The organism is Acinetobacter sp. CY81 (assembly GCF_059515925.1).
In genome coordinates this window covers 1-57,671 of record NZ_JCAKNC010000006.1, presented here as the reverse complement: position 1 = coordinate 57,671, position 57,671 = coordinate 1, and the positions used below count along the sequence as shown (strand labels likewise).

Below are 57,671 nucleotides of genomic sequence, written 5' to 3'. Positions count from 1 at the left end.
TGATAATGGGAATACACGAATACTTTCGCCTTTGTTCACTTTACCGTTGTAAAGATTCCAAAGTTCTGGACGTTGGTTTTTCGGATCCCAACGGTGCTTATCATCACGGAATGAATACACACGCTCTTTCGCACGTGATTTCTCTTCATCACGGCGCGCACCACCAAAAGCAGCATCGAAACCATATTTATCAAGTGCTTGTTTTAAGCCTTGAGTTTTCATGATGTCGGTATATTTTGAACTACCATGATCGAATGGATTGATTCCTGCGTCTTTCCCTTCTTTGTTTTGATGAACGATCAAATCAAAACCATGCTTTTTCGCCATGTTGTCACGGAACGAAATCATGTCTTTAAATTTCCAACCTGTGTCGACATGCAACAGTGGGAATGGAAGTTTTGCAGGGTAAAAAGCTTTCAGCGCTAGGTGTAACATCACTGCTGAATCTTTACCAATGGAGTAAAGCATAACCGGATTTTCAAACTCGGCTGCGACTTCGCGGATAATATGAATACTCTCAGCTTCAAGCTGCTTTAGATGAGTAAGTCTTTCCTCATTTAACGACATGGACAACACCAGCTTAGAAAAACGTGTACTTATGACACTTTTGAAAATTTATATTCATTATAGTGATTTAGCCAACTTTTCTTTAGCATGTTTTTTTATATTGATATATCTAAACATCATATAAAAACATGATAAATACAAAATTAGTATTATAAAATCAGGGCTTAGCTATAATTTCTTAGCCTTATTCATATAACTGCTAAACCTTAGCTGAAATATAAAACAATAATTTCTTTGTTTTCTGCTCTCACACCGTATTTTAAACATTTCTATCGCTTACAACATGAATAAAAATGACATTAGAATGCGATTTATATGATTAGCAATGCTCAATGTAAAACTCAACTGATCAATAGTTCAACAGATTCTAAGTCTTAGCTCATATAAAATTCAATCATTAGACCTTTCCAAAAGCTTTTCTCCCATGCTTAGCCTAGAACACATTAAAGAATCTCTTGAAAACGCCCAGTTCGCTGGAAATATTTATCAGCACAATGACAATATTCTGGTCTTGCAAGAGCCCTATACTGAAGATGGCGCAGCTTTTAATATTTTTGTGCAACATGAACATACTTCAGACCAACTTGGACTTCAGTTTGCAATCAAACTCGAAAATCAAAAATTAAAATATTTAATTGGCGTGACACATAGCAACCAAGACAAGCGCTACGAAATTGCGATTAATAATCTGAAAGGTGATCAAAAGGCTTTTAATCTTTGTTATGCCTTTTATAACTATCCAAAAAAATTCTATTTAATCGAAACAGATTTATACGTCAACTCAGAACAATTTAGCCAATGTATTGAACAGCAACTGTTTAATCTGCCTGAATTAAACTTTTTAGAAAGTGCCACTAAAATCAATCCTATGGGGCAGTCTTATCATTGGATGAAGCACTATATTTTACAATCGAGTTTGGATATGAAAGTACGAATTCAGACCTGCCTATTATAATAAGCGGTCATCTTCAAAGTAGTCTCTAAAGTTTTGGATATTTGCGCCATAAAAAAGTCCCATAAATGGGACTTTTTTATTTCTGATTGTTTAAAATCCAAACATCGCTTTCTCAAGCGGCAATTCAACACCCAGTGATAGTCCTGCATCATTACCATTAAGGTCTGAGTCAGCCACCCAACCGTTAATCTTCAATGGAATGCTTGGCTTAATATAATGCGTCCAGGTCAAGTCCAAAGCTTTAATTTTATCATTTTCAGGAAATGCAAAATTTGTTAAACGCCCTGACTGATTCACTTTGGAATACAGTGCACGACCAGATAATCGATTCATGGGATCAAAACGAATATCCCCACCGACAGAAACCATTTCACCATCTCCACCGATTGCATGTGCAAGTGGGTAACCATGTTGGTAATAACCATCTGTATAAATATGGTGATTATAAGAAATGCCTTCTGCATTACCATTGGTCGTAGTATCTGCCCACTCTGCATAAACTTGGTAGGGCATATTTTTGTAATTTGCTGAGTAATCAATACCCGCCAAATACATTTTTTTGGCTGGTAAACCACCTGCTTCATCTTCACCAACATACTGTGCATATACACTTGCAGGTACGGATAAAAGAGAATTTAAATTTAAACGCGCATCAAATCCTGCAATTTGATTGGATGCATTTCCCTCTCCCGTACAACTACTATCAGCACACTCATTATCTTTCCCAATGAATGCATTCCAGTAAGCCTTAGCTGAACCTGGTTGACCTTCACCATCAATTTGGAAAGTACGTGAAGCTCCCAATTCTAAATAAGGTAACGGTTGTGCTGTAATACGTAAACCCATCAAACGTGTATCAGGTATGGATTGATAATCATCCAGTTGACCAGCAAATGCTTGATACTGCCATGGGCCAACCCAAGACAACCACTTACTTTCAAAAGCATTTTGCTCAGCACGTTGTACTGTCACACCATAAACAGGACGACTTGCATCACCTCGGATCAGACTTCCATCATGACCAGGCCCCCAGTACGTTGGAATTTGTCCCGCAATAACCCATTGATTCCACAATTTACCCGCTAGGTATGAACCCTCGACATTGATATCCTGATCATGATCAATTTGTGGATCTTTCTCGCCTTTCACTTTTAAGCGAGCATCCCAATTTTGACTACCCGCATTTAATTCTGCACCAATCGCATATTGTGACTTTTGATCATCACCAAAGGCTTGCGGAATATTTTTAGGATCAGTCTCAGCAAAGGCTTCAACCTTTAAAAATTCATTTTCAGCATCTAAGCTCTGGCGCACTGATTGAATGACTTTTTGTTGTGTGGTGGTCGTAACATTGGCATTACTCAAAGCACGTTGAATTTCATCACCACTCAGCGGCCATGTAGACGTGCTGATTTGAATAACACCCTGCTGATTTAACCAATTCAAATCTGTACGTAAATCAGCATGATTTAAAATAATGCCTTGTGCAAAAGATTGGGATGAAGCTAAAGCAAAAAAAGGAATAATCCAATTAATTTTATATTTTTTTATCATTTTCAACAGCTTCAATATGATTGTATTTAATTATTATTTGTTTTTAATTTAATTTAATCTAGAAAGATTACATTAACTCTATTCTTAGTTTCATTAAATAACATTAACTTACACAAAGCAATATTGTGATACAATTATCATTAATGATTAATCCTAATAATTATTTTAATCAATTGATTTTTACAACTATTTTTTTAACAATCGACAATGTTTAGATAAACTCAATAAAGATAAGAACTATTAAGAAATAATCCCAAGAATAATAAAATAAAAAATCCCTAACAATGTAGGGATTTTTTATTAAACCGATTATTAGTTTTTATGACGCATATGTGGGAACAAGATTACTTCACGGATACTTGCCGCATTGGCAAATAACATGACAAGACGATCGATACCAATGCCTTGACCTGCTGTAGGCGGTAGACCGTATTCTAAGGCTTCAATGAAGTCTGCATCATAATGCATTGCTTCATCATCACCTGCTTCCATCTCATTGACTTGCGCTTGGAAACGTTCTGCTTGGTCGATTGGGTCATTTAACTCTGAGAAGCCATTTGCCAATTCACGACCACCGATAAAGAATTCAAAGCGATCTGTGATGTGTGGATTATCATCATTGCGACGTGCAAGTGGAGAAGTTTCAGCTGGGTATTCAGTAATGAATGTCGGCTGACGAAGTTTAGTTTCTACAGTTTCTTCAAACACGATGGTTTGAAGTTTACCTAAACCAAAACCAGGTTTCACTTGCTCTTTTAATTCATTTTTAACGAAGTCTGCAAGGAACTCACGGTCATTTACATTGTCAGGTGTAAAGCTTGGGTTGTTTTCCAAGATTGCATCAAACATTGAGATTTTTTTGTATGGGCCTTTGAAGCTATACACTTCTTCTCCATACGGCACATCTGTAGAACCTAAGATATCGATGGCTAATTTTTCAAGCATCTTCTCAGTCAATTCCATCAAGTCTTTATAATCGGCATAAGCTTGATAGAATTCAATCATCGTAAATTCTGGGTTGTGACGTGTCGAAACACCTTCGTTACGGAAGTTACGGTTAATTTCGAATACACGCTCAAAACCACCAACAACCAAACGTTTTAAGTAAAGCTCAGGTGCAATACGTAAGAATAAAGGCATGTCTAAAGCATTGTGATGAGTCTCGAATGGACGTGCAGAAGCACCACCCGGAATCACATGCATCATTGGAGTTTCAACTTCCATAAAGCGTTCATTCGTTAAATACGCACGAATACCTGACACCACTTGTGCACGAATTTCAAATGTTTTGCGTGTTTCTTCGTTTACGATCAAATCTAAATAACGCTTACGGTATTTAACTTCTGTATCTGTTAAACCGTGGAATTTATCTGGAAGCGGACGAAGTGACTTAGTTAAAAGTTCGAAATGTTCGATATGAACATAAAGATCACCTTTACCTGAACGACCAACATAGCCTTCAACAGCAATAATATCGCCTAAATCTAAACTTTTGATTGTTTCTAAAACTTCAGGGGCTAATTCTTTACGTGCAACATAAAGCTGGATACGACCCGTCATGTCTTGAATGACCATGAATGAACCACGGTTCAACATTACACGACCCGCAACTTTTACATAAACCTTTTCGCCTGCTTCGATGTCTTCTTTAGAGATTTCAGCAAACTGATCTTGTAAATCTTGTGCGTAGTGTTCACGTTTAAACGTATTTGGCCAAGGACTGGTATTGGTTTCCTTCGCCTTCTCTTGTATTTGTTTTAGCTTGGCATGACGCTGTGCGATTAAATCGTTTTCGGAAATGGCTTGTTCAGAAGTCGATTGAGCGTTTTGTTGCGTCATCTCTGCCTCGTATATTGAATTGAAAAATCGGAAGTTGCATAGCATATCAGATCTAAGTGCTATTGAGCAGTAGCATGCGATAGGCAAAATAATTATTGTTCCATCATAATCCTGAATATTTTATTGAAAAATAAATAAAAAACAAAACCACCCAAATAAATAAAAACTTAAATTTCAATACTTTATTAATAAAAACCAAATAAAAAGATTAAATCTTAGACCAAAAGCTTAGTTATTTCGCTGAAAAAAACACCTAAACTTCTCAGGATTAAATAGAAACGTCAAACCTTACTCAGCTTGCCTAAATTTCAAAATGAGTAATTTTAATAAGTGTGAATAATCAAAATGACAAGCCGCTCACATAAAGTTTTATTTTTACACGGACTCGATTCATCCAAGGAATCAACTAAGTTCGAAGCCATTGATACTGATCATAAACTTTGTATCAATGTTGACTATCGCAATCTAAATTTTAAAACCGTTGAAAAATTTTATCAGGATATTATTCAAAAAATGAAGCCTGATGTCTTAATTGGACATAGCTTAGGTGCATATTGGGCACTTAAAATGTCTAAGCTGTACCAACTGCCCGCAATCATTGCTAACCCCAATCTATCTCCTTGCTTTCGTGAAGATTATCCTGCGATTGATGAACACGATTTGGACCATGATATTCCGCAATTGGCTTATCTTGAGTTGGGTGATGAAATACTAGATATGCGCCAAACAATGGATCAACTTGAATCATTTATGGTCGTTGAAAGTATCGAAGGTGGTCATCATCGCTTAGAACATCCGGAACGAATTAATGATCTCATTCATCGTTTAAAAGAATATTTTTAAATTTTTATAATTTAATCCAATAAAAATTCGATCAATTACCACACATATAAAAAAGCCTTGCTTGAGCAAGGCTTAAATATAGTGTCAAGTCAGCAAATAACTCTGCTGATCTATATAGCATTACGCAACTTGAGCTTCTGGCATGGTTTTATCATCTAAAACGGTCCAAATATTAAAGCCTAAATCACCATGTAAATCTGGTAAATCAAGGAAAATACTTGCACCTAGGATGCTATGTTCACATTTATCCATTAACTGTTTAACAGCTTTCAATGTGCCACCTGTTGCCAAGACATCATCCACAATAATCACTTTTTGTGGTGCAATATCCGCTGACATTTCGAGGCGGTCCATACCGTATTCTAAGCTATAACCTACACCAACAACTGGTGGTGGTAATTTGCCTGCTTTACGAACCAATAATAGACCTTTGCCTGTACGCTGAGCCAACAAGCTAGCTAAAACAAAACCACGTGCTTCTACAGCTACAAAACTGTCTACTTCTGCCAATTGCTCAGCTGGGATACTTTCAATTAAAGCATCTGTTAATGGACCAATATTGCTCATAAATAATGGTGTTAAATCAAAAAAACAAATACCAGGCTTTGGAAAATTTTGGACAGTACGAATGTGAGACCACAAAGCTGTAGACGTGTTGTTCATAGGAGATTTAGGAGAAGATAAAGAATGTGCGAATTTTAACGGATTTTAGATATAAAAAACAGAGAGCTGATCTTTTTTAAATCAAACCATTAAGCTAAGTTATTGATTTTACAAAGCACATCAATAAAATAAATATTTAATATATATTTTACAGAATGGAATTATACCGTAATTTATCCAATATTTATGCTAGACCTAAGTCTAAATAGAGTATTTATCAAACAAAATAAAAGTTTTTTGTATTCAAATCCAGCTTTATTAAAGCAACCAAACATTTGAAAATATTAATTTTATTGGAATGCATAAAATCATAAAAATTGCATAATTAGCCCAAACAGCACGCGTTTTGTCCTTCTCTGCCATTCTGCTGAAAGTTTAGTAGGTTAAACTCCGTTATTTACTTTACATTCATCATAGAACTGCGTAAAAATTTGCGTGAATGCGTACAATATTAAAAATTGTCGTTTAATTGAGTCAATGTACGGTTTGGAATATTTTACTGACAACTTATCGGATCTGTCGGTTTTTGGAGAATTAGATGAAAAAATATCAATGCATCGTTTGTGGATGGATTTATGACGAAGCTGAAGGCTGGCCTCAAGATGGCATTACAGCTGGAACAAAATGGGAAGATATCCCAGATGATTGGACTTGCCCTGATTGTGGCGTTTCAAAAGCTGATTTTGAAATGGTAGAAATCTAATCATCCCCGGAAGACCATGCTACATGGTCTTTTTTAATGAACTATAAGAAACCCTTCCCTCACATTTTGGAGAGTAATATGCACCCTATCGTAATCATTGGTTCTGGCATGGCAGGTTATACACTTGCAAGAGAATATCGCAAATTAAACGCAGAGCAAGCGTTGGTGATGGTCTGTGCTGATGACGCGGTAAACTATGCAAAACCGACTCTTTCAAATGCTTTGGTTGGGAAAAAAGCACCTGAACAAATTGGTTTAGGTGATGCAGCAAAAATGTCTGCTCAACTCAATATACAAATTCAAGCACATACTTCAGTACGTAGCATTGATGTTGAAAAACATGAACTAAGCTTAGACGTTGATGGTCAAACAACAACACAACAATATTCAAAATTGATTTTAGCTGTAGGCGCACATCCTATTCGTTTAGCAATTGCAGGTGATGGCAGTGATGACATTTTAGTGGTGAACTCACTTAATGATTATCGTGCTTTCAGAGAAAATTTAGATAAGAAAAATGACAAACGCGTGGTAATTCTAGGTGCAGGTTTGATTGGTTGCGAATTTGCCAATGACTTACAAAATACAGGTCATCAAGCCACTGTTATTGATTTAGCACCACAACCTTTAGGACGCTTATTGCCAAATCACGTTGCTGAAGCGTTTAAACAAAATATGGAAGAAACCGGTATCCAGTTTGTATTGGGTACAACAGTTGAAAAAGTATCTAAACAAGCAGACGCTTACGTCGTTACACTTGCTAATGGTCAAAACTTGATAGCAGATGTGGTTCTTTCTGCGATTGGTTTACAGCCTAATATTGGCTTGGCTCAAGATGCTGGCATTAACACCAGTCGCGGTGTAATTACCAATACACTGATGGAAACCAACCAAGCTGATGTTTATGCGATTGGTGACTGTGCAGAAGTGAATGGCATGTTATTGCCTTATGTCATGCCACTGATGCAACAAGCACGTGCGCTAGCAAAAACACTCTCTGGTCAAACAACTACTGTACATTATCCTGCGATGCCAGTTGCAGTAAAAACACCTGCTGCACCTTTAACTGTACTCCCTGCTCCCGCTGGCGTAGATGTGACTTGGGAAACTGAAGAGTTTGATGACGGTATGATCGCCAAAGCAACTGATGCTGAAAATACTTTACGTGGTTTTGTACTACTCGGTGCAACAGCAGGCAAACAACGTCTGAGCCTAACAAAATTAGTCCCGGACTTGATTCCTGCGACTGTTTAAGGTTTAAATAGCGAGGATATTTTCTAATCAAAATATCCTCTTAGAGGAAAAATAAAAATGAATAGCGCCTTACAATATAGTGTTTCACCTTATGCACATTTTATGCAAGAAACCAAAGTCGACTTAGGCAATGGTATTCAACTTCACGTTGAAATTGGTGGTAACCCAGATCATCCAAGTATTTTGTTGATTATGGGCTTAGGTGCTCAAATGTTGTTTTGGCCCGATTTCTTTTGTAAATCACTCATTGACCAAGATTTTCGCGTCATTCGTTTTGATAACCGAGACATTGGTCTTTCCTCTAAAATCCGTAATAAAGGTCCGCGTTTAAATACATTTAAACTGATGGGACGCTTTGCTTTTGGATTGTCCAATCATGGTTCTGCCTATGATTTATATGACATGGCAGATGATGCAGCCTTGTTAATTGAGCGCTTAGGTCTAGAAAAAGCACATATCATTGGTGCGTCGATGGGCGGTATGATTGCTCAAATCATCGCAGCCAAGCATCCTGATAAAGTAGACAAAGTCGGATTGTTATTTACCAGTAATAACCAACCTTTTCTTGCACCACCTTTCCCTAAGCAACTATTTAGTCTAATTGGTAGACCTGCTTCTAATGATGAAGAAGGTATTATTCATCATAGTTTAAAGGTGATGCAGACTATCGGATCTCCAGGTTACCTCAATCAAATAGAGGTAATGCAGACTGCAAGAAAATTATATCAACGGAGTTACCATCCAGCGGGTGTACTTCAACAGTTTTTAGCAATATTATGTACAGGCTCTTTACTTCAGATCGATAAACAAATTGATAAGCCGACTCTTGTGGTACACGGCTCTAAAGATCGTTTACTACCATCTAGCCATGGTAGAGCAGTTTCGAAAGCCATTTCAGGCGCGAAATTTGAATTAATTGAAGGAATGGGGCATGATATTCCTGCGCATTTTATTCCACAACTCAGTGGTTTATTTGCAAAACATTTTAAATGATAAACACTAGGACACTATGGCTGCATTACCTTCCCTAAGACAGCTGTCATATTTGGTGACACTATCTGAGACGTTGCATTTTACTGAAGCAGCACGTCGCTCGTTCGTTACACAATCTACCCTTTCGGGCGGGATTATGGAACTTGAGCGTTTATTGGGTGGCGTACTGGTTGAACGTGACCGTCAAAATGTACGTTTAACTCCACTCGGCGAGCAAGTTGTTGCACGTGCCCGTGTCCTCCTTGCAGATGCTCAAGATTTAATGCGGCTCAGTCGTGAAATGAGCGAACCACTGACTGGTGATCTGCATCTAGGTATCATTCCAACAATTGCCCCATTTATCTTGTCGCAATTATTAGAAGAAGTGCACAAAGAATTACCCAAGATTCAACTTCATTTGCATGAAGCACAGAGTGAACATCTGGTTGAAAAGCTTGAACATGGCAACTTAGACATGATCATGCTTGCGCTACCATTTGATACTCGTGGTTTAAAAGTTGCTGAAATTGCGAAAGAAAGTCTGTATTTAGTATGCAATAAAGCAGATCACAAAACTGCGCAAGCAACGAGCTTAGAAGATCTTGATCTATCTCATTTGATGCTACTTGAAGAAGGTCATTGTTTACGTGATCATACTTTAAGTGTATGCCCAATTGGCGAGCGCAAAAATGATCATCGTTTAAAAGCGAGTTCATTACCTACTTTGGTTGAAATGGTCAGCTCTAATTTAGGTTTTACTTTGCTTCCTCAAATTGCGGTAAATACTCACATGTTGAAATATAATGATCAACTTGTGATTAAACCGATTGAGAATGCACCATCACGTGTTTTATCTTTAGTGACGCGTAAAAGTACACCGCTTCAAAGTGAATTTGATGTTTTACTTCAAGTCTTGCAAAAAATTACAGCCGAATTAAATTAATTCCCTGAAAGCGATACAAGCTTGGAGTAAAACCTTAAAGCCAAATATTAAAGTTAAACATCAAAAAAGGAGCCGATAGGCTCCTTTTTTTGACACTGTTTTTATTTAAAAAGTTCAAGTAAAACGTGTTGTGCATTATGAGGAGTCTCCCCCTCTTTTAACTTCACACGTTCCCAAGTGCCATCACCATTCAGTAACCAAGAACCTTGGTTGTCCTTCATATAGTTCAATAACCCTTGTTGGTAAATATGCTTTTTCAACATTGGCTCTTCAACAGGGAAACAAACCTCGACACGATTAAACAAGTTTCGATCCATCCAATCGGCACTTGAACAATACAAACGTGAGTTGCCATCATTTCCAAAGTAATACACACGTGTATGCTCTAGGAAACGGCCTACGATTGAACGCACGCGAATATTCTCAGACAGGCCGGGTAAACCTGGACGTAAACAGCAAATTGAACGAATAATCAAATCAACTTGCACCCCTGCTTGCGATGCCTCATACAATTTATTGATTAACTGCACTTCAGTCAGTGCATTCACTTTGACAATAATTTGAGCAGGTTTTCCTGCTTTAGCATGTGCGATTTCTTCATCAATGAAGGCAATCAACTGAGTGTGTAAAGTAAATGGCGCATGGAGCAGCTTTTTCAGCTTCGCCATTTTCCCCATACCTGTTAACTCTTGGAAAATACGATGCACATCTTCACACAAATCTTTTTGTGTAGTCATCAAGCCATAGTCTGTATAGATACGTGCATTACCAGCGTGATAATTACCTGTACCTAAATGTACATAACGCACCAACTTATTATTTTCACGGCGTACCACAAGAATCATTTTGGCATGCGTTTTATAACCCACAATGCCATACACAACGACAGCACCCGCTTCTTGAAGAACATTAGCCACCGCAATATTCGACTCTTCATCAAAACGTGCACGAAGTTCAATCACAGCGGTTACTTCTTTACCATTTCGCGCTGCTTCAGCCAGTACTTGTACGATTTCAGAATCAGGTCCGCTACGATATAGCGTTTGTTTGATGGCTAAAACTTGAGGATCTCTCGCCGCTTCACGCAATAAATTGATGACAGGTGAAAATGACTCAAAGGGATGGTGTAACAAAATGTCTTGTTTCTTCATCGCAGAGAAAACATTCTCCGCTTTCTTCAATACTTTGGGTATCACAGGCGTATGTGAGTCATAGCGTAAATGTGGACGCTTGAAATTGGACAATAAACGAGCCAAGTTAACTGGACCATCAACTTTATAAAGTTGTTCTTCCTCTAAATCAAACTCATCCAATAAATAATCGTAGATGTGCTTCGGACAGTTATGAGTCACTTCTAAACGAACAGCACGACCAAAACGACGTGAGTTCAACTCACCTTTGAGTGCAATTGCTAAATCCTCAACATCTTCATTCAATGCCAAATCTGCATTACGTGTCACACGGAACTGGTAACAACCCGTAGCCGTCATTCCTGGGAACAAATCAGAAACGTGCTCATGGATAATTGCTGACAACATCACATGGTGTTCTTTGCCACCGGTAAGCTCATCAGGTAAGCGTACAACACGTGGTAATGAACGTGGTGCAGGAACAACAGCTAGATCAATCTGACGACCAAAGGCATCTTTACCCTCTAGCGTCACAATGAAGTTTAGACTCTTGTTCACTAATCTTGGGAACGGATGTGCTGGATCGAGACTAATAGGTGTAAGTACTGGAGCAACCTGTTCTTGGAAATACTTTTTAACCCACTGAGACTGTGCAGGTGTCAATTCACCACGACGTAAGAAACAAATATCTTCTTTACGTAACTGTGTAAAAATTTCTTCATTTAAAATACGATATTGGCGTTCAATAGCAGCATGCGTCGTTTCAGAAATTTTATCTAACACTTGTTTTGGCGTGAGACCATCTGGACTACGACTTTCATTGCCAAGTGCAAGCTGTTCCATGACGCCTGCAACTCGAATTTCAAAAAATTCATCCATATTACGCGAGAAGATCAACAAGAAATTCATTCGCTCCAATAACGGATGCAAAGGATCAACCGCTTGTTCTAGAACACGTAAATGAAAATCAAGAATAGACAGTTCACGATTAATAAATCGATCGTTATAGGTATATTCTACTGGCACTAAAGTTTCATTTGAAACGTTGCTGTCTTGAGAAGAAGTCGTCACTGCGGTATTCATGTTCAACCTGTGTTCAATGGTTTGATCTAAGTTTAGTATGCTTCAAATTTATGACAATTTCATAAAAAAAGCCCAAATATATTGGGCTTTTAGTCATTTTCATTATTTTGGTAAATCGCTATGTCGCATATATTTTAAAATCAGACGTTTTCGATACTGCAAGGTGCGGTCATTGCGATGATTTTGATAATATTTTGGATTCGGGAGTAAGGCTGCTAAGAATGCCGCTTGTTCACGAGACATACTTCGTGAGCTAATTCCAAAATAGTGCTGACTTGCAGCTTCAACACCATAAATATTTTCACCAAATTCAACAGAGTTGATATAGACCTCAAGAATACGTTGCTTAGACCAAATACGCTCCATCATCCATGTTGCTACAGCTTCTTGCCCCTTACGTACAAATGAACGTTTATTAAATAAAAAGAGGTTCTTTGCCAATTGTTGTGAAATCGTTGATCCTCCAGCAACAACTTTGCCCTTATCTTTATTACGCTCTAATGCGAAACGCATTCCATCCCAATCAAATCCGTGATGTTGCATAAATTTGGCATCTTCTGCTGCAACAATCGCCTGTTTGAAATAGGTACTGATATTGTCATAATCACGCCATTCATGCTGAATAGGCTGCGAATAATCAGACCAATAATCAATTCGCATCATCATCGTTGAGTCAACAGGATTGGTTCGCCACCACACTAAACTTGAGAAAATCCAGAGCTGTACCAAAAGTATTACGCTTAAAATGATCAATGATGTACGTACAAGAAAAGCCTTCATGCTTCTGGTTTCCTCCTGAAAATATATATTTTCATGCTAAGCTTGGCGATAAATAATGGCGAATGCACAAAAATATCATGTCTGATTATCCTATCTCTATGCAAAATAAAAATAAAATACAAATGCAGCTCTGGTGGATCACTGCATGTCTCATCGCAATCAATGTCGGGCTTTTTGCATGGCAAGTCATTCAAGGGATGGACGTGACGCAACCGAGTTCAATGGATGCCATTCGCTGGGGTGCTGATTATGCACCGATTACATTTCTTGCGGAACCCATTCGACTTTTCACCAGCATGTTTTTTCATTTTGGTTTAATTCACCTGATGTTGAATATGTGGGCACTGTATATTTTTGGCAATGTAGCAGAGCAACTCTTTGGTCGGTTCTATTTTTTTGGTTTATATCTACTGGCAGGCTTGATGGGAAGCTTACTCAGTGGCTATATCAGCATTCAAGACACCTATGAGTTGATCAAGCTAGGCGAACCTAAACAAGATTTGTACCCAGGTGTTGGTGCAGGAGCATCAGGTGCTGTCATGGGTTTAGGTGCAGCCCTGACCATGCTCTCTATTTTACCTCAGCTTAAAAACCAGCTATTTATCTTAGATAAAAAGACATTGCTCATGGTTTTAGGGATTAACTTGGCGATGGGCTTCATGATCAGCGGTATCAATAATGCCGCACACATTGGTGGCATGATCATGGGTGCTGCATTGGCGTTGATTTGGTATATCGGTCAAAAGATCAATCAAAGTACTATATTTAATATCGCAGGACTGATCATCGGCATTGCCAGTTGTTATTTCTTTTACCAATATTGCTTAAGTTTAGTCACTTATATTGCACCACTATGGCAACAATTTAGTCAGCAAATTTTAAGTGAGCTTGCATAAAAAAAGATGAACCGACTCGGTTCATCCTTCAAAGATATATATACATAGAATAGATTTTTTATTAGGAATCTATTCTATGTGCGATAAGTTTTATTGGTTCATTTCTCTTAAACTTTGTAATGGTGGAATTTCACTGAGATAACTCAAACGATAACGTCCAATCAATGCACATAAGATAGACATGGTAATCGGCAGGATCAGCCAAATTTCAAAATGTAGCTGAATACTCAAATCCATTTTATAACTCGCAATTGCACTAATCACCTCTGCAAATAAACAAGCTACCACACCTGAAATCAGCCCAATCAAACCAATTTCAATGGTCATCATATTTTTCAACTGAGCTTTTGAACTTCCAAAAGAACGCATCAGCGCGACTTCTCTTTTTCGTTCATCCATCAATAAATTGATGCAGGCAATTAGCACTAGGAAACCGGACAAACTAACTAAGATCGCTAAAATAGTCACGATCTGAACCAGTACATTCACCAGTTTTTTAATCTCATCCAAAATCAATGACACATCGATAAAGACGGTATTGGCAAATTGTTGGATTACTTTGACCAATGAATCTTTATCCGTTGGTGGTACATAAAAACTGCCTAAATAGCTTCCTGCATTGGCATCCATCGAATTTGGAGCAAAAATAAAGAAGAAGTTTGGTGTAAAACTTTCCCACTCTACATTTCGGAGATTAATCACTTTGGCTTGTAACTCACCCTCTGGCAAGCTAAAAGTGAGCTGATCCCCGACTTTGATGCCCAACTCTGTTGCAAGATTGGCTTCGACAGATACATCACCCATATTTTTTAGGGATGCTCCACCCTCTACAATGTCATTGTTTTGAGGATATTGATCCGACTGCGTCAAGTTCAATTCACGTCTTAATGAATTATTACTTTTAACCAATTCAGGGCTAAATGCTTGACCATTATGTGCAATCAAACGTCCTTTAATGTTTGGATATAACGGCGTGCTTTCCCATTGATTGGCTTGAATTTGCGCTCTAAATTGATCCACTTCAAATGGCGGTAAACCGTACACAAACTGATTCGGCGTTCCATCTGGTAGTTGTTGTTGCCAACGATCCAACAAATCTGTTCTTAAAACAGCGAGTACCGTGATTAAGCTCAAACCCAATGCCAATGCCGTAATTTGTAATGCGGTTTCTGCTGGTGTCCGTACATAGCTTGACAGTCTATTTTTTAAAGCTTTGATGCTCTTTAAGATCAACCAGATCACACTGTATAAAATAGCACTTAAAAAAATAATCACGCCGATGACCAATGCACTGAGCATCATATTTTCAGTCAAAACCAAACTAAAAATAATCAGACTGACCACGCCCGATGCAAACATAATCATCATAGATCGTGCTGACTTTTCCTGTTGGCGTATCACACGAATCGGTGGCGTATTTAGAAGTTGCCATAAACTCGGCAGCACAAATCCAAACAGCACAATCGCACTGGTAAATATTGCAATCGGCAATGGTCCAAATAACATATCCGTAATTTTAAAACTCAATTCCAAATTCGGAATAATTTGAAGCATCAGTTGCAACAGCGCATAGCCTAGACCTAAACCTAAAATACTGCCTATGAGCATCGAAATAAGTACTATTGCACCCAACAAGCTGATGTAAGCACTCAGAATCTGCTTCTTTTCAGCCCCCATACACCGCATCAATGCAATGTAATCTTGGTTTTGATGTACATAACGTTGACTGGTTAGAGCGATCGCGATACCACACAATAAAATGGTTAAAATATTTGCCAGCTGTAAGAACGTATCTAAGTTTTCAATGGGCTTAACTAAACGAGTGTTGCCATCACTCGCAGTACGAAGCCTTAGACTTCCCTGTTCAACACCTTCATTGGAGGTATCTGCATCGAGATTATCTGATGAGTTGGTTTGCGCTGAACTGTTCTGTGAACCGCTATTTTGTGAAGCATTCGTTGTCGAAGAACCACGTTGAGAACCCTTAGTTTCAGGATCATTCAATTCATCTGAACGCCCTGTCTTTTCTTTATAAAAAGTTTCAAACGCGTTTAATTGTTGTGGTTCACCTGACATGAGGAGTCGATAATCAATTCGACTACCTGGTTGAATCGCATTAGTTTTTGCAACATCTTGCTGTGAAATGATGACCGTTGGCGAAAAGCCTGCAAAGCCCATTTCTTGATTGCTGTCTTGTTGAATAACACCAGTCACATTAAATTGAGCATCTGCGATATTGAGCACATCACCCAACTTGAGTTTTAACAACTCCAAAGCCCTTTGACTCAGCCAGACTTCACCAGATTGAATAGACGTTGCATTCGGAGCAATCACTAACTCGCCACGTAATGGGAAATTAGGCTGAATTGCTTTGACATTGACCATGACAAATTCAGCATCAGTATGTGCCATCGAGCTAAAAACGGTGACTTCTGTTTGTTTTAAATCTTGCTGAGTTGCGGCGTCTTTCCATGATGGATCAATCGGATCATTATCTGTCAGCACTAAGTCAGCTGCTTGCATTTTGGCAGCTTGAAGTGATACCGCCTGTTTAATTTGATCATTACTAAACTTCAGTGCCGTGGTTGCACTAATCGCTAGACTAATCGCAATGATGAGTAAATAAATACCTGTTGAGCCAAAACTCTGTCGAAGTAAGGGTTTAAACAATGCATTCATTACATCGTCTCAACTGTTTTAAAATGCTCAATCAAACTACCATCTTTTAATTCAAAATGACGCTGACACTGCTCTGCTAATTTAGGATCATGTGTCACTAACACCAAAGTTGTGCCAAGTTCACGATTTAGATTAAACAACAACTGTTCAATCTCATGAGCAGTATCCCCATCAAGATTTCCTGTGGGTTCATCGGCAAATATAATTTTGGGTTCACTCACCAAAGCTCGTGCTATAGCCACACGTTGTTGCTCACCACCCGAAAGAACTTTCGGTGTTTGATGAATTTGTCTTTCTAAGCCGACTCTTTTCAACAAACTTTCTGCTTTTTTCTCCGCGTCCGCATAATTAAAATGAGGTTGTAACCTTAATGGCAACATCACATTCTCAAGTGCAGTCAAAGAAGGCAATAATTGAAACGATTGGAAAACAAAACCAATATGTTTTAAACGGATCAGCGCACGTTGTTCTTCATTCAAATCATGTACAGACTCACCACTGACATATAACTGACCAGAAGATGCCTGATCTAGCGTAGCCAATATACCCAATAATGTTGATTTACCTGAGCCTGAGCGCCCTGTAATAGCAACCTGCTCTCCTGCCAAAATTTCGACATCTATATTTTCAAAAATGGTAAGCAACTTTTGCTGTAATTGAATGCTTTGTGTAAGTTTCTGTGCAGAAATAATCACTTGTGGCATGATAGATGAAGTCGAATCAGATTGAAGCATAGAAAGCCTTTATGTATTTTAAAAGTATAATGAATTTCAATATCTTAAAGAGATTTTCACATTTATTAATATGTGGATTAGTCATCACTCTGCCTGTTTCAGCATTCGCAAAGACCATCCTGATTGTCGGTGATAGTTTAAGCGCAGGTTACGGTGTCAGCACACAACAAGGTTGGGTCAATTTATTACAACAGCGCTTAGACCAACAGTATCCGAAAAAACATAAGGTGGTCAATGCCAGTGTGAGCGGTGAAACAACCAGTGGCGCTTTGGCACGTCTACCTAAGTTATTGGCAACGCATAAACCGCAGATTGTGGTGATTGAATTGGGCGGCAATGATGCCTTACGTGGACAACCACCTAAGATGATTGAACAGAATTTGGCAAGGTTGATACAACAGAGTCAGAAAACCAAAGCCACTGTATTGTTATTTGGCATGAAAATACCTCCTAACTATGGCACAGCTTATAGCAAAGCATTTGAAAATAATTACAAAGCTCTAAGCCAAACCTATAAAGTCAAACTATTGCCATTCTTTATGGAAGGTGTTGCTGGGAATAAAAGCCTCATGCAAAAAGACTTGATTCATCCCAATGCCAATGCTCAAAAAATTCTGCTAAATAACGCATACCCATATATAAAAGGCGCTTTATAAAGCGCCTTTTTTAAATTTAAGATTTAATTTTTTTCAATTAGAAATCGAAGAAGGTTACTTCACCTGTTTCAAGTGAATATTCTGCACCGACGACTTTTAATTTGCCTTTAGAGATAAAGCTTTCAAGTACAGCAGAACCATGACGTAGCTGATTTACCGATGCGAATACATTTGAACGAACCGCATGACAAGATAATTTTTTCAAATCATCTTTGAGTTCTGTTTGCATCAAGATTTCAACCGATGGTCGCACCCGATTTACAATAGACATGAGATTTGCAGATGGCGGTTGATCTGGGTTTGCCAATACTTCAATGGTTGATTCAATCGCACCACAGTGCGTATGACCCAGTACCACAACCACAGGGCATGCAAAGCTGTCGACGGCGAACTCAACACTCCCCACCTGTGATGGTGCAACGATATTTCCTGCAACACGAATCACAAATAAATCACCTAGTCCCTGATCAAAAACCATTTCAGCAGGCACACGTGAATCTGAACACCCTAAAATAATGGCAAATGGTTCTTGTGTTTCTGCCATTTGAGCACGTTCTTGATGTGACAAAAGTCGCTGATGGTTTGTTTGACCCTGTACAAAACGTTGATTACCATTTTTTAAACGTTCTAAAACTTCTTCTGCAGTCAGCATGTTTCTTCCATGGGTCTAAAGGTTCGATAATTTTAATACTGTACTTTTTCAAAGTCACTGACTAAATTTATACTCAATCACATTATTTTCGCATTGCTAAACAATACATCAATTAGAAAACACATGAGCTTTAAATTCACTAGACATCTAGAAAAACACATTTATTCACCTCGATCTGTTCGTTTAAGTTAATCATTTACTCAACAACAGATGAGCTATTTAACACTGCAAATGTCGTACAGTTCTATATGAATCGCTGAATAAAAATTGCATATAATTTGCCGATAATTTTTCGGACTTTTTTCGAATGGTATTATCTGCTTCCATGTTATCCTTAAAACGCACACTCCTTTATGCTCTTTCTTTCGCTACATTTGTTTTAGCACTTCCTAGTGTGCATGCTCAGGAAGAATTTATCGACTTCAATAAATATCAAAATGAAGAACGTCAGTGGGCAAATTTAAAGACGAAAACGTTAAAAGTAGGCGATGTCATTTGGACATATAGTGAAGCTGGTTCGCCCAATAAACCAACCTTATTATTAATCCATGGTATTGGTGCAAATCGTGATTCTTGGAATCAAATTGCACGAACCCTTAGTTTAGACTATCACTTGATCATTCCGGATCTACCAGGGAGTGGCGACACCAAAGTTGCCGACAATTTTGATCTCAGCCTGCAAAATCTAACAGATCAACTTCGTCGTTTTGTTGAAGCCTCGCATATTCAAAATCAATTACATTTGGCAGGTCATTCCGTAGGTGGCTCTATCGCTCTGATGTATGCATCGCAATACCACTATGACACCAAAAGCTTATTTATTCTGGGTGCAGGTGGCATCTTAAAAAACAATCAAACCAATTACTTAAATAACCCCATCTATTTAAAGCAGCTACTTATTCAACAACCTGGTGATTTAGACTTTGTCTCACGTAAGGTGATGTACAATCCACCTTTTGTGCCCTCAATCATTAAGAAACAATATGAACAGCATTTAATTAAAAACGCTCAGCACACTGCACGCTTAATTAATCAACTGACGGATATGAATAAGCAATATTCATTAAGCTCTTTTAAAGAAATGTTAGGACACATTACTGCACCGACCTTGATCCTTTGGGGTAAGCAAGATCAAATTGTGAATGTTGAGATTGCACAAGAACTTAAAAACTCAATTAAAAATGCACAACAACCGATTATTTTAAATCATGTTGGTCATATTCCGATGCTCGAAGCACCTGAGCGTGTCAGTCAAAGCTATGTCGCATTCTTAAATACAGTACAATGATCTAAACAGGACTTTAATCCTTAAAGGACATTTGAGAATATTTTCATGACGAAGAACCCAATCATTGAACAACTGATCGACGCTCAGCTTGAATTCTTGGATCAAGAGTTTTCAAGTGCAGATACGATTCAAAATGAATTTATTTCTTTTTATCATTGGCTTAGAAAACAACCTCTAAAGAATCTTTGGAGCTTTCCTCAGATCAATGATTTATTACAAAAACAAATCTTGGCTACGCCTGCCAGTGCTTTTTTAATTGAACAAATTGCGGATCATATTCGACTTGCCTTAGCACACAATGTAAATGACTCAACCAAGATTGAAGATGTTATTCCTGTTGCAACCATTGATAAAATTGCTCAATACGTTGCAAGTAAAAGCTCCCATCGTCAGGCTTTGATCAAAAGAGTGGTCAATAATCCTGCTTTTTCAACCACACTGACTCAACTGATTCATCACTCAATTCAAGATTATATTGATAATTCCGTGATGAATAAAAAAGTACCCGGTGTCGGTCGCTTCATGAAAATGGGCAAATCTGTTTTAGAAAGTGTGACTGACTCGAATCTGGATGATACCGTTAAACATTATCTTCAAAAAAATATCATCAAGATTAGTCAACTGAGTGAACAAGTGATCAATCAGCAGTTTGATGACAATAAACTTTATCATTTTCAAGCCAATCTATGGCATAAAATTAAGCAAGTTCCTTTATCACGTCTTCGAAACTATGTCGAAGTGTCTGATCTGACCAATACAGTCGGGATGGGGCATGAAATTTGGGATCACATTCGTCAAACAGATTATTTAAAACAACAAGTGCATGATGGTGTTTACGCTTGGTACATCCGTAATCAAGATCATAATTTCGATGCGATTTTAAATGATATTAATATCGATGAAAGTCTCATTCAAAATGAATTACAGCAACTGCTCGCACCGGTGATTCAACACATGATTTCGTCCGATCATCTGAAGCAACGTGCAAGACTTCATCTGGAAAAGTTTTATTATTCAGACCATGTCCGAAAAATTCTTAATGCAGAATAAAAAAATAGTTTGATTAAAGAAACCGCTGATTTCAGCGGTTTTTTTTATTTCTCATCGCTTTAAGTTTTATAAATCGCAGTAGCACAATTAGGCATCAAGTTGAGACTCACCCCCAGCTCTTTCATTAAATCATTAAACTGATTTATCTGATCAATATCTACCGCTGATGCTAGATCATTTACTGGATGGATATATTTTTCCTGCATCATTAAGAAAAGTGTTTCAATTATAAATAACGGATTTTGATGAAATACAGGTAAATTCAACAGTGTCTTAAAACTTGTATGTTCATGACCCATTGTTTGATTTAGCGCTTTTAATACATGCTCATTAGCATCGATTCGACCAATAGAGGTATTAAACCAGGTAATTTTTGATCTTGAAAAATCAGGTAAGAGTTTAAAATAAGTATCGTTTATGATCTTAAAGTGTTCCACATGATTAAATGGCTGTGGTTTTTTTTGAAAAATATCCACCCGTTGTTTTGCATCTCTGGCGATATCTTTTAAATACTCTTTTAAAGCAGGCTGTTGCGTATCTCTAATGAGACTTTGTAAATTCGCAGGGATACTAATGCTATCCAAGTTTTCACAGGGATTTGCACTCCCTAAATAAGTCATTTTTGTTTTTTCATAAACCATTTTATGTAAATCAACACTAAACAATGGCTTCCAATGATCCGTTAAAAACTCGTGTGCTAAATAGGTACTACTATTTTTTAGCGTATTTAAAACAGCCTCCTTTTTAGATTGATGTACAAATGCACCTGCATCATTCAAATCATTAAATAATTGCGTAGCTACACCAATACTTTCCACCGATAAGTCTGGTTGATGCTCATCCACTAAACTAAATAATTTCTGAAGTGGAATCAAATCTTTAGAACCGGGATAACACATGTAGTGTAAATAGCAGATCCCAGACTCTTTTAATGATTGATCAATAATATCAAGTATATGTTGCTGTTGTTCAGGTGATATCCAAGTAAAGGTGCCATGATTTACAATGAAATCAAATTGTTGAGTCTTTGACTTTAAAAATTCTGAAAAATCAGCATGAATAAACTCTATATTTTTTAAGCCTAATTTTTGTGCTGACTTTCGTGCTAACTCGATATGTTGCGGGTTGAAATCGACACCAATAAAAGAGCCGTGAGGGTGATTCATCGCTGCAACGAGCAAATTGACGCCTGTCGCACATGCCAGCTCTAAATATGAAAATTTCTGACGGATATTCGGTGTTTTAAACCCTAGAAACTGAACAACGGTATTCAACCAAATCGGCTGCATTTCTTTATAGAAAAATACAGGATAAGTTGTATCTACCACATAACCATCTTTTCGTTTCATAACATTCCTGACAAAAATGCAAAATAAGCACTTAAAACTAGAAATGAGGCTTTAAGCCCCATTTCTATGAGTATGGTTTAAAACTTATAGTTCAAAGCAAAACTATATCTTCTGCCATCAAGAACCCAATCGTTACCATCATCTTGAACATTTTTATTGGCAACGTTATAAATGCCAGACGAGAATTGGACTTGATCGCTATATTTGTACACTGCACCTAGATCGACAAAGGTATAAGATGGCGTTGTTTCATCTTGCGTTTTAGTATCACCACGGTAGTTAAGTTGAGTCCACACATATAATTGATCGTTAATATCCCAATCTAAACCGGCATTAAACATATGTTTAGGCATGTCATTTAATGGCTGACCTTTATTTGCTCCGGTCTTTTGTTCACTGTCTGTATAAGTATAAGAATGTCTATATTTTAAATAGTCCGTGATTTGATAATCGGTTGTCCATTCTAAACCACGGATTTGAGCTTCATCTACATTGTAGTTATAAGTGTAGCCTGTAGCATTATAAGGGAGGTCAGGATTAGCCTGATAGAAAGCACTATTCGCAAAGTAATCATCTAACTCAGCTTGAGTATAGTTATCTTTACCACCTTCAGCAGCTGTTGGAGCACGACTGCCTTCTACACGAGAAGAGCGTGTGATTTTATCTTTAAAATCAGTTTGGTAAACCATTAAACTCATGTCTACATCTGCAAAAGTAAATGCAAACCCAGTTTCATAAGTAAGTGTCGTCTCTGGTTTTAAGTTCGGGTTAGGCATAATTGCTCCACCCATCGAATTCAACATATATTGCGGTGATGAATTACGTAAGCTTGGTGCTTTGTAGCCCGAAATCACACCACCTTTTAAAATTAAATTTTCTGTAGCGTTATAAACAGCATAGGCTTTAGGACTGAAGTTGTCGCCGAAGTATTCATTTTCATCATAACGACCACTAAATGTCAGTGCGAGTTTATCAGTCACACTCCAAGTATCCTCAGCGAAAAGTGACCACTGATAACGGTCCATGGTCGTAACTTTGCCCGCCATATCCGCTTTTTGGTTGGTCGTACCATCCGCAAGTTCTTCTTTTTCATAGTTTGCCCCAACCGTAACAACATGGTCACCAGCAAAATATGTACCTTGTGAATTTACTGTGAGGGTCTCAAAATCAATACCGCCTGGATTCGTCACCCCATTTACACTACGACCAGTAATCGAATTATTGCGATCCTTATCTAATTGCACATAAGAGTTGGCAACAAATTTATCGTATTTTGCCTCGTGGCTCAGCGTGAAATTATTTTTTTCTAATTCCGAATACGTTCTATTTTGCGCTTTAGTCAAACTAATGCCTGGGTTATGAATACGCTCCTGTTGAGTATTGGTATACTCTGCAATAATCGTATTATTTTTATTTGGCGTAAGAACAAATTTACCTGTGAAATTCTTTTTATTAAATTCAGGATCACTTTCACCAGTTTCAGTCGTTGTTGTTTGATAATGACTTTCGTCAATCGTTTGTAAACCTGCTGAAGCTTGAAATGAGAGTAAATCTTTAATCAATGGTGCATTAACATACAAACTTGTATTCGTAGCGTCATTGTTTACCTTATTCGATTTTCCTGCTTTGATGTATTCAGTACGAATACTTCCTGTTAATTCATCCTGATGCTTTTTAGTAATGATGTTAATTACACCGCCCATCGCATCTGAACCATAGAGCGATGAAGATGGACCTCTAATCACTTCAATTCGTTCAATTGCTTCAATCGGTGGTAAGAAATTAACCGATGCACCTTGAACACCACCATTTGTTGTCAATAAGCTCCCATCATTCATCGGCTTACCATCGATGAGAAAGAGTGTGTACGCTGATCCCATACCGCGAATCGAAATGGTTTGGTTTGTCCCACCACCTTGCACAAATACACCGGGTACATTTTTCAAAGCATCTGTAACATCGCTATACGATTTTTTTTCTAACTCTTCCTTTGAAATCACCGAAATCGTTGCAGCTGCATCCGCAATATTCTGTTCGTAACCACCTGCTGAAGTGACAACAATCGTTTTTAATTTCAAGTTCTCTTTTTCAGCCAGTATTTGTTCTTCTGCCTGCGCATTTATCACCATTAAAGACATGACTGCAAATGATAAAGACGATTGAATCCATTTCTTGTTCATACGTATTTCCGAAAACTTTAAGGAGAGAATTAGAATTTTTCGTAGCGCATTGTAACAAACACGAATTATATTGCAATTGCTTTTAATAATTATTCTCATTACTATTTATAAAATAAAATTTACTCCCAAAAAAATAGCTTCCCTTTGGAAGCTATTTTTAATCATTTGAAAATATTCAATTTAGACTTATTTGAAGTACGCACCTTCAGCTTGTGTATGATCTGTTTGATCGACAACACGCTTTAATTCAGGAATATGCTGTTGCAACGTCGTTTCAACACCTTGCTTTAAAGTTACGTCAATCGCTGAACAACCTTGGCAACCACCACCGAACTTAAGTACAGCTGTTAAACCGTGTTCTGCATCTTCAACCACTTCAACCAATGCACAGTTACCACCGTGCCCTGCCAAACCTGGATTGATCTCTGACTGAAGAATGTAAGTAATACGCTCTTCAATTGATGCATCAGGACCTACACGTGGCACTTTAGAGTTCGGAGCACGGAAAGTTAACTGACCACCAAAACGGTCTTTATTGTAATCAATTACAGCATCTAACAAATAAGGGATAGATGGCGTATCGATATATGCAGCAAATTCTGGATAATCTTGCTTGTAATCTGTTGGTACAACTTCATCAGGTGCGCTATAAGCCATGCAACACTCTGCGCGTGGTGTACCCGCATTTTCCACAAAAACACGCACAGCGATGCCCGGAGTATTTTGCTTATTGAGCAAATCAAATAAATACTCTTGTGCAGTTGGTGTAATTAATAAATTTGGAATTTCTTCAGCAACTGCAGTGCTGGTGTTCTCAGTCGACATAACAATATTTCCTCATGCTGAAGCTTCTATTTTAACTTAAGATCGGGGGTAATATTCTAAAATCAACTAAATTTGTCGGAATTATTATCAAATTACAATATATTGATAAATGAAATAGCATTATGATCAGTAAATAGTTAAAAATAGAAAAGTTTATTTATGCTTGATTTACCTTTTAATCATACAGTTAGCATCGTCATCATTACGGTGATCATCTCCTTAATCGCATTTTCAAACCAAAATGTAATGAATCGTTTGATTTTTTGGCCGCCTGCGATGCAGAAAGGCCAATATGATCGATTTATTACCCATGGCTTTATTCATGCGGACGGTACGCATTTATTATTTAACATGATCACCTTGTTCTTTTTTGGTAGCGTGATTGAAAGCTTTTATCGTCAGTATTTTTACGACTTAGGTTTTGTCCTGTTTTACTTGGGTGGTTTAATCGTTGCAATTATCCCGAGTTATTTAAAACATAAAAATGATCATCGTTGGGCAAGTCTAGGCGCTTCGGGTGCTGTATCTGCTGTGCTTTTTGCTTATATCTTGTTTGAACCTTGGAAATTGATTTTCGTCTTCTTCATTCCCGTTCCAGCCATTATTTTTGCAGTACTCTATATTGCTTATAGCATTTGGTCTGGGAAAAAAGGCAATTCAAATGTGAACCATAGTGCGCATTTGTGGGGTGCTGCCTACGGTGTGATTATGACGATTATTATTGAACCACGATTGATTCCACATTTTTTAAGTAAGCTGACTCAGCTTCCATTTTAATAAATTTTGGACAGTTTTTATTAAGTCATTTTATTTAGTTTAAACATCAAAGGGACGTTCTTCGTCCCTTTCTATATTCTGCCATTTGATCAACTTTTGCTCGGTTTTATATACTTCTTTATTCTTTTCTGAATCATAAACTGAAGTAGTAAAACACTGAATAAAACTTTCTTTTCCTCAATATACAATCCACACAATTTTGGTAGTTAATGCCACCTGAAATTCTAATTTGGCATAGATAATGTTTACATCTGTATATGAATGATGAAATATCACGAGAGTTTTTGCATGTCTCAAGCACTAGAAGGGATTCAATTCCCGATCAATTCTACCAATAATAAACCAAGTACATCCAAAACAGGACAAGCTATTCTTTCTGAAGCGCTGTCTACTGTTGACCATAAAACTTCTCAGCAAGTTTTATCTGAAAAAAACTGGCGTAAGAAATATCCAATTTACTTTAAAGCCTTGGTTGAAAATGGCATTCGAAATCAAGAAAATCCTATTGAGATTGCTCAAGCAGGCTTAAACAAAGCACATCATAGTTTTGAGTTTTATCGTGATGGTCAAAAATGTAACTTAGCAGAAATGATGAGTTTAGAAGCTCAACCACTCTATTCAGTTAAATTACAAGGTGAAAGTGAAGCAAAGCCTGAATGGTATGTGCCCTATCATGGACAAAATCTAAGAGGACAAGCGCTGTTAGATCAAATTCAAACATGGGAAGATGCTGGCATTATTGAAAGTAGTCATGCTGAAGCACTAAGAACGGTGCATGCACATCCTGAATGGTTTGACCTGTCTGATCGTACCATGGTGCTGTTTGGTGCTGCTTCCGAAGCAGGCCCTCTAACTTGGTTATCTCAATGGAAAGCCAATATTATTGCACTCGACCTGCCTAACCCACGTGTTTGGGACAAAATACTCACCACCATCAAAAAAGGTAATGCAACGCTGATTGCTCCATGTTCAGAGCAACTGGATCAAAATACCTCAATTGAAACATTAAAAGAAAAACTGGGTGCAAATTTACTGACTCAGACACCTGAAATTGCACAATGGCTAAGTAAAAAGAATCAGGCTTTAGATTTAGCTGCCATTGCCTACCTCGATGGTGAGAAACATGTCCGTGTCTCGATGGCAATGGATAGCATCATGCAATATATTAGTGAGAAAAAAACTGATACGAGCTTGATGTATATGTGCACGCCAACAGATGTGTATGCCGTTCCGGCTGAAGTAATCAATGCATCAGCAACTAAATTTAAATCCCGCTCACAGTCTGAAAAACTCATGAGTAAAGGGATTGAAATGTTGACTTTAAAACACTTCTTTAAAAAGAACTCTCATGATCTAGCCCCTTCTGATCAAGGTAATACTTACGGTATCGCAGATTGTTTAGTCGTCGAACAAGGACCTAACTACGCACTAGCAAAACGTATTCAACAGTGGCGTGCAACCCTAGCTCGTCATCAAGGTCAACGTGTCAGTATCAATATTGCACCATCGACCACTACCCATTCAGTGACTAAAAACCCTTTACTCAAAGCGGCATTTAATGGTGCAGGTATTTTTGACGTTGAAGCTTTTGAACCATCTACAACCAATGCCATTATGGCTGCACTTTGGGTACATGATTTACGTAATCCAAAGTCAATTGCAAACCCAGAGAACCCAATGCAACACCCACTGGAACTGATGATGGAAGGTGCTAATCATGGTGGTTTATGGCGTGTTGCCTATTTAGCACGTACGGCATTACCGTTCGCTGCATTGTATGGTTTTGCAGAAGAGAAACTCCCTAAAAGCTTAATGAAAAGATTGAAGAAATGAAGAGTCAGTTAGATTTTGACTTAAGAATATTTTCAAAGCCTTACAGTTTTTAACCGAACTTTTGGATTGAAAAATAAGGCTCTTGAAAATAAAAAACACCCAATAAAAAAGCTGCCCTGAGGCAGCTTTTTTTGATCTATCAAACTTAGAATACTTTTAAGAATAACCAGAACAATGCACCTGATAAACAGATCGTTGCAGGCAAAGTAAAGATCCAAGCTGAAAGAATGGTACGAACCATCTGGAAGTTCAAACCTGATTTATTGGCAACCATCGTACCCGCTACCGCAGAGTTAAGTACGTGTGTAGTTGATACTGGCATACCAAAACCATCAGCAGCAGCAATTGTAGACATCGCAACAAGCTCAGCAGACATACCTTGACCATAAGTCATATGTTGCTTACCAATACGCTCACCTACAGTCACAACAATACGTTTCCAACCCACCATTGTTCCAAGACCGAGTGCAAGTGCTACAGCTACTTTCACCCAAGTTGGAATGTATTGTAGGAATGAATCCATGTTGTCACGGTAATCATCAACTGCTTTCGCTTGAGTTTCGTTCATTGCTGGTAAAGCTTCAGCTTTATCAAGACGCTTAAATGCTGTTGCACTTAAGTACATGTCGTTACGCAAAGAAGAAACTTCAGCTTCAGGAACATCTTTCAAAGAACCATATTGACCTACACGCTCACCTAAGTGATCAGTCATACTTGCCAACGCAGGTACAACCGCTGGTGTTAATTCTTTAGTTTGGATGTACGTCGTTAACACGTCACGCGCTTCAGTATCTGGCACATCTGCATGATTTGCATAAATCACTTGAGCAGTTTGTGAAGATAATTCACTGAACGATTGAATGTGTTGTTGATCTAAATTCTTGTTCAAAGAATAAGCCAATGGTACACAACCGATCAGGATAAGCATGATCAAGCCCATGCCTTTTTGACCATCGTTTGAACCATGTGCAAAGCTTACGCCAGTACATGTAAAGATCAAAAGTGCACGAATTAGCGGTGGTGGTGGCTTATTACCTTCAGGTGGTTGGAATAATTCCACTTGTTTTTTGAAGATTTTTTTAACCAATAAGAACAACACAGCTGCAAATGCAAAACCGATTAATGGTGAGAATAAAAGCGCTTTACCCACTTTCATTACTTGTTCCATATCTACGCCTGATGCACCACTGCTCGCGTTTAGAATGTAGTTCATGATACCTACACCCAAAATCGAACCGATCAATGTATGCGAGCTAGACGCAGGAATACCAAAGTACCACGTTCCTAAGTTCCAAGTAATTGCCGCGATCAGCATGGCAAAAACCATTGCGAAACCTGCTCCAGAACCGACATTCATGATCAGTTCTACAGGAAGTAAAGCAATAATACCGTAAGCAACTGCACCACTGGCAACCATTACGCCAAGGAAGTTACAGAAACCACACCACATCACCGCAACAGGCGCTGACAAAGCATTGGTATAAATTACGGTTGCAACCGCATTGGCTGTGTCATGGAAACCATTCACAAACTCAAAACCCAATGCAATGAACAATGCTGTTGCAAGCAAAATCACTGAGTAAAGGCTTAATGCAGGTACATGAGATAAATCAGCCACCAATTGGAAGCCAATATAAATAAGAGTGGAAATAATCAGTGTTAAGAACACCGGCATAAAAAACTTCGGTGTCGGCACGTGAACATTGGTCGACGAAACTTGCGCCGATTGTTGTGCTGAATCTGAAACTGGAGATTGATTAGAATTCATGCAAGCAAGTAAAGAGGATAAGAATATCCCCTTATTGTTCAATTTAATTATTACAATTATATGACAAACAGGTGTCATATAAAGCATCTAAATGACACTTTATTGTTGTAAAAATAATATTTTTGAAAATTTTAAATCAAATAAATATATTAATTTCAATATCTTAAACAATATCACCCTTCAAAAACCAGAGACAAATGCTGACCAAATAAGATGAAATAAATATGTAATATTTTTCATCAAATTTTCGATTTCTAATCAGAGCATTATTCTGCAATGCAAATATGACAAAGATATGAACAAAAACAAAAATTTAAATTAAATTTATCATTTTTATACAAAGCGAGTGATTTTCACACACTTTCATGGCTTTAGATGCCGATGCGTACTGAATTATCAAAAAATGTACTTTAGATCTGCTAAAATGTTGCACCTAATTAAGTCCAACATAGTGAGCGTCATTGATGTCTACCCTCGCCACCTTAAAAGAGCTTCTATCCCAACGCATTCTGATTATAGACGGCGCTATGGGTACCATGATCCAACGCCATAAATTAGAAGAAGCCGATTACCGTGGTGAGCGTTTTGCAGACTGGGCATCTGACCTAAAAGGCAACAATGACCTTTTGGTATTAACGCAACCACATATTATTCAAGGCATCCACGAAGCTTACCTAGAAGCTGGTGCTGACATTATTGAAACCAACAGCTTTAACGGCACACGCATTTCGATGTCAGATTATCACATGGAAGATTTGGTTCCAGAGATTAACCGTGAAGCTGCACGTATTGCCAAAGAAGCATGTAAAAAATATTCAACACCTGAAAAACCACGTTTTGTAGCAGGTGTACTTGGGCCGACATCACGTACTTGCTCAATTTCACCGAAAGTAAACGACCCCGCATTTCGTAACATCACTTTTGATGCCTTAAAAATCGATTATATCGAAGCGACGAAAGCTTTGATTGAAGGTGGTGCAGACATCATCCTCATCGAAACTGTATTTGATACTTTAAATGCCAAAGCTGCAATTTTTGCAGTGAAAGAAGTGTTTAAAGAACAAGGTTATGAATTACCGATCATGATCTCAGGTACGATCACTGATGCTTCAGGTCGTACATTAACAGGTCAAACCGCAGAAGCATTCTGGAACTCGGTGCGTCACGCAGATCCAATCTCGATTGGTTTTAACTGTGCCTTAGGTGCAGATGCGATGCGTCCACACGTCAAAACCGTATCTGATATTGCAGATACTTTTGTTTCAGCACACCCAAATGCAGGCTTGCCAAATGCCTTTGGTGGTTATGATGAAACACCTGCTGAAACGGCTGCATTTATCCAAGAATTTGCTGAAAGCGGTCTGATTAACATCACGGGTGGTTGTTGTGGTACAACACCAGACCATATTCGTGCCATTGCCAATGCTGTTGCAGGCATTTCACCTCGTCAAGTTCCTGAAACCAAACCTGCATGTCGTTTAAGTGGTTTAGAGCCATTTAACATCACTCAAGATTCGTTATTTGTGAACGTGGGTGAACGTACCAACGTGACAGGTTCTAAAAAGTTCCTTCGTTTAATCCGTGAAGAAAACTTTGCCGAAGCACTTGATGTGGCATTACAGCAAGTAGTTGCAGGCGCACAGGTGATCGACATCAACATGGATGAAGGGATGCTCGATTCGCAAGGTGCGATGGTGCATTTCTTAAATCTGATTGCATCTGAGCCTGATATTTCACGTGTGCCGATCATGATTGACTCATCGAAATGGGAAATCATTGAAGCAGGATTGAAATGCGTACAAGGTAAAGCGATTGTTAACTCGATTTCCTTAAAAGAAGGTTATGACGAGTTTGTCGAAAAAGCACGTTTATGCCGTCAATATGGTGCTGCTGTGATCGTGATGGCATTTGATGAAAATGGTCAGGCGGATACTGCTGCACGTAAAAAAGAAATCTGTAAGCGTTCTTATGATGTTTTAGTCAATGATGTTGGCTTCCCTGCTGAAGATATTATCTTTGACCCGAACGTGTTTGCAGTCGCAACAGGGATTGAAGAACACAATAACTATGCTGTTGATTTTATTGAAGCAACAGGTTGGATTAAACAGAATTTACCACATGCGATGATTTCAGGCGGTGTGTCTAACGTATCGTTCTCTTTCCGTGGTAACGAGCCTGTACGTGAAGCGATTCACTCGGTGTTCTTGTACCATGCCATCAAACAAGGCATGACCATGGGGATTGTAAACGCTGGTCAAATGGCGATTTACGATGACATCGATAAAGAATTAAAAGCTGCGGTTGAAGATGTGGTTCTGAACCAAAACCAAGGCGAAAGCGGCCAAGAAGCAACAGAAAAATTGCTTGATGTGGCTGAGCAATACCGTGGTCAAGGCGCTGCACAAAAGAATGTTGAAGATTTAGAATGGCGTAAACTGCCTGTCGAAAAGCGCCTTGAACATGCGCTTGTAAAAGGCATCACAGCATTTATTGATGAAGATACCGAAGAAGCTCGCTTAAAAGCCAAACGTCCACTTGATGTAATCGAAGGGCCTTTGATGGATGGCATGAACGTGGTGGGCGATTTGTTTGGCTCGGGCAAAATGTTCTTACCACAAGTGGTGAAATCTGCTCGTGTGATGAAACAAGCTGTAGCGTGGTTGAACCCGTACATCGAAGCTGAAAAAACAGGTGCGCAGTCTAAAGGTAAAGTGTTGATGGCGACCGTAAAAGGCGACGTACACGATATTGGTAAGAACATTGTAGGGGTAGTTTTAGGTTGTAACGGTTATGACATCGTTGACCTTGGCGTAATGGTCCCTGCTGAAAAAATCTTACAAACTGCAATTGATGAGAAAGTCGACATCATTGGTTTATCAGGTTTAATCACACCGTCTTTGGATGAAATGGTTTTTGTTGCCAAAGAAATGCAACGTAAAGGTTTTAACATTCCACTGATGATTGGTGGTGCAACCACATCTAAAGCTCATACAGCTGTGAAAATTGACCCACAATATTCAAATGATGCAGTGATTTACGTAGCTGATGCTTCTCGTGCTGTAGGTGTAGCAACTACACTTCTTTCACCTGAGATGAAGCCTAAGTTTGTTGAAGATACACGAGCTGAATACACTAAAGTACGTGAGCGTATTGCCAATAAACAACCAAAAGCTGCGAAGTTGTCTTATGCAGAATCAATTGAAAACGGTTTAAAAATTGATTTTGCTGCTAATCAGCCTGTTAAACCAAACTTTATTGGTAAGCAGACCTTTACCAATTATCCATTAGAAACATTGGTTGAATACTTTGACTGGACACCATTCTTTATCTCTTGGAGCTTGGCGGGTAAATTCCCTGCAATTCTGACGGATGATGTGGTGGGTGAAGCTGCGACTGACTTGTATGAACAAGCTCAGACGATGCTAAAAGACATTATTGATAACAAACGTTTTGATGCTCGTGCTGTATTCGGGATCTATCCTGCCAATCGTTCAGCAGCGGATTCTGTTGAAGTGTATGACGAAGCAAGCTCGAATGTGACGCATACTTTCCATCATATCCGCCAGCAGTCTGACAAAGTCACAGGTAAACCAAACTTATCTTTGGCGGACTTTGTTGCTTCAAAAGATGAAGCTGAAGATTACTTGGGTGGCTTTACTGTGTCGATCTTTGGTGCGGAAGAAATGGCACATGAGTACAAAGCCAAAGGTGATGATTATTCTGCGATTCTTGCACAATCTTTAGGTGACCGTTTTGCAGAAGCATTTGCTGAGCATTTACATGAGCGTATTCGTAAAGAGTTCTGGGGCAACCAAGCATCTGAAACTTTAAGCAATGAAGAGTTGATTAAGGAGAAGTATGTGGGGATTCGTCCTGCACCGGGCTACCCTGCTTGCCCTGAGCATTCTGAGAAAGCAACTTTGTTTAGTTGGTTAGATTCGACCAATGCCATTGGTACAGAATTAACTTCTAGCTTTGCAATGTGGCCACCTTCAAGTGTAAGTGGTTTCTATTATGCAAACCCTGAAAGCCAATACTTTAATGTGGGTAAAATCGCGGGCGATCAGCTTGAAGATTATGCGAAGCGTAAAGGCTGGACATTGGATGAGGCGAAACGTTGGTTAGCGCCGAATTTGGATGATTCGATTGTTTAATTGATATTAAGACTCGAATTATAGAAATAATTCGAGTCTTTTAGTATCTTTGCTTTTAAAGCAATCTAGAAATTTCAAACCTCTTAATTTCATCCAATGTATTCACAAATACAAAGAATTCTTCATTACATTGTAGCTTCCCATTACTTACACCTATATTTTTTAATTGTTTATTTTCTTTTAAAAAATTAATCAGTTGGGTACTTAAACCAACTTTGAATAAATCAATATTTTCTCTTTGCTCACTTCCATACATAAAACAATTGTACTCAATTTCTGTGACAAGTTTTATCTCGTATAAGATATTAACAAATTTAGTAAGATTAAAATTCACAAAATCTGTTTCACTCTTCAACTTAACTAACGCCAAATTAACACGTTGCTTTTTATTCTTTGTTGATAAATCCACACATGTATTATATTTATTATTAACTGAATATGGTATCTCTCCAAAACCAATACCGATATAAAACTTATTATATTTAATAGGTTTATTCTTACCCAACCACTCAAAGTATCCTAAATAATGATTAATATGTGATTTTAAAGATAAATTATGCATACGATCAATAAAGTTAGTATAGAACTTCCTAGTACCCTCATAATTAAATCTTAAGTACCTTCCTGCATTTCTTTTTAAATGATAATCAAAATCTTTGATAAAAAAATAGTAAATCTTATCTACAATATTTAGACCATTCCAATGATCAGATACTAACAATTCATCTAATTTCTCATATAAAATTTTATAAACTTCATCAAATTCACTATAAATACTATGCACATCTTGTTCAATTATGGATTTCAATAGAAAATTATCTTTTTGATCATCATAGATTAGAAAATCCTCCAAATCTCTAACAGTAATAATGTTTTCAGAAATCCCATCTTGGATAAGACTAGAACCACCATTATTATTTTTTAAATATTCACTAACTGTATTTAGCAAAGCTGGATTTTCAACACTATCCTCAAATAAACTGCTTTTTAATAATTTAATTTTATTATACATATCACGATTCTTACCATTAAAGTAATTATCGTTAACAAAATGTATACTTGGATTTAATTTAGACAAATCCATATTGTTTTGATTAAAAACTTCATTTAACCTATTAACTCTCCCAATTAAGTTAATTAATTTTTTAATATTCAAATCTGTTGTATTTAAAATAAATAACGCCTCTATTGGAAAGTTAATTCCTTCCAATACAACAGAATTAGCAACCAGATACTTAACATCAGGTTCATTTTTAAATTTAAATTCTAAAAAATCTTTTATTAAATCAGGAATACCACCATGTAAATAAATTAATCCTTTTTTAATGTAGTCAACACAATAAAAATCTTCATGTAAATTATCAGATAAGATTTTAGATAAATATGATAGTTTTTCATTTAAAATCAATTGATTACAAAGATTTTTTGAAAATTCTTCTACTTTTTTAGGTGATCGCAAATAAATAAAATTCTTACTTTTTTTATTTTCTCTGATATATTTGTATAAATTTTCACACCGTCCCAATCTATAAATCTCATCTAAGAAACGATTGTATTTAAAAAAATCACCTGATTCCTTAAATTCAAAGTAGTCTGGCTCTTTAATATTTAGCTTTATTTTACGTTCAAAAAAAACTTGATTGACCTCTAATTGTAAACTTTTAGACTCATTAATCAGTGGAGAAAAATAATAGTGTTTCGAATTACTCGATCTAAATCTATTTCTCCTAATAACTCTAGCTAATATTACAGCTCTATAGTCATTAGAAAGTAGATTATGCGCTTCATCAATTATCATTACATCAAAATATTTTTTTTTGTTTTTTGCTAAAAATCTCAATGCTCTTTCTTGAGTAAATACACTAATAAAAATATCTTCATTATCATACATATCTTCATTAAATATTATTTTTCTATCTGGAAAAATATTTTTCAAATCTATTATATTTTGGGATATCAGAGATTTACTCGGTACTATTATTGAAATTTTTTTATTTATATTTTTTCTAATTAAATCAAAAATCAATGAACTTTTACCAAATGAAGTTGGTGCGATATACACATTGTCTAAACTTTCACTTGATAAAATTTCAGTTCTATTCAAACGCTGTTGATACATCTCAATGTGTTTATCATATCTATAAGCATCAACTTCAACATCATTTTTTATACTCTCCAAACTCAAAGATTTTATTAATTTTTTTTCATAAATAAATCTATTTATCGGATAAAATCCAACATTTAGACTAAGATCAAACAAAGGTTGATATAATTTATTTATTAAAGCTACTTTCAAAATTACAAAATAAGCGAAATTAAAACAACCCACTCTTCTTTTATCTTTTTGATATTCTTGTAGAAATAAAATTGATACCGAGAGTATGAAACTTAACTCTTCGTACTCAAGTTGAATGCCTATAGTTAATTTTCTAATTATGCTTTGAAAAAGATCTATATTCTTTAATTTTTTTATTTCATCTATTCCATCCATATCGTGTTTACTTAACCTCTAAATACTGCATAAAATTACTGATATTTTCATTAGTTATTGACAGTATTTTTATTTTTTTCCCCTCTAGATTATTCAACTTCATTTTTTCCTTTAACAAGCTATCTGACCATAAGTTACTCCACTCTCCATTCAAATAAATTGTTGAACATGGAACTAAGTTAAAGTCTTGCACTTTGGAAAATTTTCCTTGCTGAAAGTCTTTTTTTAACTGCCAAATTTTATCTATTATGTTATCTTGAGCCTTAACATCTCTATGCTGAACATGATTATAAGCATTAATCCAAGGATTCCCATCTCTTCGCCCGCTTTTTCCTGTTATATATTGCTCTAGTCCACTATAAGATTCTCTAATTTTATTTAAATGTGAGATATTTTTGGTCAAATACCCACCAGATTTACTTTCTACTAGAAATATTTCATCATTTTTACTGTATACCCCATCAAATCCTTTTTTCGCACTACTATCTTCAAGATTAAAAAACAAACAATCTTGCTTGTAATTATTGTTATTCAAAAATAGATGTATAAGAAATTCAGATATAGCTCCTTGTCGACCACGTAAATCTTTCGTTTTTAAATAATCCGATAATCTATTTTTTACCTCTACAATTGTACTGCGAGAATGACCTTCACAAATTTTGACTATTTCTTCATCAATTATTTTAATATATTCACTGTCAAATTTACCGATGTGCATAATATGCAATTCTATATGTGGTGCAAGCCTCTCTTTTTTATATAACTTCATTTCAACCCCAATCAACCTTATGAACAGAAGTTTAACCAAATTAATTCACTATAATATTCACACATCTTAATTCGATCAAAAAAAAATCACAATTAATTTGAAAATTAATTTAATTTAAATCCAATATTTGCATTTCCCAAAGTCGTGATCATAAGATTTGTTCTGCTTCGGTCATGATTGCGTAAATTACATAGGGGTTGTTTTAAGTTTTTATTGTAAGGTTTCATTTTTATTCTCTTATTTTTAAATCTCCCCTAGCCCCTCTTTAAAAAAGAGGGGGACGTCACGAATCAACAACCGCAATAAAATTCATGCAAGTCCCACCCTTTATCAAAGGGAGGAGTTATACCGATTCTAGACCGCTAGCTAATTCACGGAAAGTTCCTCTTTGAAAAAGGGGGATTTAGGGCGATTATAAAACCGCTATTTTCTAACCAGCCACTCTCAAACTATCCGTTTTAACATTTTTAGTTCAGCAAAACTTTCTACTTTAAGGAATAATTAATACTTATTAATGAAATTACTAAAAGTCTGATATTTCCATGAAAAAACTCATGAACAACCCTGAAAACTTGGTTGTCGACATGTGCAAAGGCTTTGTCATTGCCCATCCTGAACTCGAGTTTACCGAATCTAATAAAATCATTTCACGAAAAGAAAAACACAATAACGTAGCTCTGATCAGTGGCGGTGGTAGCGGTCATGAACCTGCCCATGCAGGCTTTGTCGGTACAGGCATGCTCGATGCTGCCGTATGCGGTGATGTCTTTGCATCGCCTTCACAAATTCAAGTCTATAAAGCATTAACTCAAGTCGCTTCGGACAAAGGCGTACTGATGATCATCAAAAACTATTCTGGTGATATGATGAATTTTCAAAATGGCGCACAACTTGCGACAGAAGATGGCATCAAGGTCGATTACGTCAAAGTAACTGATGATATCGCTGTCAATGACAGTCTATATACAGTTGGTCGTCGCGGTGTAGCAGGTACGGTTTTTGTCCATAAAATTGCAGGTGCTGCAGCAACTCGAGGACTAGATTTACAACAAGTCAAACAAGTAGCTCAAAAAGCAGCTGATAGTGTGACCAGTTTAGGTTTTGCCTTTAACTCTTGTACTGTGCCTGCCAAAGGCACGCCAACCTTTAATCTTGCAGAAGATGAAATGGAATACGGCGTCGGGATTCATGGAGAACCAGGGATTCGTCGTGAAAAAATCCTGCCATCCAATGAACTTGCTCAAAAAATCATTGATGATTTATTGGAAGATCGTCCAAATTTAACTGAAGTTGCGGTTTTGGTGAATGGATTTGGTGCAACACCAGCTCAAGAGCTTTATGTGTTTAATTACGATGTTTGCCAATACCTTGCTCAGAAAGGCATTCAAATCTACCGCAGTTTTGTCGGCAACTATATGACCAGTATCGACATGGCAGGTGCATCAGTGTCATTGCTCGCTGTAGATGATGAACTAAAAAGTTATTTAGATGCTGAAGCCAATACCCCTGCATTGAAAATAGATGGATCGAAACCTCAAACTTTAGAGCTTTCAAATCAAACAGCCTCAACTGATGCATTATTTAGCGCTACTATCGAAACTAATCTTGAGCATGCGAGGATTGAAAATGAACAATTTACCATTGAAAACATGCGTTATGTAATTGACGCCATGAGTGCATGTATCATCAAAAATGAAGTACCTTTCTGTGACCTAGATGCACATGCAGGTGATGGTGATTTTGGGATGAGTGTCGCAAAAGGCTTTAAGCAACTAAAACGCCAATGGCCTGGATTGATGCAATTCCAACACATGGATGAGTTCTTGCTGAATTGTTCAATGATCATCATGCAACACTGTGGCGGTGCTTCAGGTCCGATCTGGGGTTCTGCATTCCGTGCGGCAAGTAAAGCGATTCAATGTAAAACAACTTTAAGCGTGGCTGACTTTGCAGAGATGATGCAAAGTGCTGTGAAAGGCATTCAAATTACAGGTGAGCGCTCATTTGGTCGTGGTGCTGTGGTGGGTGATAAGACCCTGATTGATGCTTTAGTGCCTTGTGCAGATTCATGGTCTCTAAATACCAATAAGACTTTTAAAGCAAACTTTGTACTTGGTGCACAAGCCGCAGTTCAAGGTGCCGAATCGACTAAAGATATTGTTGCGCGTATGGGTCGCGCAGGTACAGTGGGTGATCGTAGCCTCGGCTACCCTGATGCAGGTGCCTATGGACTCGGTGTGATTTTCACTGAAATCGCAGAACAAATCCAGTAAGGTTCAATAGCCTATTCATGTGCTTATAAGGTCTCATTAAATTAGCGCTTGACTCAATCCTAACTTAGAAAAAAGCACCACATTCATTGGGTGCTTTTTTATTTCAATAAATCTATGTAATTCATCTTAGGGCTACAACTACAGTTCCAAATAGTCACTGACCTGATTTCGCCCTCGCGCTTTAGATAAATACAGTGCATGATCTGCCAAATGGGAAACCTCATCTGGTGTGCGATTTTGCTCATAGTCAGCCACACCAAAGCTCGCAGTGATATTGATTGTTTGACCATTTTCAAGTGTTATTACTTGGGATTCAATCAAAGCTCTGCATCGTTAAGCGACTTGTTTGGCGGACTGTATATTTTGATCAAGCAAAATCAAAATAAATTCTTCCCCGCCTAAACGACCAATCAAGTCATGACTTCTCACCACTGATTTTAAAATCGCTGCGACTTTTTTCAGAACTTCATCACCCGCCTTATGCCCAAAGCTATCATTAATTTTCTTAAAATAATCCAAATCCAGAATAATCATGGCATAACTATGCTTTTGCTTTAAATGAATATCATGAATACAATCTGTGACATAGCGTCGATTATTCACTTTGGTTAGCCCATCGACTTGACTAAGATACTCAATACTTTTTTCTCGTCTACGCCACTGTCTCAATAGAATTTCAAAAAATAAAGCTGAAATCACTAAAATAGGTAAATACAGAATCGCCATACTCTGTATCCAAAATGAATTTTTATAATATTCACTATGGTTCAATGCATCACTAAATAAAGGTGCATAAGGCAACTGTCCCGACGCAGTCCGACTGCACAGATATAAAATGTATAAAGTAACGATCAGCATAATGCTGTAAATGGTTTTTGGTTTATAAAATACAAAGCCAATCAACAAAATATTCAGTGTTCCCCCCACTGCTGCAGGGCTATAAACCCCCACCGTCTGTGCTGAATAGATCAGTAATAAACCAAAATACAGCAGAATAAACCAACCCATAAACTTTCGAAACTGAGCATAACGGCGAAATATCAGTGAAACGACTAAAACAAAAACCGTCAGTAAAATTTGTACCCATGTAGTAAAAATACGCTCATCGTAATAATTTTCATTGAACCAAACTCTATTTTGCGAGTTGAAGTTGATCAAATACCAAAGCAAATGACCTGGTACAATCATCAGCGCAAAACTTAATAATAGAATGCCTTTATCAAAGTTTGGCCAATAGATAAAAACCTTATCCGTTTCAAATAAATGAAAGTGTATAGCTTGATTAAATTGCGCAACTTTATGTTTACATTGCTTATATATTTTCATCACTTTTCGAGTAGTTATACATTTTATAGCTTCAATATAACGCCAAACTCACTATAAAAATCAACCATTTATATTGTTTAAATCAACAATTATTTCCTATCAATTGAATGATCAATAAGTCACTCATATTTGATTAAACGTTAAAAAGCTTTTTATTTATTAAAAATTATTTTATATTTCAATCATCTATATGTTTCGCTACATTCAACATTTAAAAAGATCACTGTTGTTTGCACGATGCTTGAGTTTAATTACAGACTTTGAATTAGATATCATTCAGTAGAATACATATTTCATATTATTAAAATTAACTAATGATTGTTATAGGATTGGCTTTATAATTATTAGTGATATGATCAAATTATTATCGTGCGAAGTTTTGAAATGTTTCAGAGCACTTTAAACTTTTATAGCTTACTCATTCCCCTCATTTTAATGAGTATGGGCTTCGTTACGCTTTTATTTTACAAACTTAAATCTTTGTCTAACTACCTCGCGTTTTATGCAATCGCACTCATTTGTGTAGGTCTCAGTTTATTTTTACATAGCATTTTTATACCCTCCGTATTATTACAATTACTTCCCTTTGTCTTTGGACTGTACTTTCTATCTTGTGTATTACATGCACATGCTATTTACCTACGTTTAGGGATTCAATCGAATTGGACAATGCTGTTCATTCTTTTGAGTTTGGGGATTGTAGGTCATGCCTATTTCGCTATTTGGCATGATAGTCAAACCTTACGCATGCTTATTACAGGTGTGATCACAGCGTGTATTTATCTCAATAATCCCATCGATTTCTTTAAAATCAAGCCGCAACTGAAAATTGATCGCTATTTAAAAGTACTCACCATTACGCTTACAACAATTGCGCTTGGTCGTGCGATATTATTGAATCATCTCGTTGTTCCCACTGAGATGATCTCTACCTCCGCGATGCTTTGGGCTTCCACACAGCTTTTACTGATTGTGATTGATATTATTTTCTTAGGCATTTTTATCAGTTGTTCGATTCAAGATATTCTAGACAAACTAAAATTAGAACGTAATCGTGACCCACTCACTGGTTTACTCAATCGGCGAGCATTTAAAGAATATGTACAACAAATGCATTGGGTCGACCAGCCTGCACCAAAGGCACTGATGATTATTGATCTCGATCACTTTAAACAGGTCAATGATCACTACGGACATTTCGTTGGTGATTTAGCACTTCAACACAGTTCTAAAATTTTAAGTCAAAGTCTCAGTGAACATGATCGAATTTCACGCATTGGCGGTGAAGAGTTCGTCGTCATCTTAAATAATGCTTCTCCAGAGCATGCTTTAAATGTAGCAGATTCAATACGTCATCAGCTTTATCAGAGCCCGCTCTATTATGCTGAACATCAAGTCAAACTCAGTATTAGCATTGGCGTAAGCTTTTTTGAAGAATATCAATACTTCGATCATGCTTTTCAAGAAGCAGATGATTATTTATATCAAGCAAAAAAAATGGGTAGAAATTTGGTTCAGTCTAAATTCAGTCCTGTTTAAAACTCATTATTAAACCTTACAAAGATCTATCCATCTTAGTTTTGAGCGATTGCATTATTTTACAACGATTCAATTTCAGCAATCAGAATAAACATGCATCAAGGTCATTGCAGTGAAGTCAAATATTCATCTAAATGATTGAACTTAGGCAAATCAATACCGCGGTGAGTGGTTTGATTTTTTAATAACTGATCAGGATCAATCACAGCAACGGAATGGCCATCTTGTATCAGTCGATCCAAGCCTTCAATCAACATACGGCGTCCAACATCATGAACAAAAGATAAATTATTGAGGTCAAATACGATGGTGTTCGACGCTACAGGTTCATCCTGAACGATTCTAAGTAACATCTCAGCTTCAGCAAATTGTAATGCACCAACCAACTCATAGATCACAATCGAATCATTACCTCGAGGTGAATACCGACGCTGTACGATGGTTTGAGCCGAAGGTGTCCCTTCCATCAAATGTAAGCCCATATCTCGTGACAATTGCTCAAAAATATCAACACCTCTGACACTATTGCCATGTTCATCTAACTTCGGTGAAAAGACTGCAATGCCTACCTGTCCAGGCAATACACCAATAATTCCACCTGCTACACCACTTTTCGCAGGGATGCCTACTGTCGTTAACCAGTCCCCAGCGGCATCGTACATCCCACAGGTCATCATGACACTGAGCACCTGACGAACCACATTACGCTCAATCAGTCGTTTTCCTGTTGCTGCCTGAATACCACCATTGGCTAACACACTGGTCATTTTCGCCAAATCATTCACAGTTACTTTAATCGCACATTGCTTGATATACCCATTTACGATTTCAACAGGATCAGACTCTAAGACCCCAACTGTACGGAGCATGTAGCCGATCGATAGATTACGAAATGCGGTATCCAATTCAGATTGATACACCTGATGATCAAACTCTAGCTCTCGCCCTGCAAGCTGACTTAGAAATTGTCGCAGTTTTTCTGCACGGTCCGTTTGTGCATCAAATGGGATCAACGAATGAGTGGTAATCGCCCCTGAATTAATCATCGGATTTTTAGGCAAATTTCCACGATCTAAAGCAATCTGATTAAAAGCCTCGCCCGACGGCTCAACGCCTACTTTGGACAAAACAGCATCCAATCCATGTTCAGTCAGCGCTAGTGCATAAGCAAAAGGTTTCGACATCGATTGAATGGTAAATTCAACATCCACATCTCCACTCGAATAAATAACGCCATCGACCGTGGAAAGTGCCAAGGCTAATTTATTGGGATCAGCATTTGCAAGTTCGGGAATATAATCTGCCAATGCCCCTTCATTTTTTAAATCGCAATTGGACAGGACTTGATTCAAATAATCTGGTACTGGGGTCTTCATCTACAACCTCTTTATGTTTCTATTTTTATAACGATGGGAATAACAGATTTAAATACATTTTCATTTTGCAGATTAACCGCAATATTGATCAGTCACTTTTCAGTACATGATCACATGCGTACATAAGCATCCGTTTCTACATTCATCATCTGAAAATCATATGGTGTATTTCATGTTGAAACTCGCTCTAAATTACCCGAATCTGAACATCGTTAAAGTTGAAAAATGTATAAAATACAGCACATTTCAAATAGCGACTTCATCAATGATCTTTTCGTATAACTGCTTTTAAATCTATATTTTTAAATCGCACATTGAATTTGATTACGACCTTGCTCTTTTGCTACATACAAAGCTTGATCAGCACGTTTAATCACTTGCTCATGGGTCATACCATTTTGGTAAATCGAGATACCAAAACTTGCCGTGATTTGAATCGATAGATTGTCATTTATAACAAAATATTCTTGCTCAATCTGTTTACGACAACGCTCAGCAATTTCAATAATTTGATCTAAATAAGAGGTTTGCAAAATCATTAGAAACTCTTCACCACCAAAACGACCCACCATGTCATTGCCACGAATATTTGCATCTAGCACTTTAGCCACACGTCTTAATACATGATCACCGACATCATGACCAAAACGATCATTAATAGATTTAAAATGATCTAAATCAATCAATACAACTGCATAAGATGAATTAAGCTGATGTAATTTTTCTAGATCTCGATCAATCACTCGACGATTAAATACACCTGTGAGCGGATCTTTTTGACTAATTTCATTGACCAGATTTTCTCGATTACGCCACTGAAGTAACAAAATTTCAAAGATCACCACACTTGCGAAAAAGATCGGAATGTAAATGATCAACATGCTATACACCCAAAAGGTGTTGTAGATCAAAATAGATTGATTTAGTGCATTACTAAACAATGGTGCATAAGGAATCAATTGATATGTACTGAGAAATATCAGTGCGAGTAAAGCAATTGTCATTGGAATGAGCGCGCTATATACAATATCTCGTGTAAATAGAACCAATCCCAAGCAGATCAAATTAACATAAGCTGCAATCGTTGCAGGACTTCCTATACCTACACAATAGCCATTAAACATATAAATCGAACAAAGCGTAATGACCGCAATATAGGGCATGTATTTTTGAATAACAGATGAATCTTTAAACCGTATGCAGATCCACACCATTCCCCAAAATAGAAAGAATCCCGCAATGTTGTAGCTTAAAAAAGCAAGGTAATAATCTTGATTAATCCACTGTTGATTTTGAACATTCGCATTCGAAAAATAGATCCACAAAAACCATTTAATAAAATCATTCGCACCTAAAATTAAGATTAAAACTGACTTGCTCAGATTACTGCTATTCAGTAATGAGCTGGTCAGCATGAATCGGTGTAATGAATCCACGTGGCTTTGCCAAATCCGTTTACGCATACGCCCTACTTTAGTATTTGAATGATTTAGAATGCTTAAACTTCAATTCATGAATTCAGCACAGCTTTTCTTTGTTTCAATGGTAAGTTCTAGTTTTACCTTTTTTGACTTAGCCATTTAACGCTTATTTTTTAAGTTCTATTCTTCATGTTTTAGCGTCTTATCTTCTTTTTTAAATCCTCTAATTGATCATCCTATCTATGAAATAAAGATTATTCTAATGATGCTATTTCATGAATGGTTCTAATAATATCTCTAAATTTAGAGTAACAATTAAAACATGCCATACCATTTTTAAAATTACTGAAACATTCCGCTTTGGGTAAATTTAGATCATATTTCAAACCATAAATAAAAAACACATCACATTAATTAGACTTTGATTTAACCTTATCTCCTTAAAATATCAGTTATTTTCTCCTAAATACATATCTAATTTAACGTTTTATATTTATGATAAAAAATAGTCAGAATGTAAAAAGAATTGCCAAACAATAATGCGATTGAACAAGAACATCACTCTAGATGATGACGCAAAAAAGAGGTTGAAATAACGGCTATGATTATCGAAAACTTAAACTTTTTTAGCTTAATTATTCCTTCATTTTTGATTGTTATTGGCTTATGTGTCATCTGTTTTAATGCAATCAAAACACTGCCCAAATATATTACTTGGCATGCTGTTGCTACGGTTTGCATTGGACTATGCATTCTATTACATTCGATTTTAACGCATTCAATCATGGCTTATAGCATTGCCTTGGTGCTTGGTATATTTCTACTTGCCTCTATTTTTATCACACATGCTGTTCATCATCGACTTAACATCGAAACCCATTGGGGCAATATCATATTTGTTGCCTTAGTTGGCTTTTGCTTATTGTTTTATTTTTCCGCGATCCAAGACAATCAAGATATTCGGCATCTCATTTTAGGCGTAACCATCTCTTCGATTTTTGGTAATCGTATTTACGAGCTTTGGTCACTTAAACCACGTCTTTATGTCGATCGCGGACTTAAGTATGTGGTCTGTTTTATTGTCGTTATTGCAGTGATGCGCGGCATGATTCTCTTTATGATCATGGACAATGACAGCTTAGTTTCAGATAGTGAAAATATATGGGCAACCACTCAACTACTACTGATCCTATTGGACTTGATCTTTTTTGCTCTCTTTACAGGCTGTGCCCTCCAAGATCAAATCAGAAAATTACGCATAGAACGTAATATTGATCCGCTAACTGGTTTACTAAATCGTCGTGCTTTAAATGAAAGAATTAACGCATTAAATGACTCTAGTACGATTAAAAATGCGTTACTGCTCTGTGATTTAGATTATTTTAAGAAAATTAATGATACCTATGGTCATCCGATAGGCGATGAAGCATTGAAGCATGTCAGTGCGATCATGAGTAAATCTATTCGTCCCTATGACGAAATTTCACGCATTGGTGGTGAAGAATTTGTGATTGTGCTCAAAGACGTAAATCATGACATGGCTTTGAATATTGGTGAGCGCATTCGTAAAGCCATCGAAGCACAGCCTTTAATCATAAATGAACAAACCATTCCCATTACCGTTAGTATTGGCATGGATTTCTTTGATAATCGAATTCAATTTGATCATACGATGGAAGCTGCTGATCTATTACTTTATCAAGCCAAGAAAATGGGTCGTAACCAAATTCAATGGCAACTGATTCCCTAAAATCAAATAGGGCTCTACTAAATACCGCAATTCTGTAAGATCCGATTAGTCACTGATAACAGATGCTTTTTGTGTTTTCTCGACATGATCTACAAACAAGATTCCATTTAAATGATCAATTTCATGTTGAATGATTCTTGCGGCAAATCCTTGAAAATATTGTTCAACCCATTCACCCGTCAAGGTTTGATAACGTACATGTACAGCTTCAGACCTTAAAACAAGCCCTCGTTGATCTGGCACACTTAAACAACCTTCTTCACCCCATATATTTTCACCCCCAGCTTCCAATATGTCAGGATTGATCATAGCGATCGCATCCATTTCGGGTGCACCTGGATAACGCAAATTCGGTCGTGAAGCAACGATAATAACTCGCTTCGACACATAAATTTGTGGCGCAGCAATACCAACACCTAAACGCTCATTCATGGCGTCATGCATGTTCGATACAAGTTGGCTCAATGCTTGTGTAGCAAACTCGGCTTGTAAAATAGGTTGTGCGATCAACCTTAAAACGTCCTCACCACGTTGCGCTACTGTAGTTTTGATTGCTGTACTCATGCTCCAACCCTATGCGTTATCAACTACGCAGGAAAATAAAATCTCATTCATCATTGAGAATACTATCGGTTCATTGATCAATCTTTTATCTCAATTCAGATTCTAAAATGATCTAACCATTTATAACGCTTTTATCATTTAAGGCTAGGTCTATTTTTAGATAAGTATTGTTATATCCATGAAATAGTCATCTAGACTTTGAAGAATCCATTCAATCAAATATTGGCTTTTGATGATTATGATAAGAATTGAACCTGATTTCGCCCCTTATCCTTTGCAATATAAAGCGCCTGATCCGCCATTCGGATCACATCTTCTTTTTTAGAAGTCTCGTCACTCATCGCCACACCAAAACTTGCAGATATATTAAATTCAGTCCCATCTTCATTTCGGATCAAAGTCTCAGCAATTGATTCTCGACATCTATTGGCGATATTGATCGCTTGATCTTTATTTAGCGCTGGCAAAATCAGAATAAACTCTTCACCACCATAGCGCCCTAAACACTCCCCATCAATTGCAATATTTGAAAGTATATTTGAAACAGTGATCAGTACCTGATCACCGACATCATGCCCATAAGTATCATTAATTTTTTTAAAATAGTCTAAATCCAATAGAATCACTGCATACATTTCATTTTGATCTTCTAATTTTTTAAGAAACTCTCCGATACTGCGTCGATTTAATATGCCCGTTAATGGATCTCTACGACTAATCTCATTAATTAATAATTCACGATTACGCCACTGAATCAGTAACACTTCAAATAAAACAATACTCACGATAAATATTGGGGTATACAGAAATAACATGCTGTAAACCCAAAATGAATTTTGATATAAATTCCCAGCATCCAATTCTGTACTAAATATTGGTGCGTAAATAATTAGGTCTTTAGCACAAAGCGTAATCAATAGCAGTAAGATGATCGTACCTGGAATAAACGTGGAATAAATAATTTTACGTTCATATAAAACCAACCCCACTGTGACTACAGTAATATAACCCGCGATGGTTGCAGGATTAGAAGTCCCTATGGCAAATCCAGCGAAAAGCATCGTGATCCCAAAATATCCTACTGCAATATAAGGCATATATTTTTGGAATAATTTATTACGCTTACAACGATAGCAAATAAAAATCAGAATAAAATAAAGAACAGCAGCAAGAATATAAAAAGATAGAAAAAAAGGATAATGCGCACTATCAATCCAATGATTCAACTCAGGCGAATGATAAGAATAAATAAGCCACAGTATCCAAACTAAAAAATCCAACCCGCCCATCGCCAAGATCAGTATCGTTTTACTGATATTATCCCACTGCATAATCACACTACTATGCATAAAATTTTCAATACTTTTCTGTACTGATGCAATTTTCGGAATTTTCGACCCAATATTTAGCATAAATGGACAACTATTCTTTTAAATTGAATTTAACAAGAGAATGTCTGGATTGCATACTCATTATTTTTCTGATGATTTTCATATTTTTCCCCGATCAATCAGCATACAGAAGTTCATCCTTGAGTAAGCTGCCTTTAAATTTGTGAATCCTTTAAATAAGAAGCACATTCTTCAAATTGTTTCACTTGATTACGTCCTGACTTTTTAGCCAAATATAAAGCCTCATCAGCTTGTTTTAAAATCTGTTGTTTGGTCTGATAATGATTTCCAACCGTGATCCCAAAACTGGCAGAGATCTGGATAAATTCTTTATCATTAATTTTGATACGCGTAGTTTCGATTTCTTTTCTACATCGTTCGGCAATATCTAAAGCTTGTTGAATCGATTTATTTTGTAAAACCAAAATAAACTCTTCTCCGCCAAAGCGTCCGACCACATCTTCATCTCTTACATTTTTCGATAAAGTTAATGCCACTTGTTTCAGCACATCATCACCGACATCATGCCCATAACTGTCATTAATTTTTTTAAAATGATCAAGATCCATCAAGATAATCGTCACATCTCGATGTTCATTCTGAATTTCAGTTAAATTTTGACCTATTTTTCGACGATTATAAATTCCAGTCAGCGGATCAATTTGGCTAATATCTCTAATCTTCTTTTCTCGATTACGCCATTGAATTAATAAAACTTCAAACAATACCAATGAACAAAAGAAAATGGGAATATAGAAATACATTTGGGAGTAGACCCAAAACTCATTGCGATGAAGTACCTTTTGATTATACTCAAGCGTATAAATCGGTGCATAAGTCATTTGACCATTTAAAGTTAAAATAATCGCAGCAACCAAATATATCGTGATTGGTATAAAGACCACATACATCACTGTTCTTTTATATAGAACCATACCGACAGTAATCAAACTAATATAGGCTGCAATAGCGACAGGGCTGGTGATACCAACAGTATATCCCCCATAGACAAAGCTCATACCAAAGAAAATCACGGAGATATAGGGGAAATATTTTGCTATATAAGGTTTTTCTCCCCAAAACCATATTGGAATAATAAGAGCAAAGCAAATGATGCAAAAAACAATCATTCGAGCTAAATGAAAGACCCCATAATCATGATTAAACCAATGTGTAAAAGATGGATGTCGAGAAAAATAGAGATACCAACAAATCCATGTAATATGCGCAGATCCGCCAAGCAATAAAACTAAAATGCTTTTATTCAGATCATTCCAATTCATCAGCACACTATTATTCATGAATTGTTGAATTTTCTTAGACTGAACTATTTTATGATAGATTTTCATTTCATTTATTTTTTATATAAATCAAATCTTATTCACTCAATAAGTTTATTTGACCTAAATCCCCGTATATATTTAAAAACTACACCTAAATAACGATAAATACATCACACTTTATTATTAAAACAATAAGTATTTTTATTAATCTACGCTGTATCAAAGCTTTATACAACACTTTTCTCAAACACTTAATAATATTTAAAGGGCATTAGTTCAACTAAAGGATATTCATCTAGCCCACTTAATTCGATTTATATAGCGATTTTTAATTATTCTTTTAGATTTCTATAGGTCTTAATACAATCATCAGAATTCTGATTTAAAGCACCATATGTTGTGCAGTTATTTTTAAATTAATTATCTTGGAGACCAAAATGGAAACATTTGAATCATACAGATGGAGTAAGTATCACGCCCCCTCTATATATTTCTAGTCAAATTTTGAGAATTTATGCCTGTTTAATCAGGTGTGTTCACTATTTTAAAATCGATACGCAGAGTGTCTGTAACATCAATACTCAATCTGCGGTTCTTATAGCGGATGACAGCATAAAATTGCTCTGCACCATCGTCCAGCCCTGTACATGTCCAAGTCGTGCCTTTGGGAAAATCATCAAGCCATGCTGCATTATAAAAATCTGCAATTGAATCAAAATGAGCATAGTCTTCAGCATGATCTAAAATGCGTTGGGCCAGTACATCAAACTTTTGTAATTGAACTGCATTAAAATCAATCAGCATGACTTATCCATTTTAGTGGGTAGCTTTAAATAGATCATCTCTATGTATTTAAATCATACCCACATGTTGCTGTTGCTTTTTTACAGCATTCCATTGCTTCCAGCCCAAAATCGCAAGACCAATAAATACAGCATATAGCCCTGCAGTCAGGTATAGGCTCTTGTAAAGGAACATTCCAACATAAACAATATCAACGATAACCCACAACACCCAAGTCGCAATATATTTTTGTGTCGTCCAATACGTTGCCAACAAACTGAAGGCAGCCAATTGCGCATCTAAAATTGGTAAAGAAGCATCTGTAAAGTAATGTAATCCCAATCCAAACAGTAATCCTGCGATCGAGGCCAACACCATTTGCATCACTAATGTCGGGGCATTTGATTTTTCAATGCGTATTGTATGTTCCTCGACTTTACCTTTTCGCCAATGATAAAAACCATAGAGATTCAGAACAATGAAAATAAACTGAAGAATCGTTTCTCCATACAATTTATATTCATAAAAAATATAGGCATACAAAACGAAAGCAATAAAGTTAAAAAACCAACACCACATTTGTCTTTTTATCGTGAGTGTTACACCAATGATGCTGATGATTACTGCAATAATTTCAATCGTTGACATAAGAAATTACTTAAAATTGAATAGATCTATTATCTAATCAAACCACATAATTTCAATGTTTAGTTGCCATTAATTTCATCAAAACTCAGCCAAACATCAACCAATTCATTCTGAAAAAGTACCTCATTTAAAAATAAAGACACAAATTTGAACTCAATAGTTTTGATTAAAATTTGTTCTTTCGTTAAAACTATAGATATTCAAAACTGAGAACAACTGCAATGTCTGAGCTACATGGAAAAGTCAGCCGAGAAATACAACAACATATTTTTTTGATTGGATTAGATCGCATCGATAAACGGAATGCATTTGACAGCCATATGATTGATGACTTATCTCGTGCATTAACGGAGTATGAAGACAATGATCAACTTAGATGTGCCATTATTTTTGCACATGGAGACCATTTTACAGCTGGACTAGACTTAGCAGAACTTCAACCTAAAATGGCATCAGGAATTTTTAGTTCAGATCTCAATATTATCAACCCTTGGGGAACTTCAGGTCGTCAACGCAAAAAGCCTGTCATTGTCGCAGTTCACGGTTATTGCTACACCGCAGGCATCGAGCTCTTACTAAATGCTGATATTGCCATTGCGCAAAATAATACTCAATTTACACAAATCGAAGTATTACGAGGAATTCTTCCTTTTGGCGGTGCAACCTCACGCTTCGTAAAATCTGCAGGTTGGTCAAATGCAATGCGCTACCTACTTACAGGTGATTTATTTGATGCACAGACTGCTTTAAATCTTAATCTGATTACTGAACTGACTGCCGACCGTCCATTAAATCGTGCTATTGAACTGGCTCAGCGTATTGCTAAGGCAGCTCCTCTCGCAGTACAAGCGACTTTAGCAGCCGCAAAAGATGCAATTGAATTGAGCGAATCTAAATCTTTTGAAAATCTCAATAAACATCTAAAACCGTTACTTGCCAGCAATGATGTACAAGAAGGTGTTAAAGCTATGCTTGAAAGACGAGAACCTCTCTTTACTGGAAAATAATTCATCATCGGCAAATATCGATAGTCTCTATCTATTGAAAGCTATAACGGATCAATCTATGCAAAACTCAGTAAGAAAATTGGATACCTCTGATTGCTTAATAGAAACTGTAAAAATCCAAGCAGATGACCATTATTCACTTACAGGTATACTCTATAGTTCGAAAAATCCAATCAAAGCGAAAATCATTGTGGCAAGTGCGACAGGAGTGCCACAACTTTTTTACCGTCGTTTCTCTGAATATGCAGTTCAACAAGGATTTCAAGTTCTTACATTTGACTATCGTGGTGTAGCGCAATCAGCACCACAATCTCTTAAGGGCTTTGAAATGTCTTATTTAGATTGGGGTACTTTAGATTTATCAGCTGCCATCGACTATATGTCCGATGATGTGACTCCATTGTTCGTGGTCGGACATTCTTATGGAGGACAAGCACTTGGCTTGACCAATAATCATCATAAGGTGAAAGCGATGTATTGCTTTGGTACAGGTGCCGGTTGGGCTGGATATATGCCGTTCAAAGAGCGATTTAAAGTCCAAGTCATGTGGAATATTATTTTTCCACCTTTAGTTGCTCTCAATGGTTATTTACCATGGAGCAAGATGAATATGGGTGCAGATCTTCCGCTCGGCGTTTATCAACAATGGCGTAAATGGTGTAAGCATCCAACTTACTTTTTTGCTGATCCTGCTCAACATGAACTTAAAAATCGTTATGCACAAGTAAAATCGATTATTTATGCTGTTTCAGCTGATGATGATGATTGGGCATTACCACAGTCTAGAGAAGCCTTTATGCGGCACTATACTCATGCTGAATTGCATTTTCTAAATGTATCTGCTGAAGAATATCAATTGAAAGAAATTGGACATATGGGCTATTTTAGAAAAGGAGCCGAACCTATATGGGATGAAATGTTTAAATGTTTGGACTCAATTTAAAAACTATCTTTACTAAGATAGAAAATTTAGAACTAAACTGAATATTTCAATTCCATTTTATGTTCAACACCATTTCGATCCACATGCGTATAAAAAACTCCATATTTACTTGCATAATATTCAAGGGATTGAGCATCGTAAGTCCAAAAAATAGACCACTCTCCTAAATCAAATTGATGAATCTGGCTTCTAGCCTGTGTCGGCATTTTATTTAAAAATTCATATTGAATTTGATCTGCAAATTGTAATTCTTTATTTTTAATTTCTTTTTCAAACATGAGTTGGGCAACATCATCAAATAGCTTTATATCTTGTTCATGATCTATACCTTTTAATGTTACTTCATCATTTATTTTTTTCTCATTTAGTATCCTTTCATCTACGACATTCTGGTCTTTTTCAAATTTCATTTTTTTAATAAAATTAAATCCTTGAATACTTTTTAGTCTATCTAATCTATTCATTAAGAAAAAATGCCAAAAGCAAAATACAAAGATTATAAATATTAGGAATATGAAAAATTTCATGTGTTCCCCTTCCTGTAATTCACAGTGAATAATTACCTTTCAAAAGCTATTCAATCAGCATTATTTCAATTTAGTAATATTGTAGTTCTCTATTTAGTTTGCTTCTTATTTAAACAGTAACAAGAAATGACATTGTAATGTTCAATACTAAGAGTTCCTCTCCCATTTATTCTTTATTGAATCTTCAATTTCCGCACATAAAAAAACACCCCCTGTATGACAGGGGGTGTTTTAGGAATAATGAGCTGGCGATGACTTACTCTCACATGGGTAACCCCACACTACCATCAGCGCAAAGAGGTTTCACTTCTGAGTTCGGGAAGGGATCAGGTGGTTCACTCTTGCTATTGTCGCCAGCACAACTGTTTATGGATACTTGCTTAGGTCTTATAAAGTGCCTGAGCTTTCTACCAAATGAGTTATTAACAGATTATATCTGAGTTGAATATTGTCATACTAACGGGCTTCTGAATCAAGCTGTTTTGATGAATATCGAATCAATTGAGCTTTATACAACAACTGTTTGGGTGTTGTATAGTCAAGCCTCACGAGTAATTAGTATTGGTCAGCTTCACATATCACTATGCTTCCACATCCAACCTATCAACGTTGTAGTCTTCAACGGCTCTTTAGAGGACATATAGTCCTTGGGAAATCTTATCTTGAGGTAGGCTTCCCGCTTAGATGCTTTCAGCGGTTATCCCTTCCGAACATAGCTACCCGGCGATGCGACTGGCGTCACAACCGGTACACCAGAGGTTCGTCCACTCTGGTCCTCTCGTACTAGGAGCAGATCCTCTCAAATTTCCAACGCCCACGGTAGATAGGGACCGAACTGTCTCACGACGTTCTAAACCCAGCTCGCGTACCTCTTTAAATGGCGAACAGCCATACCCTTGGGACCTGCTTCAGCCCCAGGATGAGATGAGCCGACATCGAGGTGCCAAACACCGCCGTCGATATGAACTCTTGGGCGGTATCAGCCTGTTATCCCCAGAGTACCTTTTATCCGTTGAGCGATGGCCCTTCCATACAGAACCACCGGATCACTAAGACCTACTTTCGTACCTGCTCGACTTGTGGGTCTCGCAGTTAAGCGCGCTTTTGCCTTTATACTCTACGCGTGATTTCCGACCACGCTGAGCGCACCTTCGTACTCCTCCGTTACTCTTTAGGAGGAGACCGCCCCAGTCAAACTACCCACCAGACATGGTCCTCGCTCCAGATAATGGAGCAGAGTTAGAACCTCAATATTACCAGGGTGGTATTTCAAGATTGGCTCCACTCGAACTAGCGTCCGAGTTTCAAAGCCTCCCACCTATCCTACACAAGTAAGATCAAAGTTCAATGTCAAGCTGCAGTAAAGGTTCACGGGGTCTTTCCGTCTAGCCGCGGGTACACCGCATCTTCACGGCGAATTCGATTTCACTGAGTCTCTGCTGGAGACAGCGCCCCCATCATTATGCCATTCGTGCAGGTCGGAACTTACCCGACAAGGAATTTCGCTACCTTAGGACCGTTATAGTTACGGCCGCCGTTTACTGGGGCTTCGATCAAGAGCTTCGCTTACGCTAACCCCATCAATTAACCTTCCAGCACCGGGCAGGCATCACACCCTATACGTCCACTTTCGTGTTTGCAGAGTGCTATGTTTTTAATAAACAGTTGCAGGGGCCTGGTTTCTGTGGCTGTCAACCGCTCAGGAAGTAAATTCCATCACCGTCGACAGCGTACCTTCTCCCGAAGTTACGGTACCATTTTGCCTAGTTCCTTCAGCAGAGTTCTCTCAAGCGCTTTGGTCTACTCGACCTGACCACCTGTGTCGGTTTCGGGTACGATTCCTGTGTAACTGGAGCTTAGAGACTTTTCCTGGAAGTATGGTATCAGCCACTTCACTGCACAAGTGCAGCTTGCTATCAGTTCTCAGCATAGAGTACCCCGGATTTGCCTAAGATACATGCCTACAACCTTCCACCTGGACAACCAACGCCAGGCTGACTTAACCTTCTCCGTCCTCTCATCGCATTACACAGAAGTATTGGAATATTAACCAATTTCCCATCGACTACGCCTTTCGGCCTCGCCTTAGGGGTCGACTCACCCAGCCCCGATTAACGTTGGACTGGAACCCTTGGTCTTTCAGCGAGCGAGTTTTTCACTCGCTTTGTCGTTACTCACGTCAGCATTCGCACTTCTGATACCTCCAGCATACTTCTCAATACACCTTCATCGGCTTACAGAACGCTCCCCTACCACTTGCAATAAATTGCAAATCCGCAGCTTCGGCACATAGTTTTAGCCCCGTTACATCTTCCGCGCAGGCCGACTCGACTAGTGAGCTATTACGCTTTCTTTAAAGGGTGGCTGCTTCTAAGCCAACCTCCTAGCTGTCTATGCCTTCCCACATCGTTTCCCACTTAACTATGATTTTGGGGCCTTAGCTGGCGGTCTGGATTGTTTTCCTCTTGACTACGGACGTTAGCACCCGCAGTCTGTCTCCCGGATAGTACTCATTGGTATTCGGAGTTTGCATCGGTTTGGTAAGTCGGGATGACCCCCTAGCCGAAACAGTGCTCTACCCCCAATGGTATTCGTCCGAGGCGCTACCTAAATAGCTTTCGGGGAGAACCAGCTATCACCAGGCTTGATTAGCCTTTCACCCCTATCCACAAGTCATCCCCTGGCTTTTCAACGACAGTGGGTTCGGTCCTCCAGTTAGTGTTACCCAACCTTCAACCTGCTCATGGATAGATCGCCTGGTTTCGGGTCTACACCCAGCAACTAAACGCCCTATTAAGACTCGATTTCTCTACGGCTCCCCTATTCGGTTAACCTTGCTACTGAATGTAAGTCGCTGACCCATTATACAAAAGGTACGCAGTCACCGGACTCAATGCCGGCTCCCACTGCTTGTATGCATGCGGTTTCAGGATCTATTTCACTCCCCTCACAGGGGTTCTTTTCGCCTTTCCCTCACGGTACTGGTTCACTATCGGTCAGTCAGGAGTATTTAGCCTTGGAGGATGGTCCCCCCATATTCAGACAAGGTTTCACGTGCCCCGCCCTACTCGACATCATCATATAAGCCCTTTCGTGTACAGGACTATCACCCACTACGGTTGCACTTCCCAGAGCATTCCACTAGAACTTATATGACTTAATGGGCTTTTCCCCGTTCGCTCGCCGCTACTAAGGGAATCTCAATTGATTTCTTTTCCTAAGGGTACTGAGATGTTTCACTTCCCCTCGTTCGCCTCGTATGACTATGTATTCATCATACGATACCTGCCTTATGACAGGTGGGTTTCCCCATTCAGAAATCTCCGGATCACAGGATATTTGCCGCCTCCCCGGAGCTTATCGCAGGCTATTACGTCTTTCATCGCCTCTGACTGCCAAGGCATCCACCACATGCACTTAATTACTTGACTATACAACCCCAAACAGTCGTTT

41 protein-coding genes, 2 rRNA genes and 1 pseudogene (1 of these 44 running past the window's edge) are annotated in these 57,671 nt (G+C 37.5%); 18 read left to right on the top strand and 26 right to left on the bottom strand.

Features of this window, described 5'->3' with window-relative positions:
* Window positions 1-567, bottom strand: partial view of a sulfate adenylyltransferase subunit CysD gene (cysD, locus tag AC5YDM_RS08845; protein ID WP_496151753.1) — the 5' portion only. The gene continues 348 nt to the left of window position 1, outside the view; only the first 567 of its 915 coding nucleotides appear in the window; the start codon lies at window positions 565-567; its stop codon lies off the left edge, out of view.
* Between the two features lie 424 nt (window positions 568-991).
* Between cysD and AC5YDM_RS08840 the strand changes: the two genes are divergently transcribed.
* Window positions 992-1,522: a hypothetical protein gene (locus AC5YDM_RS08840; protein WP_496151752.1), complete on the top strand. Its 531-nt coding sequence runs from the start codon at window positions 992-994 to the stop codon at window positions 1,520-1,522.
* A gap of 90 nt (window positions 1,523-1,612) precedes the next feature.
* Here AC5YDM_RS08840 and AC5YDM_RS08835 read toward each other — a convergent pair whose 3' ends face one another.
* Together AC5YDM_RS08835 and lysS are read right to left on the bottom strand one after the other, a co-directional pair.
* A complete protein-coding gene (locus AC5YDM_RS08835) occupies window positions 1,613-3,076 on the bottom strand; it encodes a capsule assembly Wzi family protein (RefSeq protein ID WP_496151751.1) in 1,464 nt (487 codons plus the stop codon).
* A 312-nt stretch (window positions 3,077-3,388) separates the two neighbouring features.
* Window positions 3,389-4,915 (bottom strand): lysine--tRNA ligase, encoded by a 1,527-nt coding sequence (lysS, locus tag AC5YDM_RS08830; RefSeq protein WP_496151750.1) that lies wholly within the window; start codon window positions 4,913-4,915, stop codon window positions 3,389-3,391.
* Window positions 4,916-5,260: 345 nt separating this feature from the next.
* On the opposite strand from lysS, the gene AC5YDM_RS08825 reads away from it, so the two are divergent.
* The gene (locus AC5YDM_RS08825) at window positions 5,261-5,758 is read left to right on the top strand and encodes a YqiA/YcfP family alpha/beta fold hydrolase (RefSeq protein ID WP_496151749.1); all 498 of its coding nucleotides are present in this window, start codon (window positions 5,261-5,263) and stop codon (window positions 5,756-5,758) included.
* 120 nt (window positions 5,759-5,878) lie between these two features.
* Here AC5YDM_RS08825 and AC5YDM_RS08820 read toward each other — a convergent pair whose 3' ends face one another.
* Window positions 5,879-6,421, bottom strand: a complete 543-nt coding sequence (locus AC5YDM_RS08820) for an adenine phosphoribosyltransferase (protein WP_496151748.1) — start codon at window positions 6,419-6,421, stop codon at window positions 5,879-5,881.
* Between the two features lie 538 nt (window positions 6,422-6,959).
* Here AC5YDM_RS08820 and rubA point away from each other — a divergent pair.
* The 4 genes from rubA (at window position 6,960) to oxyR (ending at window position 10,293) form a co-directional block, all read left to right on the top strand.
* Window positions 6,960-7,124, top strand: a complete 165-nt coding sequence (gene rubA, locus AC5YDM_RS08815; protein WP_087511919.1) for a rubredoxin RubA — start codon at window positions 6,960-6,962, stop codon at window positions 7,122-7,124.
* Window positions 7,125-7,202: 78 nt separating this feature from the next.
* Window positions 7,203-8,378 (top strand): NAD(P)/FAD-dependent oxidoreductase, encoded by a 1,176-nt coding sequence (locus tag AC5YDM_RS08810; protein WP_496151747.1) that lies wholly within the window; start codon window positions 7,203-7,205, stop codon window positions 8,376-8,378.
* 57 nt (window positions 8,379-8,435) lie between these two features.
* Window positions 8,436-9,371 (top strand): alpha/beta fold hydrolase, encoded by a 936-nt coding sequence (locus AC5YDM_RS08805; protein WP_496151746.1) that lies wholly within the window; start codon window positions 8,436-8,438, stop codon window positions 9,369-9,371.
* 16 nt (window positions 9,372-9,387) lie between these two features.
* On the top strand, window positions 9,388-10,293 hold the full coding sequence (oxyR, locus tag AC5YDM_RS08800; RefSeq protein WP_496151745.1) for a LysR family transcriptional regulator OxyR: 906 nt from the start codon (window positions 9,388-9,390) through the stop codon (window positions 10,291-10,293).
* Between the two features lie 101 nt (window positions 10,294-10,394).
* On the opposite strand, the gene ppk1 is transcribed toward oxyR, so the two are convergent.
* Together ppk1 and mtgA are read right to left on the bottom strand one after the other, a co-directional pair.
* The gene (gene ppk1, locus AC5YDM_RS08795) at window positions 10,395-12,506 is read right to left on the bottom strand and encodes a polyphosphate kinase 1 (RefSeq protein WP_496151744.1); all 2,112 of its coding nucleotides are present in this window, start codon (window positions 12,504-12,506) and stop codon (window positions 10,395-10,397) included.
* Window positions 12,507-12,608: 102 nt separating this feature from the next.
* The gene (gene mtgA, locus AC5YDM_RS08790; RefSeq protein ID WP_496151743.1) at window positions 12,609-13,286 is read right to left on the bottom strand and encodes a monofunctional biosynthetic peptidoglycan transglycosylase; all 678 of its coding nucleotides are present in this window, start codon (window positions 13,284-13,286) and stop codon (window positions 12,609-12,611) included.
* A gap of 77 nt (window positions 13,287-13,363) precedes the next feature.
* On the opposite strand from mtgA, the gene AC5YDM_RS08785 reads away from it, so the two are divergent.
* Complete coding sequence (locus AC5YDM_RS08785; RefSeq protein ID WP_496151742.1) at window positions 13,364-14,182, top strand: rhomboid family intramembrane serine protease; 819 nt, start codon at window positions 13,364-13,366, stop codon at window positions 14,180-14,182.
* A gap of 90 nt (window positions 14,183-14,272) precedes the next feature.
* Here the strand turns inward: AC5YDM_RS08785 and AC5YDM_RS08780 are convergent, their stop codons facing one another.
* Window positions 14,273-16,861 carry an ABC transporter permease gene (locus tag AC5YDM_RS08780; protein WP_496151741.1) on the bottom strand — a complete coding sequence of 863 codons (2,589 nt, stop codon included), beginning with the start codon at window positions 16,859-16,861 and terminating at the stop codon, window positions 14,273-14,275.
* The gene (locus AC5YDM_RS08775; protein ID WP_496151740.1) at window positions 16,861-17,595 is read right to left on the bottom strand and encodes an ABC transporter ATP-binding protein; all 735 of its coding nucleotides are present in this window, start codon (window positions 17,593-17,595) and stop codon (window positions 16,861-16,863) included. Before AC5YDM_RS08775 ends, AC5YDM_RS08780 begins: the two co-directional genes overlap by 1 nt.
* A 29-nt stretch (window positions 17,596-17,624) precedes the next feature.
* Here AC5YDM_RS08775 and AC5YDM_RS08770 point away from each other — a divergent pair, with 29 nt between their 5' ends.
* Window positions 17,625-18,251, top strand: a complete 627-nt coding sequence (locus AC5YDM_RS08770; protein ID WP_496151739.1) for an arylesterase — start codon at window positions 17,625-17,627, stop codon at window positions 18,249-18,251.
* Between the two features lie 37 nt (window positions 18,252-18,288).
* Here AC5YDM_RS08770 and AC5YDM_RS08765 read toward each other — a convergent pair whose 3' ends face one another.
* Window positions 18,289-18,903: a carbonic anhydrase gene (locus tag AC5YDM_RS08765; protein ID WP_496151738.1), complete on the bottom strand. Its 615-nt coding sequence runs from the start codon at window positions 18,901-18,903 to the stop codon at window positions 18,289-18,291.
* 307 nt (window positions 18,904-19,210) lie between these two features.
* Here AC5YDM_RS08765 and AC5YDM_RS08760 point away from each other — a divergent pair, with 307 nt between their 5' ends.
* Both AC5YDM_RS08760 and AC5YDM_RS08755 read left to right on the top strand, forming a co-directional pair.
* The gene (locus AC5YDM_RS08760) at window positions 19,211-20,191 is read left to right on the top strand and encodes an alpha/beta fold hydrolase (protein ID WP_496151737.1); all 981 of its coding nucleotides are present in this window, start codon (window positions 19,211-19,213) and stop codon (window positions 20,189-20,191) included.
* Window positions 20,192-20,236: 45 nt separating this feature from the next.
* Window positions 20,237-21,241, top strand: a complete 1,005-nt coding sequence (locus tag AC5YDM_RS08755) for a hypothetical protein (RefSeq protein WP_496151736.1) — start codon at window positions 20,237-20,239, stop codon at window positions 21,239-21,241.
* A 59-nt stretch (window positions 21,242-21,300) separates the two neighbouring features.
* Here the strand turns inward: AC5YDM_RS08755 and AC5YDM_RS08750 are convergent, their stop codons facing one another.
* The 3 genes from AC5YDM_RS08750 to nfuA form a co-directional block, all read right to left on the bottom strand.
* On the bottom strand, window positions 21,301-22,590 hold the full coding sequence (locus AC5YDM_RS08750) for a class I SAM-dependent methyltransferase (protein ID WP_496151735.1): 1,290 nt from the start codon (window positions 22,588-22,590) through the stop codon (window positions 21,301-21,303).
* 77 nt (window positions 22,591-22,667) lie between these two features.
* Window positions 22,668-24,770 carry a TonB-dependent receptor domain-containing protein gene (locus AC5YDM_RS08745; protein ID WP_496151734.1) on the bottom strand — a complete coding sequence of 701 codons (2,103 nt, stop codon included), beginning with the start codon at window positions 24,768-24,770 and terminating at the stop codon, window positions 22,668-22,670.
* A gap of 186 nt (window positions 24,771-24,956) precedes the next feature.
* On the bottom strand, window positions 24,957-25,595 hold the full coding sequence (nfuA, locus tag AC5YDM_RS08740) for a Fe-S biogenesis protein NfuA (protein WP_496151733.1): 639 nt from the start codon (window positions 25,593-25,595) through the stop codon (window positions 24,957-24,959).
* A gap of 159 nt (window positions 25,596-25,754) precedes the next feature.
* Here nfuA and AC5YDM_RS08735 point away from each other — a divergent pair, with 159 nt between their 5' ends.
* Both AC5YDM_RS08735 and AC5YDM_RS08730 read left to right on the top strand, forming a co-directional pair.
* On the top strand, window positions 25,755-26,372 hold the full coding sequence (locus AC5YDM_RS08735) for a rhomboid family intramembrane serine protease (protein ID WP_496151732.1): 618 nt from the start codon (window positions 25,755-25,757) through the stop codon (window positions 26,370-26,372).
* Window positions 26,373-26,660: 288 nt separating this feature from the next.
* Window positions 26,661-28,205 carry a hypothetical protein gene (locus AC5YDM_RS08730; protein WP_496151731.1) on the top strand — a complete coding sequence of 515 codons (1,545 nt, stop codon included), beginning with the start codon at window positions 26,661-26,663 and terminating at the stop codon, window positions 28,203-28,205.
* 145 nt (window positions 28,206-28,350) lie between these two features.
* On the opposite strand, the gene AC5YDM_RS08725 is transcribed toward AC5YDM_RS08730, so the two are convergent.
* Window positions 28,351-29,973 (bottom strand): inorganic phosphate transporter, encoded by a 1,623-nt coding sequence (locus tag AC5YDM_RS08725; RefSeq protein ID WP_496151730.1) that lies wholly within the window; start codon window positions 29,971-29,973, stop codon window positions 28,351-28,353.
* Between the two features lie 464 nt (window positions 29,974-30,437).
* Here AC5YDM_RS08725 and metH point away from each other — a divergent pair, with 464 nt between their 5' ends.
* Window positions 30,438-34,127, top strand: coding sequence for a methionine synthase (gene metH / locus AC5YDM_RS08720; RefSeq protein ID WP_496151729.1), 3,690 nt, complete (start codon window positions 30,438-30,440; stop codon window positions 34,125-34,127).
* 55 nt (window positions 34,128-34,182) lie between these two features.
* Here metH and AC5YDM_RS08715 read toward each other — a convergent pair whose 3' ends face one another.
* Together AC5YDM_RS08715 and AC5YDM_RS08710 are read right to left on the bottom strand one after the other, a co-directional pair.
* Complete coding sequence (locus AC5YDM_RS08715; protein WP_496151728.1) at window positions 34,183-36,618, bottom strand: DEAD/DEAH box helicase family protein; 2,436 nt, start codon at window positions 36,616-36,618, stop codon at window positions 34,183-34,185.
* A gap of 7 nt (window positions 36,619-36,625) precedes the next feature.
* Window positions 36,626-37,387 (bottom strand): Hachiman antiphage defense system protein HamA, encoded by a 762-nt coding sequence (locus tag AC5YDM_RS08710; RefSeq protein WP_496151727.1) that lies wholly within the window; start codon window positions 37,385-37,387, stop codon window positions 36,626-36,628.
* A gap of 542 nt (window positions 37,388-37,929) precedes the next feature.
* On the opposite strand from AC5YDM_RS08710, the gene dhaK reads away from it, so the two are divergent.
* Window positions 37,930-39,660 carry a dihydroxyacetone kinase subunit DhaK gene (dhaK, locus tag AC5YDM_RS08705; protein WP_496151726.1) on the top strand — a complete coding sequence of 577 codons (1,731 nt, stop codon included), beginning with the start codon at window positions 37,930-37,932 and terminating at the stop codon, window positions 39,658-39,660.
* A 138-nt stretch (window positions 39,661-39,798) separates the two neighbouring features.
* On the opposite strand, the pseudogene AC5YDM_RS08700 reads toward dhaK, so the two are convergent.
* Window positions 39,799-40,668: pseudogene (locus AC5YDM_RS08700) on the bottom strand (GGDEF domain-containing protein).
* Between the two features lie 702 nt (window positions 40,669-41,370).
* Between AC5YDM_RS08700 and AC5YDM_RS08695 the strand changes: the two are divergent.
* On the top strand, window positions 41,371-42,525 hold the full coding sequence (locus AC5YDM_RS08695; protein WP_496151725.1) for a GGDEF domain-containing protein: 1,155 nt from the start codon (window positions 41,371-41,373) through the stop codon (window positions 42,523-42,525).
* A gap of 104 nt (window positions 42,526-42,629) precedes the next feature.
* On the opposite strand, the gene AC5YDM_RS08690 is transcribed toward AC5YDM_RS08695, so the two are convergent.
* Complete coding sequence (locus AC5YDM_RS08690; protein WP_496151724.1) at window positions 42,630-43,901, bottom strand: glutaminase; 1,272 nt, start codon at window positions 43,899-43,901, stop codon at window positions 42,630-42,632.
* Between the two features lie 302 nt (window positions 43,902-44,203).
* Window positions 44,204-45,364 (bottom strand): GGDEF domain-containing protein, encoded by a 1,161-nt coding sequence (locus AC5YDM_RS08685; protein ID WP_496151723.1) that lies wholly within the window; start codon window positions 45,362-45,364, stop codon window positions 44,204-44,206.
* A gap of 559 nt (window positions 45,365-45,923) precedes the next feature.
* On the opposite strand from AC5YDM_RS08685, the gene AC5YDM_RS08680 reads away from it, so the two are divergent.
* On the top strand, window positions 45,924-47,072 hold the full coding sequence (locus tag AC5YDM_RS08680) for a GGDEF domain-containing protein (RefSeq protein ID WP_496151722.1): 1,149 nt from the start codon (window positions 45,924-45,926) through the stop codon (window positions 47,070-47,072).
* A gap of 45 nt (window positions 47,073-47,117) precedes the next feature.
* On the opposite strand, the gene def is transcribed toward AC5YDM_RS08680, so the two are convergent.
* The 5 genes from def to pnuC form a co-directional block, all read right to left on the bottom strand.
* The gene (def, locus tag AC5YDM_RS08675; RefSeq protein ID WP_496151721.1) at window positions 47,118-47,636 is read right to left on the bottom strand and encodes a peptide deformylase; all 519 of its coding nucleotides are present in this window, start codon (window positions 47,634-47,636) and stop codon (window positions 47,118-47,120) included.
* 236 nt (window positions 47,637-47,872) lie between these two features.
* Window positions 47,873-49,048, bottom strand: coding sequence for a GGDEF domain-containing protein (locus AC5YDM_RS08670; RefSeq protein WP_496151720.1), 1,176 nt, complete (start codon window positions 49,046-49,048; stop codon window positions 47,873-47,875).
* Window positions 49,049-49,182: 134 nt separating this feature from the next.
* Complete coding sequence (locus AC5YDM_RS08665) at window positions 49,183-50,310, bottom strand: GGDEF domain-containing protein (protein WP_496151719.1); 1,128 nt, start codon at window positions 50,308-50,310, stop codon at window positions 49,183-49,185.
* Window positions 50,311-50,832: 522 nt separating this feature from the next.
* Complete coding sequence (locus AC5YDM_RS08660; RefSeq protein WP_496151718.1) at window positions 50,833-51,114, bottom strand: hypothetical protein; 282 nt, start codon at window positions 51,112-51,114, stop codon at window positions 50,833-50,835.
* A 48-nt stretch (window positions 51,115-51,162) separates the two neighbouring features.
* Window positions 51,163-51,741, bottom strand: coding sequence for a nicotinamide riboside transporter PnuC (pnuC, locus tag AC5YDM_RS08655; RefSeq protein ID WP_496151717.1), 579 nt, complete (start codon window positions 51,739-51,741; stop codon window positions 51,163-51,165).
* A 221-nt stretch (window positions 51,742-51,962) separates the two neighbouring features.
* Between pnuC and AC5YDM_RS08650 the strand changes: the two genes are divergently transcribed.
* Together AC5YDM_RS08650 and AC5YDM_RS08645 are read left to right on the top strand one after the other, a co-directional pair.
* A complete protein-coding gene (locus AC5YDM_RS08650) occupies window positions 51,963-52,748 on the top strand; it encodes a crotonase/enoyl-CoA hydratase family protein (RefSeq protein WP_496151716.1) in 786 nt (261 codons plus the stop codon).
* Window positions 52,749-52,806: 58 nt separating this feature from the next.
* Entirely contained in the window at window positions 52,807-53,691 is an 885-nt protein-coding gene (locus tag AC5YDM_RS08645; protein ID WP_496151715.1) for an alpha/beta hydrolase family protein, read from the top strand.
* Window positions 53,692-53,723: 32 nt separating this feature from the next.
* Here the strand turns inward: AC5YDM_RS08645 and AC5YDM_RS08640 are convergent, their stop codons facing one another.
* The 3 genes from AC5YDM_RS08640 to AC5YDM_RS08630 all read right to left on the bottom strand — a co-directional run bounded on the left by AC5YDM_RS08640 (window position 53,724) and on the right by AC5YDM_RS08630 (window position 57,649).
* Window positions 53,724-54,155 carry a hypothetical protein gene (locus AC5YDM_RS08640; protein ID WP_496151714.1) on the bottom strand — a complete coding sequence of 144 codons (432 nt, stop codon included), beginning with the start codon at window positions 54,153-54,155 and terminating at the stop codon, window positions 53,724-53,726.
* Between the two features lie 306 nt (window positions 54,156-54,461).
* A 5S ribosomal RNA gene (rrf, locus tag AC5YDM_RS08635) occupies window positions 54,462-54,576 on the bottom strand.
* 176 nt (window positions 54,577-54,752) lie between these two features.
* A 23S ribosomal RNA gene (locus AC5YDM_RS08630) occupies window positions 54,753-57,649 on the bottom strand.
* Window positions 57,650-57,671 lie beyond the last annotated feature (22 nt).

Excerpts from the sequence above, each read along its gene's own strand:
- AC5YDM_RS08685 (WP_496151723.1), bottom strand. The coding sequence starts at position 45,364 with ATGCGTAAACGGATTTGGCAAAGCCACGTGGATTCATTACACCGATTC.
- AC5YDM_RS08670 (WP_496151720.1), bottom strand. The coding sequence starts at position 49,048 with ATGCTAAATATTGGGTCGAAAATTCCGAAAATTGCATCAGTACAGAAA.
- lysS (WP_496151750.1), bottom strand. The coding sequence starts at position 4,915 with ATGACGCAACAAAACGCTCAATCGACTTCTGAACAAGCCATTTCCGAA.
- oxyR (WP_496151745.1), top strand. The coding sequence starts at position 9,388 with ATGGCTGCATTACCTTCCCTAAGACAGCTGTCATATTTGGTGACACTA.
- AC5YDM_RS08785 (WP_496151742.1), top strand. The coding sequence starts at position 13,364 with ATGTCTGATTATCCTATCTCTATGCAAAATAAAAATAAAATACAAATG.
- nfuA (WP_496151733.1), bottom strand. The coding sequence starts at position 25,595 with ATGTCGACTGAGAACACCAGCACTGCAGTTGCTGAAGAAATTCCAAAT.
- AC5YDM_RS08645 (WP_496151715.1), top strand. The coding sequence starts at position 52,807 with ATGCAAAACTCAGTAAGAAAATTGGATACCTCTGATTGCTTAATAGAA.
- AC5YDM_RS08735 (WP_496151732.1), top strand. The coding sequence starts at position 25,755 with ATGCTTGATTTACCTTTTAATCATACAGTTAGCATCGTCATCATTACG.
- AC5YDM_RS08690 (WP_496151724.1), bottom strand. The coding sequence starts at position 43,901 with ATGAAGACCCCAGTACCAGATTATTTGAATCAAGTCCTGTCCAATTGC.
- AC5YDM_RS08750 (WP_496151735.1), bottom strand. The coding sequence starts at position 22,590 with ATGAAACGAAAAGATGGTTATGTGGTAGATACAACTTATCCTGTATTT.
- AC5YDM_RS08825 (WP_496151749.1), top strand. The coding sequence starts at position 5,261 with ATGACAAGCCGCTCACATAAAGTTTTATTTTTACACGGACTCGATTCA.
- AC5YDM_RS08725 (WP_496151730.1), bottom strand. The coding sequence starts at position 29,973 with ATGAATTCTAATCAATCTCCAGTTTCAGATTCAGCACAACAATCGGCG.
- mtgA (WP_496151743.1), bottom strand. The coding sequence starts at position 13,286 with ATGAAGGCTTTTCTTGTACGTACATCATTGATCATTTTAAGCGTAATA.
- AC5YDM_RS08755 (WP_496151736.1), top strand. The coding sequence starts at position 20,237 with ATGACGAAGAACCCAATCATTGAACAACTGATCGACGCTCAGCTTGAA.
- AC5YDM_RS08695 (WP_496151725.1), top strand. The coding sequence starts at position 41,371 with ATGTTTCAGAGCACTTTAAACTTTTATAGCTTACTCATTCCCCTCATT.
- AC5YDM_RS08745 (WP_496151734.1), bottom strand. The coding sequence starts at position 24,770 with ATGAACAAGAAATGGATTCAATCGTCTTTATCATTTGCAGTCATGTCT.
- AC5YDM_RS08765 (WP_496151738.1), bottom strand. The coding sequence starts at position 18,903 with ATGCTGACTGCAGAAGAAGTTTTAGAACGTTTAAAAAATGGTAATCAA.
- AC5YDM_RS08640 (WP_496151714.1), bottom strand. The coding sequence starts at position 54,155 with ATGAATAGATTAGATAGACTAAAAAGTATTCAAGGATTTAATTTTATT.
- AC5YDM_RS08820 (WP_496151748.1), bottom strand. The coding sequence starts at position 6,421 with ATGAACAACACGTCTACAGCTTTGTGGTCTCACATTCGTACTGTCCAA.
- AC5YDM_RS08775 (WP_496151740.1), bottom strand. The coding sequence starts at position 17,595 with ATGCTTCAATCTGATTCGACTTCATCTATCATGCCACAAGTGATTATT.
- AC5YDM_RS08760 (WP_496151737.1), top strand. The coding sequence starts at position 19,211 with ATGGTATTATCTGCTTCCATGTTATCCTTAAAACGCACACTCCTTTAT.
- AC5YDM_RS08665 (WP_496151719.1), bottom strand. The coding sequence starts at position 50,310 with ATGAATTGGAATGATCTGAATAAAAGCATTTTAGTTTTATTGCTTGGC.
- metH (WP_496151729.1), top strand. The coding sequence starts at position 30,438 with ATGTCTACCCTCGCCACCTTAAAAGAGCTTCTATCCCAACGCATTCTG.
- AC5YDM_RS08710 (WP_496151727.1), bottom strand. The coding sequence starts at position 37,387 with ATGAAGTTATATAAAAAAGAGAGGCTTGCACCACATATAGAATTGCAT.
- dhaK (WP_496151726.1), top strand. The coding sequence starts at position 37,930 with ATGAAAAAACTCATGAACAACCCTGAAAACTTGGTTGTCGACATGTGC.
- AC5YDM_RS08715 (WP_496151728.1), bottom strand. The coding sequence starts at position 36,618 with ATGGATGGAATAGATGAAATAAAAAAATTAAAGAATATAGATCTTTTT.
- AC5YDM_RS08650 (WP_496151716.1), top strand. The coding sequence starts at position 51,963 with ATGTCTGAGCTACATGGAAAAGTCAGCCGAGAAATACAACAACATATT.
- AC5YDM_RS08730 (WP_496151731.1), top strand. The coding sequence starts at position 26,661 with ATGTCTCAAGCACTAGAAGGGATTCAATTCCCGATCAATTCTACCAAT.
- pnuC (WP_496151717.1), bottom strand. The coding sequence starts at position 51,741 with ATGTCAACGATTGAAATTATTGCAGTAATCATCAGCATCATTGGTGTA.
- AC5YDM_RS08780 (WP_496151741.1), bottom strand. The coding sequence starts at position 16,861 with ATGAATGCATTGTTTAAACCCTTACTTCGACAGAGTTTTGGCTCAACA.
- AC5YDM_RS08840 (WP_496151752.1), top strand. The coding sequence starts at position 992 with ATGCTTAGCCTAGAACACATTAAAGAATCTCTTGAAAACGCCCAGTTC.
- AC5YDM_RS08680 (WP_496151722.1), top strand. The coding sequence starts at position 45,924 with ATGATTATCGAAAACTTAAACTTTTTTAGCTTAATTATTCCTTCATTT.
- AC5YDM_RS08810 (WP_496151747.1), top strand. The coding sequence starts at position 7,203 with ATGCACCCTATCGTAATCATTGGTTCTGGCATGGCAGGTTATACACTT.
- AC5YDM_RS08805 (WP_496151746.1), top strand. The coding sequence starts at position 8,436 with ATGAATAGCGCCTTACAATATAGTGTTTCACCTTATGCACATTTTATG.
- AC5YDM_RS08660 (WP_496151718.1), bottom strand. The coding sequence starts at position 51,114 with ATGCTGATTGATTTTAATGCAGTTCAATTACAAAAGTTTGATGTACTG.
- AC5YDM_RS08835 (WP_496151751.1), bottom strand. The coding sequence starts at position 3,076 with ATGATAAAAAAATATAAAATTAATTGGATTATTCCTTTTTTTGCTTTA.
- AC5YDM_RS08770 (WP_496151739.1), top strand. The coding sequence starts at position 17,625 with ATGAATTTCAATATCTTAAAGAGATTTTCACATTTATTAATATGTGGA.
- def (WP_496151721.1), bottom strand. The coding sequence starts at position 47,636 with ATGAGTACAGCAATCAAAACTACAGTAGCGCAACGTGGTGAGGACGTT.
- rubA (WP_087511919.1), top strand. The coding sequence starts at position 6,960 with ATGAAAAAATATCAATGCATCGTTTGTGGATGGATTTATGACGAAGCT.
- ppk1 (WP_496151744.1), bottom strand. The coding sequence starts at position 12,506 with ATGAATACCGCAGTGACGACTTCTTCTCAAGACAGCAACGTTTCAAAT.